Annotated in this window: 57 protein-coding genes; 20 read left to right on the plus strand and 37 right to left on the minus strand. The window is 52.7% G+C overall.

Translation table 11 applies throughout. The features are described 5' to 3' along the window. Positions 1-92, plus strand: a 92-nt coding sequence (locus tag DES37_RS24035; protein WP_146211534.1) for an IS3 family transposase, incomplete at its 5' end; no start/stop codon positions are given. 568 nt (positions 93-660) lie between these two features. Here the strand turns inward: DES37_RS24035 and DES37_RS24040 are convergent. The 10 genes from DES37_RS24040 to DES37_RS24085 all read right to left on the minus strand — a co-directional run bounded on the left by DES37_RS24040 (position 661) and on the right by DES37_RS24085 (position 8,767). Beyond that, the gene (locus DES37_RS24040) at positions 661-1,470 is read right to left on the minus strand and encodes a C40 family peptidase (RefSeq protein ID WP_245930175.1); all 810 of its coding nucleotides are present in this window, start codon (positions 1,468-1,470) and stop codon (positions 661-663) included. A 36-nt stretch (positions 1,471-1,506) separates the two neighbouring features. After that, positions 1,507-2,406: a putative lateral flagellar export/assembly protein LafU gene (lafU, locus tag DES37_RS24045; RefSeq protein ID WP_110028130.1), complete on the minus strand. Its 900-nt coding sequence runs from the start codon at positions 2,404-2,406 to the stop codon at positions 1,507-1,509. After that, a complete protein-coding gene (gene motA, locus DES37_RS24050; protein ID WP_110028131.1) occupies positions 2,403-3,269 on the minus strand; it encodes a flagellar motor stator protein MotA in 867 nt (288 codons plus the stop codon). The genes lafU and motA overlap by 4 nt, the downstream gene beginning before the upstream one ends. After that, positions 3,248-3,985, minus strand: a complete 738-nt coding sequence (locus DES37_RS24055; RefSeq protein ID WP_110028132.1) for a FliA/WhiG family RNA polymerase sigma factor — start codon at positions 3,983-3,985, stop codon at positions 3,248-3,250. Before DES37_RS24055 ends, motA begins: the two co-directional genes overlap by 22 nt. Positions 3,986-3,999: 14 nt before the next feature. After that, complete coding sequence (locus tag DES37_RS24060) at positions 4,000-4,470, minus strand: flagellar basal body-associated FliL family protein (RefSeq protein WP_110028133.1); 471 nt, start codon at positions 4,468-4,470, stop codon at positions 4,000-4,002. A 24-nt stretch (positions 4,471-4,494) separates the two neighbouring features. Then, positions 4,495-5,634 carry a flagellar hook-length control protein FliK gene (locus DES37_RS24065; protein WP_110028134.1) on the minus strand — a complete coding sequence of 380 codons (1,140 nt, stop codon included), beginning with the start codon at positions 5,632-5,634 and terminating at the stop codon, positions 4,495-4,497. Then, entirely contained in the window at positions 5,634-5,939 is a 306-nt protein-coding gene (locus tag DES37_RS24070) for a hypothetical protein (protein WP_110028135.1), read from the minus strand. The genes DES37_RS24065 and DES37_RS24070 overlap by 1 nt, the downstream gene beginning before the upstream one ends. Beyond that, the gene (gene fliS / locus DES37_RS24075; protein ID WP_110028136.1) at positions 5,932-6,327 is read right to left on the minus strand and encodes a flagellar export chaperone FliS; all 396 of its coding nucleotides are present in this window, start codon (positions 6,325-6,327) and stop codon (positions 5,932-5,934) included. Before fliS ends, DES37_RS24070 begins: the two co-directional genes overlap by 8 nt. A 13-nt stretch (positions 6,328-6,340) precedes the next feature. Beyond that, positions 6,341-7,636 (minus strand): flagellar filament capping protein FliD, encoded by a 1,296-nt coding sequence (gene fliD, locus DES37_RS24080; RefSeq protein ID WP_110028137.1) that lies wholly within the window; start codon positions 7,634-7,636, stop codon positions 6,341-6,343. A 270-nt stretch (positions 7,637-7,906) separates the two neighbouring features. After that, the gene (locus DES37_RS24085) at positions 7,907-8,767 is read right to left on the minus strand and encodes a flagellin N-terminal helical domain-containing protein (RefSeq protein ID WP_110028138.1); all 861 of its coding nucleotides are present in this window, start codon (positions 8,765-8,767) and stop codon (positions 7,907-7,909) included. Between the two features lie 588 nt (positions 8,768-9,355). Between DES37_RS24085 and DES37_RS24090 the strand changes: the two genes are divergently transcribed. Then, a complete protein-coding gene (locus tag DES37_RS24090) occupies positions 9,356-10,420 on the plus strand; it encodes a winged helix-turn-helix domain-containing protein (RefSeq protein WP_110028139.1) in 1,065 nt (354 codons plus the stop codon). Then, complete coding sequence (locus tag DES37_RS24095) at positions 10,392-10,856, plus strand: hypothetical protein (protein ID WP_110028140.1); 465 nt, start codon at positions 10,392-10,394, stop codon at positions 10,854-10,856. The genes DES37_RS24090 and DES37_RS24095 overlap by 29 nt, the downstream gene beginning before the upstream one ends. Positions 10,857-10,882: 26 nt before the next feature. Here DES37_RS24095 and DES37_RS24100 read toward each other — a convergent pair whose 3' ends face one another. The 12 genes from DES37_RS24100 to flgB form a co-directional block, all read right to left on the minus strand. Continuing rightward, on the minus strand, positions 10,883-11,884 hold the full coding sequence (locus tag DES37_RS24100; RefSeq protein WP_110028141.1) for a hypothetical protein: 1,002 nt from the start codon (positions 11,882-11,884) through the stop codon (positions 10,883-10,885). Positions 11,885-11,890: 6 nt separating this feature from the next. After that, positions 11,891-12,811, minus strand: a complete 921-nt coding sequence (gene flgL, locus DES37_RS24105) for a flagellar hook-associated protein FlgL (protein WP_110028142.1) — start codon at positions 12,809-12,811, stop codon at positions 11,891-11,893. A gap of 18 nt (positions 12,812-12,829) precedes the next feature. After that, on the minus strand, positions 12,830-14,194 hold the full coding sequence (gene flgK / locus DES37_RS24110; protein ID WP_110028143.1) for a flagellar hook-associated protein FlgK: 1,365 nt from the start codon (positions 14,192-14,194) through the stop codon (positions 12,830-12,832). A gap of 89 nt (positions 14,195-14,283) precedes the next feature. Further along, on the minus strand, positions 14,284-14,589 hold the full coding sequence (locus DES37_RS24115; protein ID WP_245930177.1) for a rod-binding protein: 306 nt from the start codon (positions 14,587-14,589) through the stop codon (positions 14,284-14,286). Positions 14,590-14,604: 15 nt separating this feature from the next. Beyond that, positions 14,605-15,699, minus strand: coding sequence for a flagellar basal body P-ring protein FlgI (locus DES37_RS24120; protein WP_110028144.1), 1,095 nt, complete (start codon positions 15,697-15,699; stop codon positions 14,605-14,607). A gap of 10 nt (positions 15,700-15,709) precedes the next feature. Then, the gene (flgH, locus tag DES37_RS24125) at positions 15,710-16,378 is read right to left on the minus strand and encodes a flagellar basal body L-ring protein FlgH (protein WP_425451739.1); all 669 of its coding nucleotides are present in this window, start codon (positions 16,376-16,378) and stop codon (positions 15,710-15,712) included. Between the two features lie 16 nt (positions 16,379-16,394). Further along, positions 16,395-17,180, minus strand: coding sequence for a flagellar basal-body rod protein FlgG (flgG, locus tag DES37_RS24130; RefSeq protein WP_110028145.1), 786 nt, complete (start codon positions 17,178-17,180; stop codon positions 16,395-16,397). 30 nt (positions 17,181-17,210) lie between these two features. Continuing rightward, on the minus strand, positions 17,211-17,942 hold the full coding sequence (locus DES37_RS24135; RefSeq protein WP_110028146.1) for a flagellar basal body rod protein FlgF: 732 nt from the start codon (positions 17,940-17,942) through the stop codon (positions 17,211-17,213). Then, positions 17,942-19,138, minus strand: coding sequence for a flagellar hook protein FlgE (flgE, locus tag DES37_RS24140; RefSeq protein ID WP_110028147.1), 1,197 nt, complete (start codon positions 19,136-19,138; stop codon positions 17,942-17,944). The genes DES37_RS24135 and flgE overlap by 1 nt, the downstream gene beginning before the upstream one ends. A 30-nt stretch (positions 19,139-19,168) precedes the next feature. After that, positions 19,169-19,840, minus strand: coding sequence for a flagellar hook assembly protein FlgD (flgD, locus tag DES37_RS24145; protein WP_110028148.1), 672 nt, complete (start codon positions 19,838-19,840; stop codon positions 19,169-19,171). Then, positions 19,840-20,268, minus strand: a complete 429-nt coding sequence (gene flgC, locus DES37_RS24150; protein WP_110028149.1) for a flagellar basal body rod protein FlgC — start codon at positions 20,266-20,268, stop codon at positions 19,840-19,842. The genes flgD and flgC overlap by 1 nt, the downstream gene beginning before the upstream one ends. A 20-nt stretch (positions 20,269-20,288) precedes the next feature. Next, on the minus strand, positions 20,289-20,639 hold the full coding sequence (flgB, locus tag DES37_RS24155; RefSeq protein WP_064597380.1) for a flagellar basal body rod protein FlgB: 351 nt from the start codon (positions 20,637-20,639) through the stop codon (positions 20,289-20,291). 79 nt (positions 20,640-20,718) lie between these two features. Here flgB and flgA point away from each other — a divergent pair, with 79 nt between their 5' ends. The 3 genes from flgA (at position 20,719) to flgN (ending at position 22,335) form a co-directional block, all read left to right on the plus strand. Further along, positions 20,719-21,501 carry a flagellar basal body P-ring formation chaperone FlgA gene (flgA, locus tag DES37_RS24160; RefSeq protein ID WP_110028150.1) on the plus strand — a complete coding sequence of 261 codons (783 nt, stop codon included), beginning with the start codon at positions 20,719-20,721 and terminating at the stop codon, positions 21,499-21,501. Between the two features lie 115 nt (positions 21,502-21,616). Next, positions 21,617-21,898, plus strand: a complete 282-nt coding sequence (gene flgM / locus DES37_RS24165) for a flagellar biosynthesis anti-sigma factor FlgM (RefSeq protein ID WP_170123814.1) — start codon at positions 21,617-21,619, stop codon at positions 21,896-21,898. Continuing rightward, a complete protein-coding gene (gene flgN, locus DES37_RS24170) occupies positions 21,895-22,335 on the plus strand; it encodes a flagellar protein FlgN (RefSeq protein WP_110028152.1) in 441 nt (146 codons plus the stop codon). Before flgM ends, flgN begins: the two co-directional genes overlap by 4 nt. A 96-nt stretch (positions 22,336-22,431) precedes the next feature. Here flgN and fliJ read toward each other — a convergent pair whose 3' ends face one another. The 7 genes from fliJ to DES37_RS24205 form a co-directional block, all read right to left on the minus strand. Then, complete coding sequence (gene fliJ, locus DES37_RS24175) at positions 22,432-22,863, minus strand: flagellar export protein FliJ (RefSeq protein WP_110028153.1); 432 nt, start codon at positions 22,861-22,863, stop codon at positions 22,432-22,434. Positions 22,864-22,868: 5 nt separating this feature from the next. After that, on the minus strand, positions 22,869-24,188 hold the full coding sequence (gene fliI / locus DES37_RS24180; protein ID WP_110028154.1) for a flagellar protein export ATPase FliI: 1,320 nt from the start codon (positions 24,186-24,188) through the stop codon (positions 22,869-22,871). Beyond that, the gene (gene fliH / locus DES37_RS24185) at positions 24,175-24,888 is read right to left on the minus strand and encodes a flagellar assembly protein FliH (protein ID WP_110028155.1); all 714 of its coding nucleotides are present in this window, start codon (positions 24,886-24,888) and stop codon (positions 24,175-24,177) included. The genes fliI and fliH overlap by 14 nt, the downstream gene beginning before the upstream one ends. Positions 24,889-24,900: 12 nt before the next feature. After that, the gene (locus DES37_RS24190) at positions 24,901-25,929 is read right to left on the minus strand and encodes a FliG C-terminal domain-containing protein (protein WP_110028156.1); all 1,029 of its coding nucleotides are present in this window, start codon (positions 25,927-25,929) and stop codon (positions 24,901-24,903) included. Continuing rightward, entirely contained in the window at positions 25,901-27,508 is a 1,608-nt protein-coding gene (fliF, locus tag DES37_RS24195; protein WP_425451740.1) for a flagellar basal-body MS-ring/collar protein FliF, read from the minus strand. Before fliF ends, DES37_RS24190 begins: the two co-directional genes overlap by 29 nt. A gap of 61 nt (positions 27,509-27,569) precedes the next feature. Further along, positions 27,570-27,920, minus strand: a complete 351-nt coding sequence (gene fliE, locus DES37_RS24200) for a flagellar hook-basal body complex protein FliE (RefSeq protein ID WP_110028158.1) — start codon at positions 27,918-27,920, stop codon at positions 27,570-27,572. 25 nt (positions 27,921-27,945) lie between these two features. Continuing rightward, positions 27,946-28,971: a sigma-54 interaction domain-containing protein gene (locus DES37_RS24205; RefSeq protein ID WP_110028159.1), complete on the minus strand. Its 1,026-nt coding sequence runs from the start codon at positions 28,969-28,971 to the stop codon at positions 27,946-27,948. Between the two features lie 473 nt (positions 28,972-29,444). On the opposite strand from DES37_RS24205, the gene DES37_RS24210 reads away from it, so the two are divergent. Genes DES37_RS24210 through DES37_RS24240 form a run of 7 tightly spaced genes read left to right on the plus strand, consistent with a single transcriptional unit; the run spans position 29,445 to position 35,750 of the window. Beyond that, positions 29,445-30,347 carry a FliM/FliN family flagellar motor switch protein gene (locus DES37_RS24210; protein ID WP_170123815.1) on the plus strand — a complete coding sequence of 301 codons (903 nt, stop codon included), beginning with the start codon at positions 29,445-29,447 and terminating at the stop codon, positions 30,345-30,347. Further along, entirely contained in the window at positions 30,340-30,741 is a 402-nt protein-coding gene (fliN, locus tag DES37_RS24215) for a flagellar motor switch protein FliN (RefSeq protein WP_110028161.1), read from the plus strand. The genes DES37_RS24210 and fliN overlap by 8 nt, the downstream gene beginning before the upstream one ends. Next, entirely contained in the window at positions 30,738-31,481 is a 744-nt protein-coding gene (gene fliP, locus DES37_RS24220; protein WP_110028162.1) for a flagellar type III secretion system pore protein FliP, read from the plus strand. Before fliN ends, fliP begins: the two co-directional genes overlap by 4 nt. A gap of 4 nt (positions 31,482-31,485) precedes the next feature. Then, positions 31,486-31,755 (plus strand): flagellar biosynthesis protein FliQ, encoded by a 270-nt coding sequence (fliQ, locus tag DES37_RS24225; RefSeq protein WP_110028163.1) that lies wholly within the window; start codon positions 31,486-31,488, stop codon positions 31,753-31,755. Positions 31,756-31,757: 2 nt separating this feature from the next. Further along, the gene (locus DES37_RS24230) at positions 31,758-32,534 is read left to right on the plus strand and encodes a flagellar biosynthetic protein FliR (protein ID WP_110028164.1); all 777 of its coding nucleotides are present in this window, start codon (positions 31,758-31,760) and stop codon (positions 32,532-32,534) included. Beyond that, positions 32,534-33,667: a flagellar biosynthesis protein FlhB gene (gene flhB / locus DES37_RS24235; RefSeq protein WP_110028165.1), complete on the plus strand. Its 1,134-nt coding sequence runs from the start codon at positions 32,534-32,536 to the stop codon at positions 33,665-33,667. Before DES37_RS24230 ends, flhB begins: the two co-directional genes overlap by 1 nt. After that, on the plus strand, positions 33,654-35,750 hold the full coding sequence (locus DES37_RS24240) for a flagellar biosynthesis protein FlhA (protein WP_110028166.1): 2,097 nt from the start codon (positions 33,654-33,656) through the stop codon (positions 35,748-35,750). The genes flhB and DES37_RS24240 overlap by 14 nt, the downstream gene beginning before the upstream one ends. 242 nt (positions 35,751-35,992) lie before the next feature. Here the strand turns inward: DES37_RS24240 and DES37_RS24245 are convergent, their stop codons facing one another. Next, positions 35,993-36,205 carry a YdgH/BhsA/McbA family protein gene (locus DES37_RS24245; protein ID WP_036108852.1) on the minus strand — a complete coding sequence of 71 codons (213 nt, stop codon included), beginning with the start codon at positions 36,203-36,205 and terminating at the stop codon, positions 35,993-35,995. A gap of 1,045 nt (positions 36,206-37,250) precedes the next feature. On the opposite strand from DES37_RS24245, the gene DES37_RS24250 reads away from it, so the two are divergent. Together DES37_RS24250 and DES37_RS24255 are read left to right on the plus strand one after the other, a co-directional pair. Further along, on the plus strand, positions 37,251-37,454 hold the full coding sequence (locus DES37_RS24250; protein ID WP_110028167.1) for a type II toxin-antitoxin system HicA family toxin: 204 nt from the start codon (positions 37,251-37,253) through the stop codon (positions 37,452-37,454). Between the two features lie 2 nt (positions 37,455-37,456). After that, positions 37,457-37,927, plus strand: coding sequence for a type II toxin-antitoxin system HicB family antitoxin (locus DES37_RS24255; protein ID WP_051691358.1), 471 nt, complete (start codon positions 37,457-37,459; stop codon positions 37,925-37,927). 429 nt (positions 37,928-38,356) lie between these two features. On the opposite strand, the gene DES37_RS24260 is transcribed toward DES37_RS24255, so the two are convergent. Then, a complete protein-coding gene (locus tag DES37_RS24260; RefSeq protein ID WP_036113762.1) occupies positions 38,357-39,739 on the minus strand; it encodes an amino acid permease in 1,383 nt (460 codons plus the stop codon). Positions 39,740-40,069: 330 nt separating this feature from the next. On the opposite strand from DES37_RS24260, the gene DES37_RS24265 reads away from it, so the two are divergent. The 4 genes from DES37_RS24265 to DES37_RS24280 all read left to right on the plus strand — a co-directional run bounded on the left by DES37_RS24265 (position 40,070) and on the right by DES37_RS24280 (position 44,173). Continuing rightward, the gene (locus DES37_RS24265) at positions 40,070-40,549 is read left to right on the plus strand and encodes an Lrp/AsnC family transcriptional regulator (RefSeq protein ID WP_036113765.1); all 480 of its coding nucleotides are present in this window, start codon (positions 40,070-40,072) and stop codon (positions 40,547-40,549) included. Between the two features lie 250 nt (positions 40,550-40,799). Next, positions 40,800-41,414 carry a YitT family protein gene (locus tag DES37_RS24270; protein ID WP_036113768.1) on the plus strand — a complete coding sequence of 205 codons (615 nt, stop codon included), beginning with the start codon at positions 40,800-40,802 and terminating at the stop codon, positions 41,412-41,414. Between the two features lie 26 nt (positions 41,415-41,440). After that, positions 41,441-42,634, plus strand: a complete 1,194-nt coding sequence (locus DES37_RS24275; protein WP_110028177.1) for an amino acid aminotransferase — start codon at positions 41,441-41,443, stop codon at positions 42,632-42,634. Between the two features lie 240 nt (positions 42,635-42,874). Then, positions 42,875-44,173 (plus strand): histidine-type phosphatase, encoded by a 1,299-nt coding sequence (locus DES37_RS24280; RefSeq protein ID WP_110028168.1) that lies wholly within the window; start codon positions 42,875-42,877, stop codon positions 44,171-44,173. 65 nt (positions 44,174-44,238) lie between these two features. Here DES37_RS24280 and DES37_RS24285 read toward each other — a convergent pair whose 3' ends face one another. Both DES37_RS24285 and DES37_RS24290 read right to left on the minus strand, forming a co-directional pair. Then, positions 44,239-45,579, minus strand: a complete 1,341-nt coding sequence (locus tag DES37_RS24285; RefSeq protein ID WP_245930179.1) for an MFS transporter — start codon at positions 45,577-45,579, stop codon at positions 44,239-44,241. Between the two features lie 233 nt (positions 45,580-45,812). After that, positions 45,813-46,721: a GntR family transcriptional regulator gene (locus tag DES37_RS24290; RefSeq protein ID WP_036113774.1), complete on the minus strand. Its 909-nt coding sequence runs from the start codon at positions 46,719-46,721 to the stop codon at positions 45,813-45,815. Positions 46,722-46,860: 139 nt separating this feature from the next. Between DES37_RS24290 and DES37_RS24295 the strand changes: the two genes are divergently transcribed. Further along, on the plus strand, positions 46,861-47,883 hold the full coding sequence (locus DES37_RS24295; protein WP_110028169.1) for a zinc-binding alcohol dehydrogenase family protein: 1,023 nt from the start codon (positions 46,861-46,863) through the stop codon (positions 47,881-47,883). A gap of 113 nt (positions 47,884-47,996) precedes the next feature. On the opposite strand, the gene DES37_RS24300 is transcribed toward DES37_RS24295, so the two are convergent. The 4 genes from DES37_RS24300 to DES37_RS24315 all read right to left on the minus strand — a co-directional run. Next, positions 47,997-48,236: an RpnC/YadD family protein gene (locus DES37_RS24300; RefSeq protein WP_110028170.1), complete on the minus strand. Its 240-nt coding sequence runs from the start codon at positions 48,234-48,236 to the stop codon at positions 47,997-47,999. Positions 48,237-48,260: 24 nt separating this feature from the next. Continuing rightward, positions 48,261-49,241, minus strand: a complete 981-nt coding sequence (locus tag DES37_RS24305) for an Rpn family recombination-promoting nuclease/putative transposase (protein WP_110028171.1) — start codon at positions 49,239-49,241, stop codon at positions 48,261-48,263. Between the two features lie 191 nt (positions 49,242-49,432). Next, positions 49,433-49,690, minus strand: a complete 258-nt coding sequence (locus tag DES37_RS24310; RefSeq protein ID WP_425451738.1) for a helix-turn-helix domain-containing protein — start codon at positions 49,688-49,690, stop codon at positions 49,433-49,435. A gap of 106 nt (positions 49,691-49,796) precedes the next feature. Next, a partial coding sequence (locus tag DES37_RS24315) for a DUF805 domain-containing protein (RefSeq protein ID WP_110028173.1) occupies positions 49,797-49,997 on the minus strand: 201 nt, incomplete at its 5' end.

Raw genomic sequence — 49,997 nt, forward strand, 5'->3', positions numbered from 1 at the left:
ATTATATCGAGTGCGATTACAATCGGTGGCGTCGTCACAGTGCCTGTGGCGGTCTCAGCCCGGAACAATTTGAAAACGAAAACCTCGCTTAGGGCTGTGTCCACATTTCATGGGTAGGATCACAAGGGTGCATAATCGGCCTCGTTGAGGATTAACGTTCCTTGTAATGCCATATACAACCAGCTCCTTCGTGCCAGCCAGGCTGCTCGTAATGCAGCCTGAAATTGATGAGTAAAGAGCTATATTAGTAGCGAAATTTAGCTTAAGAACCGTGCGTTTAATCAATGTAATTAGCAGGTTAGGCGTTTTCACGGTGATTTGTTTATCAATTGTTGAGGAAGGCGCTGTGTACGGGATGATTGAAATCATTCATCTAATGTTTTTCTAACATATTTTCTTATTGTTTTTTTAAGGGTTGTTAGCCTTTCAGGAAAGAACACCATCAGTCCGGATAACTCATGGGCGTGAGCGGGTTGCTCACGCTTCAGATTGATGAAAAAGAAGGAAAAAACGTGGTTTTTCCTTCTTTTTAGTTAGCAGCCGAAAATCAATAAATTGATTTTCCTTGTTTTTTATTGGGTGACATCCTCTCGTTCTGTGCGGACATAAGGTTTGTCATCAGACTCGGGCGTGAGCAGGTTGCTCACGCTTTTTTTCTGTTTATAACAGGACTGATTCTTTGATAACCCGGCGTGCACCCAGGTATTTCGCTTTCCAGAAGTCATTATTTAATTCGCTGATACGAATATTTTTCCCGGTACGCGGCGCTTCAATAAACTGCCCATCTCCCAGATAAACACCAACATGGTCTGCCGCATTGGGCGTTTTGATACTGAAAAACACCAGGTCACCTTTGCGCAGTTGCTGGCGGTGGATATTGCTGAGCTGCCGGTCCTGATACATGGCATTTGCAGTACGGGGTAATTTACGACTCAGGAGCGGATTAAAGGCGTACCACACCAGGCCACTGCAATCAAAACCGCTTTCGGGTGAGTGCCCGCCCCAAACATAGGGCTTCCCCAGTTGCGCTTTCAGGCGGTTCACCACATGGTGGATGGTGTGCTGTTCACGCAGTGAATGAGCCTGCCGCCCGGCAGACCAGCGTGGGTCTTCAACAGGCTGAGCCGCATGCTGTTGCCCCGGCAGCCAGGTGGCATACATCGCCAGTAATTCCCGGTTTTTTGCCCGCTCAACAGGTTGATTCGCGGCATGTTGCTGCCGCTGGCCAGGGGTTGGCGGTACCTTTGTGGGGTTAGCCTGGCGCTTTGCCAGCAAAATTTCCCGGTTACGCTGGCGCGCCAGTACTGCATCGTCAGCAAGCCCGGGAGTGCTGCTCGTGGCACTGCGGGCGCTGTGTTGTTTGCGCCGCTCTTCATTACCAGTCGCCATTGCATCCAGTGGCAGGAACAGCAGGCTGGTCAGTAATAATGAAGCCGGTACTGGCAGGTGTTTTGTGACGCTCCGTGTCATAAACAGGATTTTCTCCTTTTCACTGTGGCGGCCAGGTTATTCCGTGACCAGGCTGAGGTTCTCGATAATTGGGCGCACAACGTTTTGCCCGTGGTGGCCGAAAAACTGGTACAGCGCTTCGCTCGCTGAATGCGTCAGTACCATAATTTCAATGCGCCGGTTCGCGGCATGGTGCGGGTCTTCAGGGTGAAACAGCATTTGGTCGGCCATGCCACTGACTTGCACAATGCGCTGCTCATTCAGCCCGGCATCAGTCAGTACCTGGCGCGCCTGTAGCGCCCGGTCACCAGAGAGGTTCCAGTTGTTATAACGCTGCTGGTCACGATAGCGGGTGGCATCGGTATGGCCGGTTATCATGATCTTGTGCTCAATGGTGTTCAGTGCCGGGGCAAACTCGCCTAACAACCGCTGAAAAAACGGTGCCAGAATTGCGCTACTGCGCTGGAACATTTCCCGCTGCTGGTCATCGGTTATCAGAATGCGCAACCCCTGGGGTACGATTTCAATATGCAGGTTAGACTGGGCGTTATACACCGAGGTGATTTGTGCAATTAAACGCGCCAGCTCTTCAATTTCCCGTTGTGAACGCGCTTCCCGCGCCTGGGGCGTTTCTGGCTCCGGGGCAGGAGCCGTGGTGGCCCGGGCTACAGGCAAAGGGCTCCCGGCTGGGTCGAACAACGGCAGTGTATTGCTGCCCGCGGGCGTGTCGCGGGAAGAAAAAATATCGAACAGCGTATCGGTATAAAACATAGCAACAATCTCATGCCGTTCTTCCTCGGTAGACGCCCCCATAATCCACAACACCATGAAAAGTGCCATCATAGCCAGTGTGAAATCGGCAAAGGCCACTTTCCACGCACCACCATGGTGGCCCGAATGGCTGCGCCGGGCACTGCGTTTAATGATTGTGGTGCTGTGACCGTTGTGCTTTTTCATCCGGCGTCATCCTGCATTGCGTTGACCCAGCCATCCAGCGTTGCGAAGGTGGGTTTGGCGTCCATGGGCAGCATTTTTCGCCCGGCGTCCACCGCCAGTAATGTCGGCTTTCCGGCCACATGGTTGACCAGCACGGTGCGAACGCATTCCAGAATAGACAACTGTTTTTTTGTGCGTTGTTCCATGGCATTCGCCAGTGGGTCCATCAGGCAGTAACAGAAAAAGACGCCAAGAAAAGTCCCCACCAGCGCAGCGGCCACTTTCACGCCAATCACCGCAATGGAACCGTCAATGGACTGCATGGTGATAATAATCCCCAGAACCGCGGCACAAATCCCAAAGCCCGGCATAGCTTCAGCCGTGCGGTGCAACGAACGTGACGGCAACAGCAGGTTTTCTTCCATTGCGCCCAGCTCCTGTTCGAGCAGGCCTTCCAGTTCATGTTCGTTGATTTTTCCCATCGCCATCAGGCGGAAGTTGTCGGAAATAAATGTGACCAGTGCCTTGTCACTCATAATGCGTGGGTATTTCTGAAATAACGCGCTGTTTTCTGGCACCTCGATATGCTCATCCAGCGTCTTCAGGCCACCTTCCTGCACCAGTTCCAGCAGTTCGAAGAGCAGCATTAATAACTGGCGCTGGTATTCATCGGTGTACTCATTCTTACGCAATACACCACGGAACTGGCGGTACATTTCCTGCAGAACTGAGCGCGGGTTTGCCAGCATAGTCGCCCCAAAACCTGCGCCTAAAATAATAATGATTTCACCGGGCTGCCAGAATGCAGCCATCCGGCCGCCAGACATCAGGAACCCCCCAACAACACAAACCATAATGACGATTAAACCGATAAATTTTTGCATGTCTGTTTCTCAAAAAAACGGTGGATCTTCCAGACAAGTTTTTTGTTTATCTGGCAAATTCGCGCTTCCGTCAGGTTGAGCGTCAGCGCGATTTCTTTCAGGCTCATCTCTTGCTGGTAATAGAGGGAGAGAATAAGTTGTTCACGTGAATCCAGGCTGGCAAGCGCATGGTGCAACATGTCGGCAATCACGATTTCATCGTCCAGTTCCCGTGAGGAAAAGGTATTTCCCAGTAGTGGGTTGTGGGTTGATGAAGACAACAACTCATCCAGGCTTTGCAGGGTTTTGGCACGTTCCAGTTGCTGGTATTCCATATAGTCGTCAGCAGAAATATTGAGATGCTCACAAATTTCCTCTGCCCGTGGTTCATAACCCAGTTTGTTGACCAGGCGGCTGATTGCATCACTGAGCTGGTGGTTTTTTTTGCGCAGCCGACGAGAACGCCAGTCCTGTTGGCGCAACTCGTCAAGAATCGCGCCGCGAATACGCTGGGAGGCATAACCGGGAAATTGCTCATCGGGTACGCCATAGCGGCGCAGTGAAGCGAGCAGCCCCATCAGCGCAATTTGTTCCATATCGTCTTTATCGATAATCCCACTGGCCTGCCAGCTGAACTGCTTCACAATTTTATGCACCAGCGGCAGCCAGTCATTGAGGTATTGCGCCTCCTGAGCAGGCGTGAGGGCCGCTGCAGTAAATCCATTTGTTGTGTTCATACGGTAGTCCTTATTTACTGGAACACCATTTTGCTGATGATGACATCCTCAAAAGGCTTGCTGGTGTTGAGTTGCTGGAGTTGCTCGTCGTAACGCGCAGTAAGTTGCTGCGTGAGGGTTTCTACTGGCATGGCCCGTACCTCCAGGTAAGGCAGGCCATTAAGCAGGCCAACAGCAGCGCCACGTAGCGCAGGCAGTAACGCCTGGGTGCGCCGGGCATCTTCCGGGTTCGAGGTGATCAGAGCCTGTTCCAGTAACAAGTAACGCGGTTCACCGTTAATCCCTTTCAGGGTGACAATCAGGTTGGTTATCTCCACAAATTCAACGCTATCGGCGGTGCGGCTGCTTAATGTGTCGCCAGTAACATGCACGTTTCTGTCGTGCCGGTTTTCCATATGCTGTAACCCGAACAGGGTGAGTGCTGCGCTGCCTGCGGCAACGCTCAGGGCTAATGCCACTGCACTTAAAATGACTTTGAGTTTCATAACGCTCCTTGTTATTGCGCTGAGTTATATCGTCAGAAGGATGGTGGCATCCTGCCGCGTTTCTGAGCCTGCTCTGGTGTGCATACCCGCAGTTGGGGTGTGCTCTTCGGGGGCCAGGCCGCTCCCCTCACCCTGTGGCTGGCGTGGTGATTGCCCCTGGCCTGTTGATACCTGTACGCTGACACGTTGTGTGGTATCCGCCGCCAGTTGTTCCTGTAACCCGTGGCTGACCAGCCTGAGCGCCCGGGCAACGTCTTCGTGCTGAGTGTGCAGTGCGACCTGGAGCTGGCCCTGTTCCAGGTGTAAGTGAATGTCGATTTTGCCAAGCGCTGGCGGGTCCAGGCGGATATGTGCGGTTTGGGTGCGGTTGGCAATATGCATCTGTAACCGGGCACCCAGAGCGGCCTGTAACCGCTCAGTTTGCGGGTGCGAACTATGCGCGGCAGTTGGCTGGTGGGCTGGCGTAGCTGCGGCAAGCCGCTGGCTGGCATCTGTGGTGGGCGGTTCCGGCGGGCTGGCGACAGCAATGAGCGGCGGTACTGGTGTGCCAGACGCCGGGTGTTGCCCGGCCACGCTGGCGTTGTCGCGCCCGGCGTCCGCCATTGTTGCCGCCATAGTGGCTACAGTTGCCATAACCTGGGGCTGATGAGCAGCCTGCCGGGTATCAACGGGTGTCACGGGTTGCTGCCCTGGTTCTGCCCGGGCAATTTCTTGCGGTGTGGCTGGCAGGGTTGCCGCCGCGGCCAGTGGTGCAACGCGTTCTGTTAAGCCAGCAGGAACATCGCCAGTCGCCGCAGAGAGCACACCTGGGGTTGATGGCACAGGTGTTGATGGCATAAATGCGGCCAGTGGCACTGGCTGCACAGCCGTGCTGGCAGGCGGCAACGCGCCCGGTAGCCGGGTTGCTTCCTGGAGCACGGTTATATCATCACTCAGGCTAATGCCTGTGAGTGGTTGCGGCAGGCATACCGGGGCACCAGGCACAGACTCTGTTACTGCCGGGGAAAACGCCCGCTCCATACTGAACAGCAGATGGGAGAATGTTTCCGGTACCTGAGCAGTGCCACAGGCAAGTGTGCCGGGGTGCGCCAGCAGGCTGTTTTCCGGCAGTGACGGGTTATCCTGCCAGTGCTGCCCTTGTTCCGGTACCGATATCCACGCCATTAGCCTAAGTCCTTTTCATCCATAAATGTGGCATACGCTGCTGCTCTTTCACGGTTGTTGCGGGTTTGCTCCATTTTTCCGCGCAGCACTTCACTTTGCTGGTGGCACCAGGTATTCACCCGCCGGTGCGTGGTTTGCAGGACATCAATCGCTTTACTTTGCGCGGGCGACAGCGTCGCCCCCTGAAGGTCACTCAGTAATGCGGCAATATGCTGGTCAACCTGTATCACCTGCGCCCAGTTGTGGGCGCTGGCAGCCTGGCGCAGTGCAGTCGCCAGGCGATAAATAGCCTGTGGATTAGTCATGGGGCAGGCCCATTTGTTGCCACCCTTGCTGGAGCTGGCGCAGGATCAGGGTGACTTCATCAACCTGTTCAACCGATAACGCATGGCTGCTGTGGTACAGGCGATAAACGCAGTAGTCATACAACCGGGATAAATTGGCCGCGACGTCGCCGCCTTTGTCGAAATCCAGTGCGCTGGTCAGGGCATTCAGGATGTCGATACATTTATTCACACTGGCCGCTTTGTGCTCAAAACGGCGCGCCACAATATGGCTCTTAGTGCGTTCAAGCTCATCCAGAAGGCCGTCAAACAGCATCAATACCAGTTGATGCGGGTTGGCAGAGGCTACCTGAACTGCGAGGTCAGATGCCTGATAGTGGTCTGAATAGTCTTCTGTTTTGTGGTACATCGGGTGTTCCTCCTTAAACTAAGCCGAACATGCTCATGGTGCTGTTCATTTGCAGCGTGACTTGCTGCAACTGAGTGAACTGGCGCAGATAGCGGTTGTATGCGCTGTCGTAGCGGGTATTCATTTTTTCACTTTTGCGATCAATTTCTTGCTGGCGGCGATCCAGTGTTTCCTGGCGGCTTTTCAGCAGGCCGTCAGTACTATTGAGATAACGGTCGAGGGCGTTATCCATCTTGCTGAGAATGCCGTCCGGGCCATTGAAAAATGTGGTGACAGATTGTGGGTTGGACTGCAGTTGTTTGGTCAGGGTGTCATTGTCGATTTTGAGTTTGCCGTTACGGTCTGCGCTGATACCGAAATCCGCGATGGTGAAGCCATCGATGTCGCTGCGCAGCAACGTGTTCAGGTCGCGTTGCAGGGCACTGATTGTCGGGTCGCCCGCCAGGGCTCCGCGCTCACCGTCTGCGCCGCTTGAGGTCAGCGTATTGAGCGAAGTCATCAGTGTGTTCCAGGAATCAACGAAGGTATTTACCTGGTCTTTGGTGGCATCAGTATCGGTATCCACATGAATGGTGAGTGGTTTCCCTTCAGTAACACCAATTAATTCAACAGTGACGCCATCAATCAGGTTGTCGATGGTGTTGCTGCTGTGAGTGAACGACACTTCCCCCATGCGGAACTGGGCATCCTGAGCCGGGGAAATTTCCGCCGGGTTGGCAAACAGAGCCTGAGTGGCGGCATCACCATTAATTTGTACATCCAGGGTATTGGTTGCCCCGGTTTCGTCGCTGCTGAGCATCAGCATGACCTTGCCATCGGTGCGAACCAGCGAAGCCGTCACTCCCGGGTTCTCTTCTGCGTTATTGATAGCGGCGGCGAGGTCGGCCAGGGAATCAATGTCAGTCAGGTCGATATCCAGCTCTTCACCTGCCAGCGCTATCGTCATAGTGCCGCTGGCATTGCTGATATCTTCGTCTGTCAGCCCGGCATAACCGGTTTGATGGGCGCTGGCTAACTGGTCCACTTCAATGTTGTAGGTTCCTTTCTGTGCCGCGGCGGTGGTGGTAACGTTGGCAATACCTGTCATATTGGTGGTCGCCTGGGTTTGCAACATGCTCTGGCCCGCCTGGTTCATGCCCTGAATCGCGGTGCGAAAATCGGTCAGTGCAGTGCGCAAGGCCCGCAATGCAGTTTGCTGGGCATTCAGAGTGGCGGTTTGCGTTTTAATCGCGTTCTGCATGGGCTGGATATCGTAAAACGCCAGTTGGGTTGCCAGCGTTTGCGGATCCAGGCTGAGTAAATCTGACATGATTAACTTTTTCCCTTAAAACAATAAAAACAGGTGTGCTTCCGTTTCACCGGGCGCTGGCATGTGCAACTGCGGTGCTTTACCGCAATACCCTGCGTCTCATGGTTTTATAGATTGCAAAGCGCATGCCAACTTATTTTTTATTTAAAATCAAACAGTTGAATTTTTAGCGGGGAAAGTGAATTTCCCCCTGTTTTGTGAAAGCGGAAGTAAACGCGGTAAAAAAAACACCGCCGGAGCGGTGTTTGGAAACGATGAATCAGGCAAGGATTAACCCAACAGGGACATCACCATGCCAGACATGCTGTTGGACTGGCGCAGCATCGACATACTGGTTTGAGCCAGCATCTGGTTGCGGGTCATGTTGGTGGCTTCCGTCGCAAAATCCGCATCACGGATATTGCCCAGGCCAAGCTCGGTGTTGTCTTTCATATTCGCCAGGTTCGCTGCAGAGTGGCCCAGGCGGTTGATATTGGCACCAAAGGTTGAACGCATGGCGCTCACATCATCAATAGCGGACTCCAGGCTGTCCATCAGTGCCTGCGCAGAGGCGGCACTGCTGACATCCACCGCCGGGGTATCGGCATCTTCAGGGATCAGGTTTTCCAGCGCACCGCGCAGCCCGTCGAGTTGGTCTGAGATATCCAGTTTCATCACTTCGCCAGAGCTGGCACCAATCTGGAAATTCAGTTCGCTGTCGAATTTGCCACCTTCAGCAAACAGCTTGTCGCCAGCATAAGAAGTGTTGGACATAATATTGCCCATCTCCATGCCCAACTGGTTCAGCTCTGCCTGAATTGCTGTGCGGTCTGCTGAAGAGTTAGTATCGTTCGATGCCTGGGTTGCCAGGTCCTTCATGCGGTACATAATATTGGTCATTTCATCAAATGCGCCTTCGCCCGTTTGCAGTAATGCGGTGGCGTCGCTGATATTACGTTGTGCAACCGCCATACCACTGACCTGCCCCTGTAAGCGGGTGGCAATTTGCAGCCCTGCCGCATCGTCTGCTGCAGAGTTAATACGTTTCCCCGTCCCCAAACGCTCCATGGATGTAGAGAGCATGCTATTGGATTTGTTCATTGCGTTAACAGCAGCCATGGAAGAAGCGTTGGTAAAAATGGACATTGACATAAGTTTTATCTCCTTGTGACCTGGTTATCAGGTAAATTCCTGTCACTGGGATAAAACGGACTATTCGCAGCAGAAATTAAATTCTTTTTTTATCAAAAATGTCTTTTTTAGAAATCATCATAAGTGAATGATTTTTATGAAATTTAATGAAGGTTAATTTTTATTCATTAGAAGATAAAGGAAATGTAAATTCTGCGTTATTTATTTAATTTCTGCCACTGAAATGCTTTTTACCGGAGAGATAATTCTTATCACTCCCATCCAGGAATAAGAATAATACCTCGCGCACAACCATTCTGGTGTATCTGCCTGGCCCAGTGAAATTTAATTTGGTGTGATGTAGCTGGCAGTATAAAATGTCAAAATTATTAATGGCAAAACCAGGCGCATGTAACAGATTGAATATAAAAGGGCGGCCAGCCTGCAACCTTATTCATCCTACAGGCCTTGTGATGCGTTTATATTGCTGTGTTATAATCTGCGCAATTACTGTTTTATTCCTGGCCTTCATTCTGAATGGGCAGGTTCGTTGAAAACGCATAAAAGCAATGCTTACCAGATAAATGAAGGCATTTAAGGGAATAGTCTGTGACCACTGATTTTAAGATGGATAAACACGATTATTTTATCAATGACTGGTTAATTGATGAATCAGCCAACGCGCTTGTTCATGCCCACACGGGTGAAATACGCAAGCTTGGCGAGTACCAGTTTCGCCTGCTCATTGTGCTGTTGGAGCATGCCGGAAAAGTTCTGAGCCGCGAAGATATCACCAATATGGTCTGGGTGGACCGGGTGATAGGCAGCAACAGCCTGCCAAACGCGGTGCATGCCCTGCGGGCCGCTCTGGAAGATGACGGCAAAAAACAACGTATTATCCGCACTGTCCCTAAGCGGGGGTATTTACTGTCTGCAGAATATTGCCGCGCACTGCCACGAAATGACCAGTCCGAAGATGAAAAGGGCCTTGCTTTGCAACCCACAGACCTGGTTGGGTTACAGGCTGACATTATCACAGCAGATACTGCTACAAACGCCCGGCAAACAACCAGTGAACCCATATCTGAAGTGCCGGTGGACGAAATTCCGGCGGCAACGCCGGGTGAGTCTCTGGCAGATGCTTCCGCACTACCGCCAGGTACAACGGCTTCGGCTTCAGTTGCATCTGGCCCTCAGAACTCCCGGCAAACTCTGGTTAAAAAAAGCAGGTTGCGCAGCCCGTTTAACCTGGCATTGCTGCTTGCTGCAGTAGTGCTGCTGTTCCTGGCAGGGCAAACCTGGTGGCAAGAACGCCATGATGTGCACTTGCATGTTAACCGCAGTAATGAAAAAGCGTTCAGCCATATTCGCCTGTATGGCATTGAAGAGCCGAATATGGGTAGCAGCAGGCAAGACAACCTGTTCGCCCGCTTACAGAAAACGTTTTATACACTGAATACTGAGCTGATCGAAAAGTCTGCCAGTATGTCGGTGTATTACCAAACCCTGGGGCAATCCCTGAATTACAGCTTTATTGTTAAAGGCCCGTGTAGCCAGCAACAGTACGTGATGGTCATTCACCACTGGCGGGTGAATACAGAACGCCTTAATGACCTGATTTTGAACGAAACCCGGAGAGAAATGCATGACCTGGCGACCTGCACTAAAAATTAGTGTGCTTACCGGGCTGGTTTGCGCAATCGTGGCCTTGCTGTGGTATCAGAACCGTTGGGCCGTGTATACCTGGGTGGGTGTGCGCGGTAACGTGGAAGGTACTATCCCGTTTGGTTACTATGACCTCAGCTCAGGTAAAAGTGAACGTTATGATTTCACTACAAAAATCGTTAACAATGAGTTAATCACCACCTTTGCCAGTACCGACGGCAACAACTTCCGAATGCAGGGTAAATTCATTATGCGGCGCAATGACGGCGAACGCAGGTTCTACGAATTTCACCCGGTGGCGTTCTCCACAGAGAAAAGTAATCTGATGCTGGAGAACATGATGGACCTGTTTTTAAGCCGTGAAATTGAAACCTGGCGGCTGGTGATTGACGGGCAAAGTGTCTTTGTCTGGCAAAGCGGCGGTATTTACCTGCCACCGCGCTAAGCCGCAGTACTTCGGGTAACCAGGCGTTACCCGAGTAAATTTCTGACAGTGGTCTGGTGAATATTGGCCTGTGCCGCCAGCGACTGAGCCAGTTGTTCAAAATGATTACGGCTGCTGGCAAGTTGCTGCCCCACACCCCGAGCTGTTTGCTGAACATGTTGCGTAGTCAGTGCCGGTGACATTTCACGGATCCGCTCAGTAACGCTGGCTTTATGCTGGCGCAGAGTGGTTTGCTGGTGGGTGATATGGTGCAACACTTGTTCAACTTCCCGGCGCGCATGTTTATCCCACTGGCCCGTTAACTGTTGCAGGCTGTCAACCGGGCTGTTCTGAGGCACTGGCGCTAACAACGTAAAGCTGTCTGCCGGGAAATGCACCCCTTCGCCCCGTACCCGCAATGACCCTTTCAGCGTGTCCCAGCGCGATTCATCCGCGGTAAACAGGCACTCGCCGCGCGGGCTGAACTCACCATGAATACCAAACTTGCCCAGGCTGGCATTAAGTTGTGCCAAAATTTGCCGGGGCGACGCCGCTTCTGGCAACGTTACCGCCGCCAGGTGTTTACACCCTTTCCCGGCGGCAAATATCAGTGTTTCGCCTTGCGGCTGGCTGAACACTTCACGAGGAAATCCCAGGCTGAAGTGTACTTGTGAATCCCGGGTCAGCGAGATATTCAACTGCCGGTCGACAGTACCGGCAGACCGTTGCAGGCGCTGTGCCAGTTGTTGTTGCAGTGCGGCTGTATCACGCGGCGGGCTACCGGGCTGGCTTTTCGTGTGGCGGTAATTCAGCAATACACCTTCCAGCCCTTGCAGGTAATCTTCGGCCTGCTGAATGGCTGTCAGTTGCGCATTGAGCTGAATGTTGTAGCGCGCAGGTTTGCGCGACAGCAGCGCCGGTTCAGGAAAGTCTGGCGTGGGCGCGGCCTGAGCCGGCGAACTGACACGGGCGGCCTGCTGCATTTTGTGGGTTTGCGCCACTGCCGTTTGCATCAACCGGGTTTTGGCTGGGGATAAACTGACCTGCATACTGTGTTACCCCATCGTGTTAAATAAAGACAACTGGTTGACCATGTTCCAGGCCTTGAACGTGATTTGGGTCGCGTTGACATAGAGCTGCAGCTCAATGGTCGACGTCGCCACATCTGCATCAGCCAGTTCGCTTAACACCATACCATTCGCCATACTGACGTCAGTATGCGCATTCTGTAGCAAAGTCAGCTGGTTCTGGCGGCCGCCCAACTCGGTAAAAATCGCGCCGATTCCGTCCTGAGCATCACTGAGCCCATCCAGCAGGTTCTGGATATCCTGCTGGTAACTGGCGGGTGACACCGCCGGGTCCTGCATTTTTTCACTCAGCGTATACAGCTCATTGAGTAACCCCAGTTCATCACCACCCCGGCTGAAACAACGGGTCAACTGGACATTCTCGGTAACATTGACCCCATTGGCGACCGTGGTTTCCCGGGTATTGTGGTTACCCATAAATACCCAACTTTCTGCGGCGTCATCCCACTGAATTGGGGCTGTCTGGTTTTTCGTGCCACCAAACACATAACTCCCGGATGCACTTTTGGTATTCACGGTATCAACCAGGGAATCGAGCAACATGCTGATTTCCAGGCCAAGCCCCTGCATATTTTTATCTGCATTGGCGCCGTTAGCTGCCTGCAACAGTGTGTCGTTCAGCGCCCATAACAGGTCGCTGGCATTTTGTACCTGTGCTTCCTGGGTCGACAATGAACCAGAAAGCCGGGTGATGTTGTCCTGGTACTGCGCAATGGTGGATTGTTCCCGCTGTAACTGGTTAATACGCGTTGCGGCGATGGGGTCATCGGAGGGAACATTGACCCGTTTTTGTGTCGACAGTTGCTGCATAATCTGGCTCATTTTCATACTGTTACTGTGCATTTGCGACAACATAATATGTTTGGTGTTCAGGCTGCTTACCCGCATGAATCATTCCTTCCCTGGTTAAAAAAGGCCGAGAAGATCACTGAACAGTTGGTTCCCTGCTGAAATGACCTTCATATTGGACTGGTAGGCCTGCATGTAAATTTGCAGGTTGATGGCTTCCTCATCCTGGTTGACGGCGCTGAGGTTATCGCGCTGTTGTAGTGCCTGTTCCAGAATGGTGAGAGAGGCTGTCAGTTCCGTCTGGTTGTTGCGGCTGGCGATGCCCAGCGTGGAAACCATCGCTGCGCTGCCTTCGGCCAGGCTCATGTTGCCAAGCCCGGGGAGGTCCATTTTCTGCTCCTGAATTGCCAGCAGAAATTGCAGGTTATCACCGTTGCCAGGTTCACCAGGTGCGCCGGAAAGCGCCAGTTCGTCAGGGCTGAGGGTATTAACCTGCAACATGCCTGCCGGGTTGCCCGGGTCAAACGAAAACAGCGGCTTGCCTGGGTTGCCATTCAGGTCGTAGCCCTGCGCCAGTTGCTCGTTTACCTGTTGCGCCAGTGCCTCCGCCATGCCCTGCAGGGCGGTTTCCATGGTATTCAGTGTGCCGGTTTCGTAATCATACAGTGCGCCCAGTTGCCCACCGGGGGAAGGTGGCAAAGGGAAGTTGTGGTCGGCAAATTGCAGGCTTAATACCGGCAGGCCGTTTTCGTCGCGGCTACTGCTCATCTGCCCGGCAGTAGTGCCACTAACCAGTGGCTGGCCGCTTTTCATACTGACGTTGTAGTACCCGTGGCTGTCTTCCACCACGTTCACTTCGGTTAACAGGCTTAACTCCCTCACCAGTTCGTCACGCTGGTCGCGCAGCACACTGCTGTTACCACCTGCGCTTTCCATGGCGGCTATTTTCTGGTTGTACTCAGCAATGCCCGATGTCAGCGTATTCACCTGAGAAACCGTGGCATCCCGCTGGCTGTTTATTGACATGCGCTGGGAGTTAATCATGTCCTGGGTGTTGTTAAAACGGGTTGCCAGCGCACGGGACTGGTTAAGAAACTGCTGGCGTAACGCCGGGGATTCTGGCTGGGTGGTTAACTCGCTCAGGGCACTAAAAAAATCATCCAGACCATTGCCGATACTGGTGCTGTCATTGCCAATTACCTGCTCCAGCGCACTGAAATATTGCTGGTTGATTTGGTAATAGCTGGCCTGGCTGCTGGTATGCCAGACCTGGCTTACCAGATACTGGCTCGATATGCGGCGAATGCTGTCTACCTGCACACCATTACCGGTCTGGGCGGTGCCATAAGGGCCGACAGCACTTTGCACGATACCTTGCCGGCTGTACCCCGGGGTCAGCATATTGGCGACATTCATCGCTGTCACGTTCATGCCCATCTGGGCGGTTTGTAACCCGCTGTATGCGGTATTGATCATGTTCATCCGTGGTTTTCCTGGGTGGAAAAATCGTCACATTCCATTGCGGGAAAGCCCGCTGTTATCTGGCTAAAACGGCCAGCCTGGCCCGGTTCTTAAGTTGCAGGCGTATTCTGCCCGCCCAGTTGCGCAAGGATCAGGCGGCTGATACCCGCGCTACCCTGCGCCGCCAGGTGGTTTGCCAGTTGGTCATCATAGAGTTCGCGCAGCATGGTTTGCTGTTTGCTGTTAAACAGCGAATCCTGATTCAGTGCGGTGCTGGCGCTGCGCATCTGGCTGAGTAACGTGCGCAGAAACATCGCTTCAAACTGGTTGGCGGCTTCCGCCAGGTTTTGTGGGCGGGCATTCCCCTCAACAGGGCTGAATGGTGAACCGGCGGTCGTGGTTAATGGGGTTATCACAGAACGTCTCCTTACTTAAATCACAACCAGCTCGGCATCCAGTGCCCCGGCCTCGTGCAGTGCCTGTAAAATGGCCATGGTGTCGTCGGGAGCTGCGCCCAGGCTGTTAATCGTGTTCACAATACTGCGCAAGCTGGTGCCTGCCGGGATAGTGACCATCTGGCCACGTTCGCGGCGTACTTCAATCTCACTTTGAGGTGCCGCGACTGTTGCGCCGTTACTCAGTGCGCCCGGCTGGCTGACCTGGGTGGATTCGTTAATGGTCACCGTGAGGTTGCCGTGAGAGACAGCCGCAGCCCGTACCACCACGCCGTCGCCAATTACCACAGTGCCAGTACGGGAGTTAAAGACCACGCGTGGCGCCACTTTTCCGGCATTCACCCGGACCTCTTCCAGCACAGACATAAACGCCACCCGGCTGGCGCTGTCTGCCGGAGCATTCACGCTGATATTGGTTGCGCTCTGTGCCGTGGCTGTACCCGCACCAAACGCCGTATTGAGCGCCATCGCCACATTGTTGGCAGTGCTGAAGCTCGGGCGTTTCAGGTTGAGGGTAACCTGCCCACTGGTGTGAAAATCAGATTCAACCGGGCGCTCAACCGTTGCGCCATTGGGAATGCGCCCGGCGGTGGGTGTATTCATGGTGACGCTGGACCCGCTGTTGCCTTCGGCTTTCATGCCACCCACTACCACATTGCCTTGTGCCAGCGCATACACTTCACCATCTGCCCCGCGCAGTTGGGTTAACAGTAAGGTGCCGCCACGCAGGCTTTTGGCATCGCCAATAGAAGACACCGTGACATCAATGGTCTGCCCGGGTGAATACCCCGGTGGCAACGTGGCGCTAAGAGCAACGGCCGCAACGTTTTTTACTTTTGGGGAGATATTGGCGGGCATTTGCACACCAAACTGGCGCAGCATATTGGTGACCGACTGGCTGGTGAACTTCACCTGGTTTTTATCGCCGGTGCCATCCAGGCCAACCACCAGGCTGTAGCCCACCAGTTGGTTGCCACGCACTCCCTGGATATCGACCAGGTTGCCCAGCCGCTCGGCATAAGCGCTGACGGTAACCAATAGCAGGCATAACAGTGAACAGAATCCTTTCATGGTATTTTCCTTACATGGGGAACAGTGGGTGGTTAAAGAAACGGGTCAGCCACCCGGCGGAGTTGGCGTCACTCAGTGCGCCTCTGCCCGCATAAGCGATGCGCGCGTTGGCGATACGCTGGGAAGACACCGAGTTATCCGGCTCAATATCTTCCGCCCTGACAAGGCCCGTTACCCGCATATATTCATCACCCTGGTTCAGGGTGAGCCATTTTTCGCCGCGAATAGCGAGCACCCCGTTGGGTTGCACACTGTAAACCGCCACAGTAATCGCCCCGCGCAGGCTGTTTTGCTGCTGGCTGGTTGCGTTGCCATTAAAATTACGGCTGCCATCCACGGAGCCCGCCAGTTTTTCGGCAGACTGGCCAAAGGCTTCCGGAATGCCAATGGAAACGTCGTTCTTTTTGCCGAAGTTGGTGCGCGCCTGCTTGCTGGCCTGGGTGGATTCATCCAGCCGGATAGTCAGGATATCGCCCACCCGGTAAGCCCGGCGGTCCTGCACCAGCGACCAGTTATATCCGCCGCTGTATAACCCGCCATTGGCGGGTTTGGCGGGAGGTTCAACAGGCATAACAGGTGGTGCGTACTGGGCATCGTCTTTATGGACCAGCAGAGTCTGGCTTTCGCACCCTGCCAGCAAGAACGCCGCACCGGCTATCATCATGGTTGTTCTGTTCATCACATTAAGCCCCTTGTTACAGCGCCTGGGTGACAAACTTCAGCATGTCATCAGCAGCAGAAACCATTTTGGCGTTCATTTCATAAGCCCGCTGCACCATGATCATATCCACCATTTCTTCCACCACCTGTACGTTAGAGCCTTCCAGTGAACCCTGTTCCAGGTGCCCAAAGGCGTCTTCGCCCGGCACACCTTCTACTGCATCGCCACTGGCGGCGGTTTCCCGGTACAGATTGCCACCCAGCGCTTCCAGCCCGGCGGGGTTAACGAAGTTCACCAGGGTGATTTGCCCTAACTCCACCGGGTCGGTTTCCCCGGCGACAGTAGCACTGACCGTGCCATCCCGCGCCACCTGAAGTGACTGCACGTTGTCTGGCAGGTCGATTTGCGGAACCAGGGGCAGCCCCTGCGCATTGGTTATCATGCCATCGGGGTTAATTTGCAGGTTCCCGGCCCGGGTATAGGCAATATCGCCATCACTGGTTTCTACCTGGAAAAAGCCCTGGCCGGAAATAGCGATATCCAGATCCTTGCCCGTGTTCTGAATGCTGCCCACCGTAAATTCTTTCTGGGTGCCCGTCACTTTCACGCCGCTACCGTACTGGATCCCGGTTGGCGCAGTATTGTTCTGGTCCAGTAACGCGCCGGGGGCGCGCTGGTTCTGGTAAAACAAGTCAGAGAACATCACCCGATCGCGTTTAAAGCCCGTGGTGTTGACGTTCGCCAGGTTGTTGGAGATGGCGGCCATGCGCGCATCCTGCGCGGCCAGGCCGGTTTTACTTATCCATAATGCGGGGTTCATTGTTTATCCTTGTCTGTTCTTGCCGGCGCATCATGCGCCGCGTAATAACCGGTTTCCGGCATTCGCCAATTCTTCTGCGGCTTTCATCATCTTGATTTGCGCTTCGAACTGGCGGTTAAGCGCAATGCTGGACAGCATTTCATCCATCACCGAGACATTGGCGCTTTCCAGGTGGCGGCTGGCGACGACGATATCTTCATCACGCGGGTTTTCCCGTGCTGTGGTCACCAGGAAACCCGCGTCATTTTTGCTGAGAGCGGCACCGGGAACGCTCACCAGTTTGATACGGTCAACATCCAGCGGCGTGGTCATATTGCCGTCTTCGGCCACCAGCGAGATCACGCCGTCATCGCTGATATGCAGCGCCGCAAAGGGCGGCAGAATAATCGGGCCGTTATCGCCAATAACCGGGTAGCCATTAATACTCAGGTCGCCCTCCGGCCCCAGAGTAATTTGCCCGTTACGGGTGTAGATTTCCCGGTCACCGGCGGCCAGCGCAATCAGCCCTTCGCCTTTAATGGCAATATCCAGCTCACGCCCGGTTTCACGTAACGCGCCAGGCGCCATTTCCACTGAACTGGCTGCGGTGTTGACCAGGTGGCGTGAAGCGTAGCCTGCGCCGGTGAGCAACTGGCTGTTGGCCGTTTCCAGATCGCGGCGAAACCCGGCGGTGTTGACGTTCGCCAGGTTATTGGCGTGGATCTGCTGGCGGGATAAATTGCGCGATGCCCCGCTGACTGCGGTAAAAATCAGCTTATCCATTACACCGCCTGGAACAGGGAGCTCAGCATATTGTCATTGGTGCTGATCACTTTGGTGTTAGCCTGGTAGTTGCGTTGTGCAGTCATCAGGCCAACCAGTTCATTGGTTAAATCCACATTGGAAGACTCCAGTGCGCCAGCAACAATACTGCCCAGTAACCCCGTTCCGGGCTGGCCGATAATGGGCTCACCCGAGCTGGAGGTGTGTACCCAGGTGGTGCCATCCTGGCTGGATAAACCGTTCGCGTTGGCGAAGGTTGCCAGCACCAGTTGCCCCTGAAGCATGCGCTCACCATTGGAGTAGGTGGCGTACACGTAACCCTCGTCGTCAATCATTTGCCCGGTACACTGCCCAGAAGCGTAGCCATTACCCTGGTTTTTGCTGACCGAGAAATCAGAACCAAACTGTGTGGAGCCACTGTAGTTCACCGCCAGCGACAAAGGCGCGGCACCGGGGATATCCACCTGAATATCGACTGGGGAAGTGGGGGAAGACAGCACACCCTGATCGGTAAATGACAGCGTTTGCGGGCCTGACGGGGAATCGACCGGTTCGCCATTCAGGGTGTACCAGACTTCCCAGGTGTTATCGTCGGTTTTCACATAATACTGGTTCAGTGTGTGTTCCCGGCCCAGCGAATCGTACACCTGCGTGGTATAGACGTTATTCCAGCTTTCGCTGTTGTCGGCGTCGAAAGGCGTCACTTCCGGTACCTCGGCGCGGGCATCCAGGTTAGCGGTAAAATCGAGGTTACTGGTGCTTTTGGCCGCAATGGCATTGTTATTGATTTGCAGCCCGGAAACCGTACCGGTTTGCAGGTTGCCGTTGGCGTCCACCGGGTTACCCTGCAACTGCATGCCAAGGTTGTTCACCAGGTTGCCGCTGGCATCGGTGCCAAAGTACCCCGCACGGGTAAACGCCGTGTTCCCGCCAGCATCACGCACCATAAAAAAGCCATTACCGGAAATCGCCAGGTCCAGGCTGTTGCCGGTGGAAGCAATACTTCCGCCTTTGGTAATACTTTGCGTCATGCCGGTAACGCCCACGCCCAGTGGCTGGCTGGAAGCGTACAGCGAGGCAAACTCCGCGCGGCCGGATTTAAAACCGACGGTGCCGGAGTTGGCGATGTTATTGGAAATGGCGCCCAACTGGTCGTTGATGGCATTCAGGCCAGAAATTGCAACGTTGAAACTCATAAAAAATACGTCCTGTATTAACGGGCAGCGTCATGCCGCGCGTGGTGGGGTGGATGCGCCAAACTGGGTAATGTTGTGGTAAGCCACTTCGCCCAGCCCGGCAATGTTCAGCAGCGTCGCGCTACCATCGAGTGGTATGCGCACGTTAGTGACGACACCGCCTATTTCAATGGGTGCGGTGGTTTCGCCGGTGTCTGTCACCACACTCAGCGTGACATCACCGGCTTCAATGCCCAGCTCTTCCGGGTCGATGGTGAAATCCACCTGGCCTGCGCCCTGGCTGCCGAGTTCAATCTTGTGCTCAGTGCCATTGCTCTCTTTGACGATTACTGTCACCACGCTTGCCGGGTGCTCCAGTGTCAGGCGGCCATTGACGCTGGTTTCGCCATCGCAGTGAAAGCGGTCGGTGTTAACCATCACCGGTTGCCCTACCAGATTGCCGGTGCTCAGGGTCTGGAGGTTATCCATTAACACGGTGTTGTTGGCCATTAACTGCGACATCACTTCCATGGACTGCACCTGGGTAAGTTGTGCCAGCTGGCTGACATATTCGGTGCCGTCCGTGGGGTTGAGCGGGTCCTGGTTTTGGATTTGCGCCACCAGTAATTGCATAAACATGGTATTCATGGATGACGCGGTGCTGTTGCTCACCACATTGTTACTGGTGGTGTGTGCGGTGGCGCTGGTCTGGTTGATGTTCATCAGCTTGCCTCACCCAGGCGCAGCAGGCTTTGTTGCATGCTTTTGACGTTGTTCAGCACTTCGACATGGGTTTCAAAGTTCCGCGAAGCGGACAGCATGTCGGCCATTTCTTCCACCACATTGATTTCGGGGTACCAGACATAACCGCTGTTATCTGCCAGCGGGTGCCCGGGCTGGTAACGCTGGAGCGCACCACTGGTTTCCACGACATCCAGCACCTGTACCCGGGCGCTTTGCAGTGCGCTGTGGTGCGGGTTTTGCGCCGTGTGGTAGACAGAGGCAAACACCGGGCGTCGCGCTTTATAGGTGCTATCTTCAGCTGCCGCCGGGGTTTCTGCATTGGCCAGGTTACTGGCAATCGTGTTCAGCCGCACGGTTTGGGCCGTCATAGCTGAACTGGATATTTGGTAAATTGCTTCAAATGCCATTTTCAGGGTTACCTTGCGGGTTAACGTTCTTCAATAGCCTTTTTCAGGCCAGCGAATTTCATGTTCAGGAAGGTCAGGCTCATATGAAACGCCTGGGCGTTTTTGGCAAATTCAGCCTGTTCGACATCCAGAGCCACGGTATTGCCATCTGCCGCAGGCTGGTAAGGCACGCGGTACAGGGTTTCTGGCGTGGTGTGGCGTAATCCTGGTGAATTTGCGCGTTGCATCTGCGCGGCAAAATCAATATCTTTAGCCTGGTAACCCGGCGTATCGACATTCGCCAGGTTGGCAGAAAGCACTTCTGCCCGGGTTACACGCAAAGCCAGGGCTTCGGGGTGAATGCCTAACGCTTTGTCAAAATGAATACTCACTGAGTACGTCCTTGTTTATTTCTGGTTGGTTGCTTCCTCAAACTCTTAATAGCAATCATCGTGCCAGGAATTTAATATTATGTATTTCAGTAAGTTGCATTTACCTTCTGCCTTTAATGGGAAGTTTCTTTTCCCCGTCAGCGCCGCCGTTCTATGGGCCTTTTCCGCATGCCAGGTGGTTGCGGCAAATAACCCCTCTTCCGCTCGCCTCCAGGTTGAAACCGTTGCCCGCCAGGCGGTAAACCAGGCTGTACACCAGCAAGCAAAACGCCAGCAATGGCAAGACTGGCAGTTACGCATTGCGCTCTTTGTTGCGCAGGATGTAGCGAATTACCCACGCTGCGCCACCACGCCAGAGGCACAATTAAGCGGCCTGTCTGCTCAGGATTTCAGCCGGATGAAAGTGAATGTGCGCTGCACTGGCGCGCTAAGCTGGCAAACCACTGTCACCGTCAAACCCGAGATCCTCCTGCCTGTGGTCACTGCCCGCCACGGCTTGCCCCGGGAGCATTTGCTGACCGCGCAGGATCTGGTAATGAAAAAGCAGAATATTGTGGCGATTCGTGGGGGATATGAGACGAACATCGAGAAAATTACCGGTTTTTCAGTAAAGCGCCGGTTGCGGGAAGGCCAGGTTGTTTCGCTGCAACATGTCGATAAACCGCAGGTTATTTCCCGTGGGCAACAGGTGACACTGGTCGCCAGTCAACAGGGAATTGAAGCCCGCACCCAGGGGGAAGCACTCCAGAACGGGCGTGCCGGTGGCATGATTCGTGTCAAAAATCTGTCCAGCGACCGTATTGTGCTGGCGCAGGTAGTGAGCGCCGGGCTGGTAAAAGTGGTTGAAGCAACGGAGGAATAATCCGTAGCGAATATTTAAGTTTCTGTACGAACTGGCCGTTTTCCTCGTTTACCACAGTGGAAACTGTTTTTCCGCCCGAGCCTGATTTGTGATGGCTTGTTATGACAGGACAAAAATGATGAAAATTACCGGCTCACAACCGCTTGTCACCCGCCAGATGACAGAAAGCCTGCCTGCAAAAGTGGCAGGTAATGAAGAGAGTATTGCGGCTATCGTGCCGCTATCTGCCGCAAATGAACCAGTTCCGGAAGGGGCGCTGGCGGCACTGAAAGCCATGCCCGATGTCGATTTGGCGCGGGTTGAAGAAATGAAGGCGGCGATTGCGCAGGGTGAGTTCAGTATCGACCTGGATGCACTCAGCCAGGCAATGCGCCAGTTTCACCAGGGGGGCAAATGAACAGCCCGGCCCGGCAGTACCTGCAGCAGTTCATGCACGACCTCGGCCAGGATTATAAAGCCTGGCGTGGCCTGAATGCCCTGTTACTTCGCCAGCGGCAGGCAATCCTGGCACGTAACAGTGAAGAACTGGAGACCATCAACCAGCAAATTTTTGGCCTGTACCACAAGTTGAGCAGTACCGGGAGCACACGCCATCAGTTATTAAGCGCTCTGGGCGTGAGCACCAATAACCAGGGGGTGCAGCGCCTGATTCGCCATTTGCCTGCCGCCTGGCAGGAGAGCGTTGGTGCCCTGTGGCAGCAAGTAGAAGCACAGGCCAGAGAAGCGCAAACGGCGAACCAGTACAATGGCACCTTGCTGAATATGCAATACGACATTGTGCAAAGCATTCTCAATGCCAGCGAGCCGGAAAACTGGCTCTACCAGCACCGCTGAAGGCGGGTTACAGGGTGTTGGGCACAATGCAGGCAGAGTTATTGCCTGAATGTAGTTAGCGATGGAGCAGGCAGGTACCACCAGCCGGGGTGGTGATTACTCCATTATTCGGTAGCGCAGACATTGTGCGGCCAGTGCATCTGTCACCTGTTGTTCTTTACGGCGCAGTGTTTCCTGTTGTTGCTCCCGGTGTTGGCCCAGCAAGCTTTCCAGCCCCTGGTGCTTTTTGCGCGCCAGTAATAGTTCCCCTTGCAGGCGGCGGGTTTCTGCCTGCGCCAGAGCATGGGCCTGGGTTTGCCCGTCGATAACCCGTTGCAATGTGCGCTGGTAATTGACCTGGTTGCAGAGCTGGCCGGGGCCTGGGGATGTGGTTACAGGCAACTCCGTTGCCAGGCGGGTCAGCGTATCCAGCGTGGTTTTAAGGCGTTGTTGCTGTTGTTGGTGGTGGGAAAAATCGCGGCTCATTTCGTCTAACTGGCGGCGGCGCAACTGGTGTAACTGTTCAAGGGTATGCAGTGTGTTGGTCATGGTAATTAACCTTCCTGTACCAGGGTGCTGAGTTCATGAATAGCCTGAAGGGTCGCCACCGCATCATTGACATCCTGCTGCAGAAAACGCCCGATAGCGGGAGCCAGATTCACGGCTTTGTCTGCCAGTGGGTCTGCTCCGGCAACATAGCCGCCAAGGGGAATCAGGGGTTTTACCTGTTGCCAGGCAGCCCAGGTCTGTTTAAATGCCCGGGCAGCTTCCTGATGGGAGCGCACGGTTATCTGGCTCATGCAACGGCTAATAGACTGCCCGATATCAATGGCCGGGTAGTGGCCGCTTTCAGCAAGCTGGCGGGATAATACAATATGCCCGTCGAGCACCGCGCGGGCGCAGTCAACAATCGGGTCCTGCTGGTCATCGCCTTCGGCAAGCACGGTATAGATGGCGGTCATAGTGCCTGCACTGGTGCTGTTCCCCGCGCTTTCAACCAGGCGTGGGATCATGGCGAAGGCTGAAGGCGGGTAGCCTTTGGTTGCCGGTGGTTCGCCCAAAGACAGCGCGATTTCCCGCTGAGCCATGGCGTAGCGCGTCAGGGAATCGACAATTAACAGCACATCTTTTCCCTGGTCGCGAAACCAGGTGGCAATGCGGTGGCATAATTCCGTGGCCTGAATGCGCATCAGGGGCGATTCACCGGCCGGGGCGGCAACCACAACGGATTTCGCCAGCCCTTCTTCCTGCAACGCTTCATCAATAAACTCTTTGACTTCACGCCCCCGCTCGCCAATCAGCCCAACCACCACCACATCGGCCTGAGTAAAACGGGTTATCATGCCAATCAGTACACTTTTTCCCACACCGCTCCCGGCCATCAGCCCAACGCGCTGGCCTTTACCAATGGTCAACAGGCTGTTGATGGCACGTACCCCGACATCCAGCGTGGTATTTACCGCCCGGCGTTTCAGCGGGTGAACCTGGCTAATTTGTGCATCAAGCGGGGTTTCGCCGTGGAGCTTGCCTTTGTCGTCCAGCGGTTCCCCCATACCATTGATAACCCGCCCAAGCCATTGGTCGCCAATCATCAGGCTGTACTGTTTGTCGGTTGGGAAAACCCGGGCGCCAGCACTCAGCCCTTCAGGTTGGGAAAGCGGCATTAACCAGGTGATGTCCTTGTCGAACCCCACCACCTGGGCCGCAATATGCCCGCTGCGTGCATCTTCTACCTGGCAGTGCTGGCCAATTGCCAACTGGCAACCCGTGCAGGCCAGTAATGGACCATGCACCCGCACCAGTTTCCCGGCAACTTTGGCCAGCGGAGTGGTGTTAATGGCGCGCAGTGCCTGTTCAAAATCATTCGGTTTCATGGGGTTGCTCTGGCAATAATGTGGATTTCAGTGTGTCCATGCAGTGATCAAGGCGGTGCGCGCAACCAATATCAATTTCTGCCTGCTCGGTGATTACCCGGCATTCGCCAGCAGCAAGTGTGGCCTCTGCACACAGCCCCCATTCCAGGACTTTCTCAGGCAGGGTGTCCTGTATACGGGTGAACTCTTCCGGGTTCATTTGTACCCGAATTTGGCCCGGTGGCCCGGCCAGCCCACTCAGGGCTTCTTCTACCAGTGCCAGCAATTGCGTGGGTTGCAGTGCCAGTTCGCAGCGAATCACCTGGCGGGTGACTTTTTCCACCAGTTGCAGCAGTTCAGTACGGCGTTGTTGCTCAAAGCCTGCCAGGAAACGGTTAACAGCCTGGTGGGCGTTATCCAGTGGCGAGAGGGTATCGTCAAATTGTTGCCGGGCGAGGCGTTTTCCTTCAGCCAGCCCTTTGCGCATCCCTTCTTCAAAGCCCAGGCGCACACCCTCCTGGTAACCTTCCTGCTGTCCTTCTTCCAGCCCGCGGGCAAAACCCTGGTTCATGCCATCGTTATAGCCCCGGGAAAGCTGCTGCTGGGTAGTGATACCCTGCTGGCCGGCATCTGTTGGTGCGTGTTCTGGTTGTGCCGGGCGCAACGGGGGAAACTGGTAACGGCGCGGCCTGATTACCGCCTGACGGGGTTGTTTTTCCATCTTTGTCTCCGGTTATTCCAGGGTGCGCTCAGCAAACAACTGGATGTCGATTTCACCCTGCTCTGCCAGTTCGCGAACCGTTGCCATAATGGCTTTGCGCTCTTGCTCAATACGGCTCACCGGCAACGGGCCTAGGCGGGCGGTGCTGCTTTGCAACTGTGTGACCTGGCGTTTAGGCAGCACACTGTAAATGGCCTGGCGCAGTACCGGTTCGGTACCTTTAAGGGCTATCGCCCAGGCATCGAGTGCCACCTCGTCCACAATGCGTTGCAGGGTTTGCGGGCTCTGGCGGCTGAGAATAAAGAACTCATACATTTCATCTTTTAATGCATCGACGATTTGCTCATCACGTTCACGTAACTGGGCAAGCAGGTTTTGCTGGTTATCCGGAATGCGGTTCATGATATTGGCGGCATGGCGCACACCCGCAACCCGGGAGCCATGTTCAGAAATCACTGCCACTCCCCGGTCAATCAGCCGGTCGAGTTCATTGATAACGTCGCGGTTAACGTCATCCAGCCGGGCAATGCGCCACAAAATTTCGTCCTGCCGGGATTTGGGCAGCGCATCCAGCACATTGGCGGCAACATCTGGCGGCAGAAAAGCCAGGAATACCGCCTGTAATTGCAGGTGCTCATGCTCAATCAGCGCGACTAACTGCGGCACATCCACCCATTGCAGGCGCGTCATACGGTAGCGAATCGCTTCGCCATAAATCCCGTTAATCACACTACTGGCGATTTCGCTGCCCAGTGCTTTTTGCAAAATTCCCTGCAAATAGCTGCGTGATGCGCCATTAATCCCGCTTTGTTCACTGTAATCCTGAAAAAATCGGTTAATGGCATGGCGCACATGATTCACTTTTACACCGTGCAGGCGCGCCATGGTTTCACTCAGCACCAGGACCTCCTCCCGGGAGAATTTCTGCATCAGTTGCGCCGCGGCTTCTTCGCCAACACTCAGTAACAGAATTGCTGCCTGTTCCAGCGGCGTGCGGCTGCCCGGTTGTGGATTACTGCTCTTTTTCACTGTTTCGTTCATGACTACTAATCCATTGTTTCATCACTTCCGCCATGCGGTCCGTTTCATTGCTGGCGAGGGTTTGCAGAAACTCAACTTTGGTTTCTAACCCGGAACTCATCGGTGGCAGGTTTTCTTCCTGCTGGAAAGGGCCATTTGCCAGCGTTTTGGGTGGGGTATCTTCCCCGCCTTCTGCCAACGTTAATGGTGGTTGAGCCTCCAGCAAGGGCTCGGTGGGTAGTGGCTGCGCCAGGGTTTTCACCGTGGTAAAGCGCCGCACCAGGGGGCGCAGGCCGAACAGTAATACCAGCAGCGCCAGCAGGAGCAGCCCGGCGTTTTGGCCCCAGAACTGAATAGCTCTGTCCTGCCACCACTTTTCTGCGGGTAAATCTGGCAGAGAAGGTGCGTCGCTGAAAGCCAGCACACTCAGGCTGAGCACATCACCCCGGGTGGCGTTGAGGCCTGCGGCCTGTTCCACCATCTTTGTGATATCGGCCAGTTGTTCAGGTGACAGAGCCTGGGTTGCCACCGCCCCCTGGTTAAGAACAACAGCAACCTGCAGTTTCTCCAGCCGCCAGCCCGGGTGGCGAATATGGCGAATATCGCGGTCAAAAGCGTAACTGCGCTGGGCATTACTGCGGCTGGCGACAGGGCCCGACGGGTTAGCGGTATTCGGTGCAGCGTTCCCTTCGGCCGGCGGCGTAACCGGGCGGTTACTCAGTGAGCCAGGAATACCCAACGCCAGCTCCCGGCTGGTATTTTCTTCGCTCAGGTTTTCTTCCCGGATTTTGGGTTGTTCGCCCAGCCGTTCCTGTGTCTCTTCGATGTGGCTTAAGTCGACCTGCGGCGCGACACTGATACGGAAATTGCCATTACCCACCAGCGGGGTCAGCAACACAGCAATATTGTGGGTGGTTTCGCTGCGAATACGCTGTACGGCATCCAGGCTGGCACGGCTTTGCATCGCATTACCCTGGCTGGCGGCAAACGCTTCTGACAGCAGGTTACCGCTGCTGTCCACAACACTGACTTCCGAAGGCTTCATACCCGGAACGCTGCCAGTGACTAACTGAATGATGGCTGCGATTTGCGCGTCATCAAGTTGCCTGCCTGGTGCCAGTTGTACCAGCACGGAGGCACTGCTTTCGGGGCGGTTATTCAGGACAAATGAGCTGGCATCGCTCAGGCCAAGATGCACCCGCGCCCGTTCCACGGCATCCAGCGCCATCACGCTGCGTGCCAGCTCCCCTTCCAGGCTGCGCTTGTAACGAACATTTTGGATAAACTGGCTGGAGCCAAGCATCTCTTCTTTGTCCATCAGTTCGTAACCATCGGGCAGTGTGGCGGAAATCCCTTTGGCAGCCAGCGCCATTCTCGCCCGGGACAGCGTTTTCTCCGTGACCAGAATGTCGCCCGATACCGGGTTAACCCGGTAGGCAATATTTTCCGCGCCCAGCACTTCCACAACTTGTGCGACAGGAATGTGTTCCGCCTTGCCATAGAGCGCCACATACCCCTGGTCGTTACGCCAGAGAGATAGCACAATCGCGCCCGTGAGCACCAGACCACCAGCGCCCATCAGCCATTGTGTTTTGTTCATGTTGCCAGGTAGCGCAAGTGTGCGCAGGCGAGTGGTGAGTTTGTTTAACACGTTAGCCACCTTACAACGGTGTATTCATGATATCGTCCAGCGCCCGGGTCAGCTTATTGCGCACCTGCGTCATCGCTGAAAAGGCAATGCTGGCTTTCTGGCTTTCCACCATGGCGCCGGCCAGGTCATCACTCTGGCCTGTCACCACGGCATGTTGTTGGGTTGCGGCACTGTGCTGGAGGTGATTTACGCTATTGACGGCGTTATTCATCAGTGCGGCAAAAGAGGGCTGGCCCGCCGGTGTGGCAGGCTGTGCCGCACGGGTAATCCCGGCACTTGCCGCAGCAGCGGTGTGCGCCAGTGCCTGAACCAGGGCGCGTTGCTCGTTAGCCAGGCTTACGCCTGAAATAGGTTGTGCCATTTCTGAGTCCTTTCATTGTGTGCAATTAATTCGCGGTGGCGGCAATATCCAGGCCGTCTTCACGCATGGCGGCCAGGCGGTAACGCAAGGCGCGTGGGGTAATGCCCAAAAACGCAGCGGTGCGGGATTTATTCCCGTCGTGGCGGCGCAATAACTCCAGCAGATAGTGGTATTCCGCCAGGCGGCCCTGTTGCTTCATACGGTGTATTGGTGGTTGCGGCGAATCCGTTTCCCCGGCAGGTGCCAGATGGGAACCGGCCGCCTCTTTGCTGGTGTGGCCCAGGCCAAAATCACGGGCATGAATTTCTTTACCATCACACAGAATAAGCCCGCGCTGGATAACATTTTCCAGTTCACGCACATTACCCGGCCAGGTGTGTTGCACCAGGGCCTGGCAGGCATCACCACTCAGGTGGATATCCGCACCATGAAACTGGTGATATTTACGAATAAAATGGCGCGCCAGCGGTAAAATATCCTGAGGGCGTTCCCGTAAGGGGGCTACATGAATAGGCATCACAGCAATGCGGTAATACAAATCCTCACGGAAACGTCCACAGGCCATTTCTTCTGATAAATCTTTATTGGTTGACGCAATAATACGAATATCGAGTGGGATTTTTTGATTTCCACCCAACCGCTCAACCATATTTTCCTGCAAGACTCGCAATAATTTCACTTGCAGAGCCATTGGCATATCACCAATTTCATCCAGTAATAACGTTCCACCATTGGCCTGTTCAAATTTTCCTGCAACACGGGTGATTGCTCCGGTAAATGCGCCTTTTTCATAGCCAAACAAGATGGCTTCCAGCATGTTTTCCGGAATAGCCGCGCAGTTGACCCCGACATAAGGTGCATTCTCATCAAAAGCATGTTCATGAATGTATTTGGCAATACACTCTTTGCCCGCACCTGTTTCACCAGTAATTAATACCGGAACCTGAAATTGTGCCACACGGTGCGCAAGAGAAAATGCATCCATACTATTTGGATCGCTGGCAATAAAACGATTTGGCTGCATGTTTTCAGTGTTTAGTAATGTACGCATAAGTGCTCTTCATTCATTTTCAGGTTAGTGCCTTTCGGGCAAAGAAATCGCTCATACAATATTAATCAGAAATACATCTTTTCCTGTATAAAAAACAGGAGACCTAATGAATACCTGTTTCTTTTTACATTTATATTTCCCATTCACGATCTCCTATTGAGAATCTTCAATTTGAATTTTCTTAAGTATGAGCATTGAACCGGCCAATGTCTCATTTTTAATGGATATTAAAATATTAATTATTAAAAATCATATAGTTAACCAGCATCACACATGTAACATTAAAACAAATTATTTATCGAATAATAATTTTATTAGTATTGTTTTTTAGATCTTATAAGGTTCTAATTAATGCCTGGATTTTGTTTGCATGTATAACAAAGATATAAACGGTACTTTACGGCAAGAAGTTAAAAAAACCAGGACATATTTTACATGGAATGCAAGGGTTACGGCCTGTAAGGACAGTATCAATGAACAAGGACATGTTTCGCAAAAGAATAAAGATTCACCAGGTGAGTGAGGTGGAGCCTCTCGTTTACCTCGATGCCAGCAAATTAGGCAAACCATGGCATAAATTACCTGCATTGTTAAATGACAACTTTGAGATTCTGGATGCAAAACTCAGTATCTATTTTCTGAAAAAGTTACGTGTAAATGTCTCTTTGGCTTCACTTAATTTTTCGTCGGGAAAAGGCCAGCGCCCGGCACAAGTTTATTCCACTGGTTACGGACATGTGGGTTTTGATATTGAGCGCCCGTTATTACTACGCATTTTGAATGATTACTACGGGCTGAATGACGGCACCCAAAATAGTTCATCACCGGGTCATGAACAGGCAGGCATTGCACTTCCGGTAACCAAAACAGAAGAGCGGCTGAAAAATAAAATCGCCCAGGACATTATTTCACTGGTGTTGGATAACACACTCATTGGGGTGGATATTCAACCTGAACAAGATCATGGTGCAATTATTCACCAGTGGGCAGGTTGCATTCAACTGGAAATGGATGGTTACCAGCAAGGGTGTTTTAGCCTGTTGCTGGATAACACACTGGTTGACCGCTTATTACAGCGCCTGCGCAACGGTTCTGTTTCTGAATCTCCGGATGCCGTTCCCCGGCCTCCTGCGGCACTTGAACACCTGGTTTCACATATGCCGGTGCGGCTGAACGGCAAACTAACGGGCATGACGCTAACAGTTGCCCAACTGGCCGAAATCCGCCCGGGAGACATTATTCCCATTGCGCTTAATGAACCCGTGCCGGTGTTTGTGAATAAGGCGCAAATTCTGACCGCCAGCATTGCGCAGGAGCGCGGGAAACTCTTTTTTTGCGATTTTAACGACAACCTGATTGAGAAACATCATGACTGATTTAGAAAACGGACTGGAAATGCCGCTGGATTTTAGTGATATCGACCTGGGTGAGTTGCCGATGGAAGACCGGGTTGAAGGCAACCTGCGCCTTGATTTACAGGGGCAGGAGCCGGTGGCGGATAACATGGCGCAACGCCGCAAAATGGCATTGTTCAGCCGTATCCCGGTGACGCTGACCCTGGAGGTGGCGTCAGTGGATGTCACCCTGGCAGACCTGATGGAGGTGGATGGCAACAGTGTAATTGAGCTGGATAAACTGGCGGGCGACCCTCTGGATATCAAAGTAAACGGCATTCCTTTCGGGAAAGCCGAAGTAGTGGTGATTAATGACAAGTACGGCCTGCGTATTGTGGAATTTAACAGCCACGATTTAGGCGAGCTGGCATCATGAAGCGTTGGTATTTAGCGTTGCCTGTGCTGGCCGCCACGTTATTTGCCCTGCCCGCACTGGCTGCGGGCGGCGATATTACTTTATTCAGCACCAGCGATAACGGCTCGGGCCAGGATTACCACGTTAATATCGAAATTATGATCATGATGACCTTGCTGGGCCTGCTGCCCATCATGGTTTTGATGATGACCAGCTTCACCCGTTTCATTATTGTGCTGGCCATTCTGCGCCAGGCGCTGGGGTTACAACAAAGCCCGCCGAATAAGATCCTGACAGGCATTGCGCTGGCGCTGACATTACTGGTTATGCGCCCGGTATGGACCACGGTACATCAGGAAGCGATTACGCCTTTCCAGAACGATGAAATCTCGTTGCAACAGGCATTAACCCGGGCCGCCACGCCATTACGCCAGTTTATGCTGGCGCAAACTGATAAAAAAGCGATGGGGCAGATAATGACCATTGCACAGGCACAGGGCGATGCCACAGAGCAGGATCTGACGGTGGTTACCCCGGCATTTTTGCTGAGCGAACTCAAAACCGCCTTCCAGATAGGCTTCATGATTTATATCCCCTTTTTGGTGATCGATCTGATTGTTGCCAGCATTTTGATGGCGATGGGGATGATGATGCTGTCACCGCTGATTGTCTCACTGCCGTTCAAGCTGATGCTGTTTGTTTTGTGTGACGGCTGGACATTAATGGTGGGGACACTGACCGCCAGCGTACAAGGATTGTAGCGCAATGAATATGGATATTGCCGGGGATGTAATGGCCTCGGGCATTCAACTGGTGTTGCTGATTGCCGCGGTGGCAATTGTTCCTGGTCTGCTGGTCGGGCTGTGTGTGAGCATCTTCCAGGCCACGACGCAGATTAACGAACAGACGCTGAGCTTTCTGCCACGCCTGCTGGTTACGCTGACCATTCTGATTGTTGCCGGGAAATGGATGCTGACCCGGCTGGCCGATTTTACGGTGGAAATCTTCCACCAGGCTGCTGCGCTGGTGGGCTGACGATGTCTGGTGCTGAGGTTCAACAGTTGGTGAACGGCCTGTTGCTGCTGGTGCTGCCGTTTGTACGCATCCTGGCACTCCTGCAGTTCTGCCCGGTGCTGGATAACCAGGCGTTTTCCCGGCGCAGCAAAATAGCGCTGGCACTGGCGTTAACTGCGGTGATGGGGCCTATGTTGCCACCTTACCCGCTACCAGGGATTTTTTTCAGCCTGCACACGCTGTTACTGGTGGGGGAACAAATTCTGTGGGGCGTGTTATTTGGCATGGCGCTGCAACTGGTCTTTGTGGCACTGCAAACTGCCGGGCACATCCTTTCAATGAATATGGGACTGGGGATGGCAATGATGAGCGACCCGGTAAATGGCAGCTCAACCACCGTTATCTCCCAGGTCATTTTCATCTTTTGTGCATTGCTGTTTTTTTCCCTGGACGGGCACCTGCTGGTGGTCACCATTTTATTCAAAGGCTTTATTTACTGGCCTCCAGGCCAGGCGATTAACACGCCCACACTAATGATGCTGGTAGAGAGCCTGGGCTGGATCATGGCCTCTGCCACACTGATTGCCCTGCCCACCACGTTTGTGATGCTGATTGTGCAGGGGGGTTTTGGCCTGCTGAACCGGGTTTCACCCACGCTGAACCTGTTTTCGCTGGGTTTCCCGGTGAGCATGCTATTCGGGCTGCTGTGCGTTGCCATGATGATGAGCAATATCCCGGAGCATTACCTCAACCTCACCAATGAAATTCTGGCAAAGCTTGAAGCGATAAGGACGTACTGATGAGCAGTTCCTCAGGCGATAAAAGCGAAAAACCGACCCCGGGCAAGCTGCGCAAGGCGCGTGAAAAAGGGGACCTTCCCCGCTCAAAGGATATGACTACCGCCGCCGGGCTGGTGGCGTCATTTGTTGTTATCAGTGCCTGCCTGCCCTGGTACCGTGACCTGGTACGGGAATCTTTCGCCGCTATTGAAAGCCTGGCCGGGCAAACCCACGACCCGGCAGCATTAAAACAGTTTGCTCAGGTCAATATCTGGGTATTGCTGCGGGTGATTTTTTCTCTGTTACCCATCCCGCTGGTGTGTATGGCGGCAAGCCTGGTACCGGGCGGGTGGAATGTGGCATTAAGTAAACTCAAGCCAGATTTTAAAAAACTCAGCCCAATGAGTGGGATAAAACGTATTTTCGCCGCCAGCCACCTGTCTGACGTGGGCAAGATGATCCTGAAATGCGCCATTATTCTGGGCGTGATTTACGCCATGGTATTAAGCGAGATGGACAACCTGCTGCACCTGCAACGCCTCTATTTATTGCAGGGCATTCACCAGGGGTTCGACATTTTGTATAGCGTACTGGTGTGGTTTATCGCCGTGATGGTGGTGTTTGCCGTACTGGATATTCCGCTGAGCAAATTCCTGTTTACCAAAAAGATGAAAATGACCAAACAGGAAGTGAAAGAAGAGCACAAAAACAATGATGGCAACCCGCAAATCAAAGGCCGTATTCGCCAGTTGCAGCGGCAAATGGCGATGGGCCAAATGCGGCGTACCGTACCCACGGCCGATGTGGTGATAACCAACCCGACACACTTTGCTGTTGCCCTGAAATATGACCCGGAAAAAGCGCAGGCACCGTGGATTGTCGCCAAAGGTGCAGATGACATCGCACGGGTGATTCGCGAGCTGGCGCAAGAAAACCAGGTGGAAATCGTTGAGTTTCCGCCCCTGGCGCGTGCGGTGTATTACACCACCAAAGTAAACCAACAAATACCGGCAACGTTATACCGGGCTATTGCTCATGTGCTGACTTATGTCATGCAGGTAAAAGCCTGGCGTGCCGGGCAGGCAACACAGCCTTATCTCAACCGTCAAATTTCCCTTCCCAAAGAGGTATTACAATCTTATGGCGAGCAGTAAGTTAACACCTGTTGTGGCGGCGTTACGCCAGGCGCATATCGGGGTCCCCGTTCTCCTGCTCAGTATCCTGGCGATGGTCATTCTGCCCTTGTCGCCCATGGTGCTGGATATCCTGTTTACCTTCAATATTGTGCTGGCGGTGATGGTATTGCTGGTGTCGGTGAATATGCGGCGGCCGCTGGATTTCGCAATATTTCCAACACTGCTGCTGATTACCACCCTGATGCGCCTGACGCTGAACGTGGCTTCCACACGTGTGGTCTTGCTGAAAGGCCATGAAGGTGAAGGGGCTGCTGGTAAAGTGATTGAAGCCTTTGGCCAGGTGGTGATCGGCGGCGATTTTGTTGTCGGTTTTGTCGTATTTATGATCCTGATGATCATCAACTTTGTGGTGGTGACCAAAGGGGCCGAACGTATATCTGAAGTTTCTGCACGCTTCACCCTGGATGCCCTGCCCGGTAAACAGATGGCGATTGACGCCGACCTGAACGCCGGGCTGATTGACCAGCAACAGGCACGTACCCGCCGCCAGGAAGTGGGCAAAGAAGCAGATTTCTACGGCGCAATGGACGGTGCGTCCAAATTCGTGCGCGGAGATGCCATTGCCGGGATCATGGTTCTGGTCATCAACGTCATTGGTGGGGTGAGCATCGGGATTTTTCAGCACGACCTCAGTGCTTCCATGGCGTTTCGCCAGTATGTGCTGCTGACCATTGGTGACGGGCTGGTTGCACAGATTCCTTCGTTACTGCTGGCGACTTCTGCCGCCATTATTGTCACCCGGGTCAGTGAAGGGAATGATGTCAGCCACGAGGTGAAAAGCCAGTTGCTGGCCAACCCGAAGGTGCTCTACACCGCGGCGTTTGTCATGTTTATCCTGGCAGTGGTGCCGGGTATGCCGCACATCGCGTTTCTGAGTTTTACCGCCCTGTTGTTATTTGCCGCCTGGCGGCAGGGGCGGCGTATCACGCCAGCGGACAGCGAAGCAGATATGGCTGAAGTGCAATCTGCACTGGCACCCGATACCGCACCAGATGTGAGTTGGGAAACAATTCCGGTGGTTGAACCCATAGGCCTGAACCTGGGGTATAAGCTGGTTTCGTTGATTGATTCCAGTGGTACCAGCCCACTGAGCCAGCGTATTCGTGGTGTGCGCCAGGTGGTCTCTGAACAGAGCGGGGTGTTGCTGCCAGAGATTCGCATTCGGGAAAACTTTCGCCTGAAGCCAGCGCAATATGCGGTGTACATCAATGGGGTGCATGCCGGGACAGGTGAGGTACACGCGGATAAGTTGATGGCGATACCCGGCGCGGACCTGTATGGCGAGATTGATGGTGTGCTGGATACTGACCCGGCTTATGGCATGGCAGTGGTGTGGATTACCCAGGAGCAGAAAGCGCAGGCGCTGCAGTTGGGCTACCAGGTGGTGGATTGCGCAAGTGTTGTCGCTACCCATGTTAACAAACTGGCACGTGAGCATTTACCTGCCCTGTTCAATTACGATGACATCACTCACCTGAATTCACGCCTTGCGAATCTTGCGCCTAAACTGGCCGAGGACCTGGCTCAGGCGCTTAATTATTCGTTGCTGTTACGAGTGTACCGCCAGTTATTACTTGAGCAGGTTTCCCTGAAAGATATTGTCAGTATTGCCGCCACCTTGCTGGAAAGCACCGCTCTGACAAAAGACCCGCTGTTGCTTACATCCGATGTGCGTTATGCGTTGCGCCGCGCGCTGATAAGCCAGATTAACGGTGAGCGCCCGGGGTTATCCGCATGGACGCTGGATAATGCACTGGAAACCATGTTGCTGAATGCCCTGAACCAGGCACAGCTGGGGGGCAACGTCGCACTGGATAGTTTCCCGGTCGACCCCAATATTTTGTCTCAGTTGCAGCAAACCCTGCCCATGGTGCAGGAGCAGATGAAAGCAAAACGCCTGCCGCCTGTGTTACTGGTGGCACCACAATTACGCCCGGTGATAGCCCGTTACGCACGGTTATTTGCCTCTGGTCTGCATGTGCTTTCTTATAATGAAGTGCCCGATGAGTGTGAGCTGGCGATTGTGGGTAACCTGACCTGATGGCGAAAAGGCATTGTGCTGGTTGGGGTGGTGTTACGGGCAAAAAAAAGAGCGACATCGGTGTCGCTCTGAAGGTACATCAGGGATAAAACGGACAGGAATGAGAGAGTAGTTCATTTCCTTACATTATCTGCTGCCGGTTCGCAGTGGGCAGCGGGTAATGCGTCAAACAATAGGGTCAAACAATAAAGGCAATAATCTGGCAATCATCAGGTAGCGGACGAATCCGCTACCTCAATAGCTTACTTGTTCAGTTCAGCGGTCATGTGAACGTGGTCGCCGTTGAAGGCTTCAATGATTTTGTAAGAATCAGCGCCCTGCTGTTTAGCCTGAGCTGCGATTTTCGCTTCAGCGCCGTCAAGGGTGCTGGCAGTTGCGCTAACAGTCTGCGCAAAGCTTGCGAAAGAAATCATAGAAAGAGCGGCAACAGCAGCAAGAGTTTTAATACTTTTCATGGTCATATTCCTTAAATTTGGTCTTTATGGTGGAAGGCTGTATGCCTTCGATGGGGTGTATAATAAGGCTGCTAATTATTTTGTAAGTGACAAAAAGTGCGATCTAAATCACGTTTTTATTACTCATTGATTACACAAAAGAAAAAATGACAAAAAAATAGGTGCTCTCTGAGATATGGAAGATGATCGAGCACAATTCGCTAAATTGCAGTGTATTAAACTGCTTTTTTGGTATTAAACCGGGATAAACCACGAAACCGTTTGCGCGCTTCTTGTTGCGCTGGTGTTAACAAAAATAATCCCCTTTACCAGTTCACTGGTGGTGAAGCCACATGAGTCACATCACTTGAAGTGAACGGAACAATCGCACCAGCCAGGGTGAACTGACCCCGTTCTGCCAGTACTGAGCAAATTGCGCGCCGTGTCAGCCACACTGCCTTTACTCACCCGCCTGTAATATCTCAGCAAAAATCAAAAAAAACAGACAACGCACAAATCCCCCAGCCACACCATACAGCACAAACAACCCACCACTTGCAGCGAGGGTTGTATCGCGTAAGACCGGTGAACCGCAGAAAGGAAGACAAGGTTATTCCGCCCGGACGGCGGAATAAGGCGAACCGAGGCAGGGATGCCGAGTCGAGCCGGCCGCAGGCTGACTGCCCGGAGGTGAACGCAGTGCGCAGCACCGGTCGCCCGCGAAAACGGGGATTGCAAAGGGGGCGAGCCCCCTTTCGCCCGTTCACTGGCAGTGAAGCCACATTAACCTCATCACTTTAAGTGAACGGAACTTTCACCACACTGACACAGTGAAAAGTGAACGGAAACAACTACACATGACACTATGTAAAGTGAACGACCCCCCCCCCCCACCCAAGCTAACAAACCCAATCTGCGCACCTCCCCGCAGAACCCCCACACTCCCACTTGTTCCACAAACTTGTTGAAACACGATTAACCCTTCCCGGGTTTTACTCCACTATCACACCGCTTTCTGTTTGCCGTGTGTATATGTGTGTATAATCATCAAAGGCACGGAGAAAGGATGAAATCTGCTGACCTGATCAAGGCACTGATAGCCGCAGGCTGTATCCTCCGGCGGCATAATGGGGGTAGCCACCAAATATGGTGGTCTCCTGTAACAGGAAAAACATTCCCTGTACCACACCCCAAAAAGGACTTACCCCCTGGCACTGTCAGGGCAATTCTCAAAATGGCCGGGATACCCTCCCAAAATCACTGGAGATAAGTATGTTTTTCTCTGTTGGTGTCGAAACACCAGAAAACACGCATACCGCATTTGGTATTAGTGTTCCCGCCTTCGACAAAATGGGTTACTGCTGTGTCTCTGCAGCAGACGAACAAGCAGAAATTCCGGTAATGGCCCGGGAGGCTATTCTGGCAATTGTCGAAGACATCATCATCAACGCATCACACTCTGTTGAAGATATAACGGACGCAGGGTACAGGGCATACGCAGCGCAACCTGATTATGCACATTGTGACTCCTGGTTCATGATAGATATTGACCTGTCGGTATTTGAAGGCAAACAGCGGCGGGTAAACATCACCCTGCCGGATATACTTATTAAGCGTATCGATAGCTACATTGAGGGCAAGCGAACAATGTATAAAGACAGAAGCCACTTTCTGGCTGTCGCAGCCCGCAGCGAGTTAGCAGACAACAGTAAACCGCACGTACAAGTGGATAAAGAACAGTAACGCACCCCACACCCGCCTGTATGCTCACAGCAAAAAACACACAAAGACAGACCAGACACAGAACTTACAGCCACTCAGCACAACACAAACAACCCACCACTTGCAGCGAGTGTTGTGTCGCGTAAGACCGGTGAACCGGAGAAAGGAAGACAAGGTTATTCCGCCCGGACGGCGGAATAAGGCGAACCGAGGCATGGACGCCGAGTCGAGCCGGCCGCAGGCTGACTGCCCGGAGGTGAACGCAGTGCGCAGCACCGGTCGCCCGCGAAAACGGGGATTGCAAAGGGGGCGAGCCCCCTTAGCCCGTTCACAGGCTGTGAAGCCGCATTATCCACGCCACTGGAAGTGAACGGAAACAACCACACATGACACTATGTAAAGTGAACAGAAACAGCCACACCACTAACACACATCAAAAAAACAAAACACTCACAAACTCCCCGACACCAACTCCGCCGCCCCGGCACGCCTCTTCTTCAGGTAATACCCCACCCCAAGCACCACCAGCCACACCGGAATCAAACACACCGAAATCCGAATCCCCGGTGTCATAAACATAATCACCAAAATCGCGGCGAGGAAAACCAGGCACAGAATATTCGTCAGCGGGTACCCCAGGCTTTTAAAACGCGTAGTTTTCCCGGCACGCTGCATCGCCTGGCGGAACTTCAGGTGCGTAATACAAATCATCGCCCAGTTAATTACCAGGGCAGAAACCACCAGCGCCATCAGCAATTCAAACGCCTTACCCGGCATAATGTAGTTAATCAGCACACACAGCGCCGTTGCCAGCGCAGAAACCCCGAGCGCTGCCAGCGGAATGCCGCGACGGTTGATATTTAACAACCCGCGCGGTGCATTACCCTGTTGCGCCAGGCCAAACAACATACGGCTGTTGCAATAAACACAGCTGTTGTAAACCGAAAGAGCTGCAGAAAGCACCACCAGGTTAAGAATATTGGCAACAAGGTTGCTGTCCAGCGCATGAAAAATCAGCACGAACGGGCTGCCGCCCTGCACCACTTTCTGCCACGGATACAACGACAACAGCACCGCCAGAGAACCCACATAAAACAACAGAATGCGCCAGATAACCTGGTTAGTGGCGCGGGGAATAGTTTGTTCCGGGTTATCCGCTTCTGCGGCGGTGATCCCCACCAGCTCCAGGCCACCAAAAGAGAACATAATTACCGCCATCGCCATCACTAACCCGCTAATGCCGTTGGGGAAAAAGCCGCCCTGCTGCCACAAGTTAGTCACTGTGGCTTCAACACCACCATGGCCGCTTATCAGCAAATACGCGCCAAAACCAATCATGCTGACAATCGCCGCCACTTTGATAATGGAAAACCAGAACTCCAGCTCGCCATACACTTTTACGTGGGTCAGGTTAATCGCATTAATCACCAGGAAGAAAACCGCAGCAGAAACCCAGGTGGGCACTTCCGGCCACCAGTACTGAATATAAATTCCCACAGCACTTAGCTCAGCCATACTCACCAGCACATACAGTACCCAGTAATTCCAGCCAGACATAAACCCGGCAAATGGCCCCCAGTAGCGGTTAGCAAAGTGGCTGAAGGAACCAGCAACTGGCTCTTCCACCACCATCTCACCAAGCTGGCGCATAATAAAAAAGGCGATTAAACCGGCGACGGCATAACCCAGCAGCACCGAAGGCCCGGCCATATGAATGGTCTGCGCTATTCCCAAAAATAGCCCGGTACCAACCGCGCCTCCCAGTGCAATAAGTTGAATGTGGCGGTTTTTTAATCCACGTTTTAATTCGTTATCGTTTTGCTGAGTAGCCATTACCATCTCCGGGTCCAAAAGGTTACAGCCGAAGAGAGCAACTATCAGGCCAGGCTTAAGGTTCTTCTCAAGAAGAAAACACTAACTAATTGATACAAAGAATAATTTAAATTATCCCCACCACTCACAAAATGTGAATAATTCGTTAACAAAAGAATGATATGCGTATTTTTAGAACGTATTACGCATCATTCACGCACAAAATGGCCATTGAGCGCACAAAACAGTTCCATTTTGGTGCAGCACAAAAAATGCACATACAGCAAAGCTTCGCCGGAGGGAAAAAACTGCTAGTCTGTAAGCCACTTTTTCTGCGCTGATACCGGGCTTATGTACAATATCGACGACTTTGATGTGAAGATCCTCAACCTGCTGCAGTCCAACGGCCGCCTGACAAACCAGGAACTTAGCGAGCTGATTGGCCTGTCTGCCTCCCAGTGTTCACGGCGGCGCATCGCACTGGAGCAGGCGCAACTCATTCTTGGCTACCACGCCCGGCTGGCGCCAGATGCGGTGGGCCGCGAAGTGCTGGGGCTGATAGAAGTGCGCCTGCTGAACCACACCGCTGATTGCGTGGAAAGCTTCCATACCATGCTGCGTGATGTCGATGCCGTGATTGATGCCTTTAAAACCACCGGCGACGCCGATTACCTGCTGAAAGTCGCCGTCCAGGACCTGCAAGGACTGAGCGATTTAATCAGTAAGATCCTCTCGCGTAACAAGAGCGTTGCCCACCTGAAAACGTCCGTGGTACTTAACCGCCTGAAGGAAAACGGCCTGATGATGCCTGGCAGTGACATGTTGCCCTGAATCAGGGCATAACGCTTTATTATGGTGCAACACGCAAGCCTGATTCGTGTACTAAAAAGCAATTAAATGCACATATCAACCAACATAAAGTCTTTCCATGCACAAAATACGCAAAACCCAGGCCTGATGTATCAGTATGTTAGCGAATATGTCGGTGAATAATTCACCATTCAGCCTGTTTGCATGGTGATTCTGGCGTGTTTTTTGCTGGTTATGCTTATCCTGTGCCACTGAAAAATCATGATTTCTTATGGATAACGTTATAACACCCAATAAACTCGCCCACACCTGGCTGGAAGATGCGCTGGCCTTGCTGTTTGGCACACTGATGATCTCATTTGGTGTGGTTTTGCTACGCCAGTCTGGCGCACTCACTGGTGGTACCGCAGGCCTGGCTTTCCTGATTCACTATGTCACCCATATCTCCTTTGGCGCGGCATTTTTCGTGATTAACCTGCCTTTCTACTGGCTGTCTGTCCGCCGTATGGGCATGCAATTCACCCTGAAGACGTTCTGTGCCGTCGCACTGGTTTCACTCTTTTCTGATTTGCATGGCCGTTTTATTCACATCGACCAGCTCAACCCGTTTTATGCCACGCTGTTTGGCAACGTCATGATGGGGATTGGTTTTGTGGTGCTGTTCCGCCATAAAGCGAGCCTTGGCGGCGTGAATATCCTCGCACTTTACTTGCAGGACAAAAGCGGGATCCGCGCTGGGAAATTCCAGATGGCGGTAGATGCCTGCATAGTGACGGCTTCTTTGTTCGTTGTCAGCCTGCCGATGCTGGTTGCCTCAATTGTTGGCGCCACCCTGCTGAATCTGATTATTGCCATGAATCACCGCCCCGGACGCTACGCGGTGTAACCTCTGACTACCAGGAGTATTAAATGTTGTTCCAGCATGTTGACGCCTACGCGGGCGACCCGATTTTGTCGCTGATGGAAAAATTTCACCAGGACCCACGGCCAAACAAAGTCAACCTGAGCATTGGTCTTTATTACAACGAGAAAGCCATTATTCCTGAACTGGAAGCGGTAGCGCGCGCACGTCGCCTGTTAGAACAGCACCCTGCCGGGGCCAGCGTGTATTTGCCAATGGAAGGGTTGAATGCCTACCGCAGTGCGGTGCAACACCTGGTGTTTGGTGAACAACACGCCGCGCTGAAAGCCGGGCGCATCGCCACAATTCAAACCCTGGGCGGTTCTGGCGCACTGAAAGTTGGGGCCGACTTCCTGAAATGCTACTTCCCGGATTCAGACGTGTGGGTGAGCGACCCCACCTGGGAAAACCATATCGCCATTTTCTCCGGTGCAGGCTTCAATGTGCATACTTACCCGTATTTCGATAAAGAAACCCGCGGAGTAAACTTCACGGCAATGCTGGATACACTGCGCCAGTTGCCGGCACACAGCATTGTGCTGCTGCACCCGTGCTGCCATAACCCAACCGGTGCTGATTTAACCCATTCACAGTGGGATGAAGTAATTGAAGTGCTGCAGGCAAGGGAGCTGATTCCGTTCCTGGATATTGCCTACCAGGGGTTTGGGGCAGGTATTGAAGAAGACGCTTACGCCATTCGCGCTATTGCCAGCGCTGGCCTGCCTGCACTGGTCAGTAATTCATTTTCGAAAATCTTCTCACTGTATGGTGAGCGTGTGGGCGGGTTATCTGTGGTGTGTGAAGATGCCGCAGCCGCCAGCCGCGTGCTGGGCCAGTTAAAAGCAACCGTGCGCCGTAACTACTCCAGCCCGCCTAATTATGGCGCGAAACTGGTTTCCATGGTGCTGAATACCCCAGAGCTGAACGCACTGTGGCGTGCAGAAGTGGATGCCATGCGCACCCGTATCAGTGAAATGCGCCAGGTACTGGTTGATACACTGAAAACGGCATTGCCCGGGCATAGTTTTGACCACCTGCTGACACAGCGCGGCATGTTCAGTTATACCGGCTTCAGCCCGGAGCAAGTGGATAAACTGCGCAACGATTTGGGTGTGTATTTGATTGCCAGTGGGCGTGTCTGCATGGCCGGTCTTAACCATAATAATGTTGTGCCGGTTGCCGAGGCATTTGCTGCAGTGCAGTAATAACGATTTCTTAAATGTGATTATTGGTCTGGTTTGTTTTTACCCGCTGTTTTACCAGCGGGTTTTTTGTTTGTCAGCAAACAATATTCGCTATAGCGGCGATGAATATGCACTAACTTCTGGTAACTCACTGGCTAAAAAATATTGTTATGTTTCATGCAAAGATAACAGACTCAATACAATATCTGACAGTATCCGGAATGAGCATAGTCTGCATACTTTTATCGCCAGGAACGCATTATGAAAAAACTGACAGTCAATTTCCTATTACTGATGATGGTATCAACCAGCCAAATCCCTATTGCCAGTGCCGCACAAGCCCCCCAGTACGTACTCGAAAAAGTGGTTACCCTGAGCCGCCACGGCGTGCGCCCACAAACCGACAGCGCATCACTACAGAAAGCCACCGGCCAGGCGTGGCCTGAATGGACAGTACCGGATGGCTTTTTAACCGGGCACGGCTATATGGGCGTGGCACAACAGGGGGCTTACCAACTCCAGCAATGGCTGGCACAAGGTTTACCCTTAAAAGAACAGCAACACTGCCCGGCAGAGGGCAGCGTTTGGGTATGGGCCGCGCCAGACCAGCGCACCAAAGCCACCGGAATGGCACTGGTCGATGGCATGTTCCCGGGCTGTGGTATTGCTGTGCATTCCGCCTCCACCCCACAAGATCCATTGTTCGACACTCTGGATATGGGGCTGGCACACCCGGATATGGCGGTGGTGAAACAAGAAGTCATGGCGCGTATGGGGAGCCCGGAAGAAGCAGCGAAACGTTATCAGCCGGCCGTTGATTTATTGCGCCAGGCGGTGTGTACACCAGATAAAGACAGCTGTAAGTTTCTGGATAAACCCTGGAAAGTCAAAATCAGTGATAACGGGAAGGTAAAACTGGGCGGGCCGGTTTCTGAAGGGTCTTCAATGGGGGAAACCATTCGCCTGCAATACAGTGAAAACCTGCCACTGGAGCAGGTAGCATTTGGCCACGCAGCCAACGCGGAGCAAGTCAGTGCTTTGATGGCCCTGCATGCCGCGAAATATGACCTGGTGAGTGATACCCCAGAATATGCCCGCCACGGGGGTTCCATTCTGATGCGCCAGCTACTTAATGCGCTCACTGCCGGAACGCAAAACCCAACCAGCCAAACCATTAACCCGGCACTACAACGCCCACTGGTGATGCTGGTTGGCCATGACACCAATATTGCCCAAATTCAAACCATGCTCGGGTTTAACTGGCAGTTACCGGTTTACCCACGCAACGACATTCCCCCCGGCGGCAGCCTTAACCTGGCCCGCTACAAAAATACCCAAACCGGCGAGCAACTGGTGCGCATTACATTCAGTGCCCGTACTCTGGACCAGTGGCGCCAGCTTTCACCACTGAATGCACAACACCCGTTACCCGAAGCGGAATTCCAGGCCGCATGGTGCAAGAAAACGGATGTTGGCACCTTGTGCCCGCTTACTGAATTTGTCAGCCATGTGCGCCAGCAACTGGTCGACGATGGCAAAGATGTGGCGGTGTTTAAGTAATAACGGTTTGCTCTCCATGAACAGCCTGCTGGTGGGGCTGTTCATGGTTTCAGGGGTTTACCGCTTCACTTGCTCACATCACTGATTGGCTGACGAACCAGCAGCACATAAGCCGCAGCGCCAAGCACGGTAACACAGGAACAGATGGTCAGCGCCAAATGGAACGAGTGCGTGGTATCAACCACCCAGCCAGTCACTATCGGTGCAAAAGAGGCACAGATGAAACTGGCAAAGTTCTGGATACTTCCCACAGAAGCCGTCATTCGGGAAGCCACCGCAACATGAATCAGCCCCCAGCAAGAAGTCCCGGCAAAGTGAATGCAAAACAGTGCCATACCAATCAATAATACGGCGTTCATGGACGAGGTAGCTTGCGCCACCAAAAATGTAAAACTGGCTGACAACAACATGCCGGCAATAATGCAAATTTTACGGCTTTTTAACGGTGCAACCCCCCTTTTCACCAGCGCGTCAGTTACATAACCATTCACCAGCATGCCAGCAGCCCCAAATAAGAAAGGTATCGCCGCCATCAAACCGGTGCTTTTCAGGTCCATGTTATAGGTAGTTTGCAGATAACCAGGCAACCAGGCCAAATAGAGCCATGCGGTGTAGTTGATGCCACTGAAGCCCAGCATCATGCCCCACATCGTACGATTGCGGAACAACCCTCGCCATTCAGCAAAACTAAGCGGCTCCCGGCGTGCATTAACACTCCCGGCATTAAGATAAGCCTGCTCTACTGGCGTCAGAGAAAGTTGCTCACGGTTGCGATAGAGTAAATACCAGCCTATTGCAATAATGATGCCGAACAGGCCGATTGTAATAAACATACCCCGCCAGCCAATCAGCAGCATCATCGCAGCCAGAATCGGTGGGCTGATGGCAACCCCTATCGTAGAAGCGGCATTAAAAAAACCCATTGGGCGGCCGCGCTCTTTGATGTTAAACCAGTCATTGATAACTTTAACTCCGCACGGATTCATTGGCGCTTCACCTATTCCCATGCCAACCCGTACCAGTACAAACTGGGCAAAACTGTGCACCAGACCTGACATTGCCTGAAACAACGACCAGAAAAACATTCCCAGGCCCAGCATAATTCGCGGGCCTTTCCTGTCCAGCAAAGGTCCACAAGGAAGTTGCGCTATACCGTAAGCCAGTGAAAACACCGAGAGCAAAGCGCCAATCTCAGTGGCACTAAGCCCAAGGTCATGGCGTATTGTCATATTAGCGACAGATAGTGAACTACGATCGAGATAATTCACAACAGCAGCAAGAAATAATAAAGCCATCGCAGTAAACTGAATTTTCTTAATTCTACTACTGCGCTGTAATAAACCCTCCGGAGGTAAAACCGCTTCACCTTCCGGGCGAGTATTTATTGTCGGTGAATGCTCTGGAATAACATTTACTTTGTCCACATGCTGCTCCTGAATATTTTTTGGCAACAAGAACCTCTCGCCTCATGGAGAAGCGAAAATACAGTCAACTGTGAGCGTTAATAACGCATTGAGATAATTTTTATAAAATATCCCTTGACTGAATATGAGCTTAATCACCGACTTCCAGTGAATTGAATTAAGATAACAGTTTCGTGCTCTACTCTGAGGTTTTCTGTTTTTTATCTGTCTTTAATTTATTTTCCTGTGAATTGATGAATTGAACGAATCATCGATTGTTTTGCTGTGTTCAGGTGATCGCGTAACGCCCGAATTGCCTCGAGGTCATTACGGCAAATCAGGGCGCTCAGAATGGTCATATGCTCGTCAATGGCAATAATATTGCGCTGTTTAAGATCGGCCTCATCCCACTGGTAATGGAAATGGAAAATCACAGATATAATCTCAAGCGATTGATTAAAAAATATATTCTGTGCAGATGATAGTAACAGCGCATGAAAATCGCGGTCCAGACGGGAGAAAGTTCGGTAGCTGTCACCCACGGTATCACGCAGCATACGGTGGCGCTCCAGCAGATTTTTAGCCTGCAGCCATAAAGGGTGGTTATCCGGCAAATTCAGAAAGTGCTGCATCGCATGCATTTCCAGCATCTCACGGAGCTCGAACAGTTGTTCAGCATAGGCTTTATCGAACTGCTTCATGCGCCAAAGCCCGCGCTGTTCACTGGTTACCAGGTCATAACGGCAAAATTTTAGCAAATATTCACGCACAGTGGCGGGGCTGACATTGGCGGCTTTTGCCAGTTGTAACTCCGAAAACACTTCTCCGGCTCTGAGTTGCCGCTGGTTGATCATTGTGAAAAAAGCCATTTCAAACAGGCGGCTTTGCTCCTCTTGTGGCGGAGTGACAGCCTCATAGCCATCTGCAGTATCAGGGTTTCTCAGGCGGATGTAATCTGTGCCTATTTTTTCCAGCACACCACATTCGACAAACCAGGCCAGCGTATGCCGTACCGTGGTGCGGCTGATAGCATACATCTCTGCCAGTGCTGAAATAGATGGTAAGGGGGAAGGAATATGGTTTAACGACATGTCATGGATGAATTGATTAATCACATTTTGGCGTAAATTCTGTGAACGGCTCATAAACACTCTCCTTTTTTCCTCATTAAAACCATATTTAAGACACTTTTTTGAGTTTATTCTCACACTTTTACGCTCTGATTAATCGCAGCATTATTTTTTTAATCAATAACTCTCGCAACACAAAACAGGAGTATTGATCATGGCGATGATGAACACATTGGTATGTACTGAGCCAAAAAAAATGATATATCAACAACGCACCGTACCTATTCCTAAAAAAAATGAAGTGCTGGTTAAAATAAAAACTGTAGGTATTTGTGGGACAGATATTCATGCCTGGGGCGGTAATCAGCCATTCTTTAGTTACCCAAGAGTGTTAGGCCATGAAATATGTGGTGAGATAATTAGTGTAGGAGAAAATATTGGGAATATGCACGCTGGACAACAAGTCGCGGTAATTCCTTATGTTGCCTGCGAACATTGTCCAGCCTGCCTGAGCGGACGAACCAATTGTTGTGAAAACATCTCTGTGATTGGTGTTCATCAGGACGGTGGGTTCAGCGAATATTTAAGTGTTCCTGCACGCAATGTGCTTTTAGTGGAAGGTATCGATCCAGAAGCGGCGGCGCTGATTGAGCCTTTTTCGATCAGTGCCCATGCTGTGCGCCGGGCACAGGTAGAAACCGGTGATGATGTGTTAGTGGTGGGTGCTGGCCCCATTGGCTTAGGCGTTGCAGCTATAGCCAAAGCAGACGGTGCGCGTGTAGTTGTGGCAGATACCAGTGAGATGAGACGCCAGCATGTTAAGGAACACCTTGGGCTACCCACACTGAACCCAGCAGACAGTGAGTTTGATGAGGAATTGCGCCGTTATTTTGAGGGTTCTCTGGCGAAAAAGGTGATAGATGCTACCGGGAACCAGCGCGCAATGAACAATGCAGTGAACTTGATACGCCATGGAGGGATAGTGGTTTTCGTTGGGTTATTTAAAGGTGAGTTACAGTTCTCTGACCCTGATTTTCACAAGAAAGAAACCACGCTGCTGGGTAGCCGCAATGCAACCCATGAAGATTTTGCCAAAGTGGGGCGACTGATGGCTGAAGGCCAGTTAAATGCCAGCATGATGCTGACCCACCGATATGCATTTACCCATCTGGCAGACGTTTACGAGCAACAAGTCATTAATAACCAGACATTGATTAAAGGCGTTATCGCATTTTAAAACTATAACAGACCGGAATTACAGATTGCCTTGCTGCGCCCGGGGAGGTGTTGGGCGCTTTTTTTTGCTGTTTCTAGCAACACAGTGCAAATGGTGAACAGGTGGCAATGCAATCAATTACCACGGCTTAACACGCACAAATTGGACAGTTCCTCTTCCGAAAGGCCTGTTAATTCCATAATAAAATTCCGGTCCGAGCCACGTTGCAGAAGGGTTTTGGCGAAATTATGCGCAGCCAGCTTCTGGCCCTTTCTTATTCCGATTTGTTCGCCTTTCCTTATCCCAATTTGCTCCCCCTCACGTATACCCTGTTCACGCCCGAGTTGTTCCAGTTGTTGCGCAATGGTTGCCATCGTCTTGCTCCAGGGGTTGAATAATCAGAAGTGAATTTGCGCCAGTTCCTCTTCCGAAAGGCCGGTTAGTTCCATAATAAAATCCCGGTCTGAGCCACGTTGCAGAAGAGTTTTGGCGAAATTGTGCACAGCCAGCTTCTGGCCCTTTCTTATCCCGATTTGCTCGCCCTTCCTTATCCCAATTTCCTCACCTTTCCTTATCCCGATTTGCTCGCCTTCCCGTATACCCTGCTCACGTCCGAGTTGTTCCAGTTGTTGTGCAATGGTCATTAGTGCCTCTCCATGTTGTGGTACACGTTGTGCCAGTGTCTTAATAAACGCTCTGGCATCTGCTGCTTCGCCCGCCCGTAAAATATAGTTTACCAGGGTAACTACCTGTGATGACGAAAGATAGCCAGTAAGTAAAATTGGTGCAAGTTTATCCACCAGTTTTGCCAGATCACGCTGGTGAATATGTTTCTGTAACAACGTTAGCCCGGCCATACTGCGGTGGTGCGCAATTTCATCATCAGGAATTACCGTAACATCCACCAAAGGGAAAGGCTGGCTGTACAACCTGCCCGCCTGCTCCGGGTCTGCAAATGCATCCAGCCAGCGGCTGGAGTAGGGGTAAGGGCTGCGTTTCCCGGCATAAAAGAGCACCGGGATCACCAGCGGCAGTGTGGTATGCCCGGCATCCAGGTGGCGTTTCATGGCTGCTACGGAATAACGCAATAACCTGAACGCCATCTGTTTATCTGGTGTGGACTGGTGCTCAATCAACACATAGAGATAGCCTTCATCACCCGTCGTCGTCTTCAGGCTGTAAAGGATATCGCTGAAATACTGGCTCAGGTTATCTTCCACAAAAGAGCCGGATTCAAGTTTCAGCGTACTGAAATCACAGACTGCCCGTAACGGTGGCGGAAGGTGAAGCTCCATAAAATCCCGTGCGATTTCTGGCTGGGTGAGAAACTGGCGAAACGCGGCATCATGCGGCATCGCCCCGGTGGTTTCCTTGTTCATTTGCTCCGTCCCTGGTCTGTTTCCTGCGCAGGCTAGCACTGCCTGTTTGCCCGGATCATGGTCTTTCGTTACACAACCCGTACTTTTATGGATTTTTGCGTACCGGTACGCAGCCCTGGTGCATACCCTGTGAAATATGCACCAGCTTTGTTGATTGCCCGCACAGGCACGCAGGCAATATTTTTCCGGTGTTATTCACCCTGGCGGCGCATTAGCTGGCTTCTGTCGATTATCTTGCCATCTTTGTAATAACGCTCCGGCCAGATTTCAGACGGATGCACACCAATTGCCTGAGCTATCAGGTATTCGCCTTTCGGCCAGGGGCGGGTTAGCGCATTCGACAACGTTGAGGAGCTTAACCCTGCATGGCGCGATACCGCCGCCATTGAGGTGTTTTTCTTGCGCAGTGCTGCAATGATATCTGCCGGGTGCCAGTTCTCTTTTTGCATGGTGATGTCCTTATTAGCGTAAGCAATGAGAGGTACACGAAGATATTACGAAGGTTTTTTATGCGGGGATACTACGAGGAACGTAGTGGGGAGACAGATTAAAAATTCACTGATTACTCTTCACTGAGGCGGGCAACAACAGGAAGGGAAAAAGGATATAAGGGAAAAACACCAACAGAATAATCACAAACCGCGAGTAACCGGCGTCATTTATTCTGCGAACCGCGGAAGCCAGTAACGGCAGGATAAAACACAGTAACAGAATAATGCTGGTATCCTCCGCAGAGGATAATCTCAGCCAGCCGAA

It is taken from the genome of Mangrovibacter plantisponsor (genome assembly GCF_003182475.1).
GTDB lineage: Bacteria > Pseudomonadota > Gammaproteobacteria > Enterobacterales > Enterobacteriaceae > Mangrovibacter > Mangrovibacter plantisponsor.

Coding starts and splice junctions, on each gene's coding strand:
- DES37_RS24245 (WP_036108852.1), bottom strand. CDS start 36,205: ATGAAAAGTATTAAAACTCTTGCTGCTGTTGCCGCTCTTTCTATGATT.
- DES37_RS24260 (WP_036113762.1), bottom strand. CDS start 39,739: ATGGCTACTCAGCAAAACGATAACGAATTAAAACGTGGATTAAAAAAC.
- DES37_RS24190 (WP_110028156.1), bottom strand. CDS start 25,929: ATGAACGAAACAGTGAAAAAGAGCAGTAATCCACAACCGGGCAGCCGC.
- flgL (WP_110028142.1), bottom strand. CDS start 12,811: ATGCGGGTAAGCAGCCTGAACACCAAACATATTATGTTGTCGCAAATG.
- DES37_RS24085 (WP_110028138.1), bottom strand. CDS start 8,767: ATGTCAATGTCCATTTTTACCAACGCTTCTTCCATGGCTGCTGTTAAC.
- DES37_RS24295 (WP_110028169.1), top strand. CDS start 46,861: ATGGCGATGATGAACACATTGGTATGTACTGAGCCAAAAAAAATGATA.
- flgE (WP_110028147.1), bottom strand. CDS start 19,138: ATGAGTTTCAACGTTGCAATTTCTGGCCTGAATGCCATCAACGACCAG.
- DES37_RS24120 (WP_110028144.1), bottom strand. CDS start 15,699: ATGAAAGGATTCTGTTCACTGTTATGCCTGCTATTGGTTACCGTCAGC.
- flgA (WP_110028150.1), top strand. CDS start 20,719: ATGTATTTCAGTAAGTTGCATTTACCTTCTGCCTTTAATGGGAAGTTT.
- flhB (WP_110028165.1), top strand. CDS start 32,534: ATGAGCAGTTCCTCAGGCGATAAAAGCGAAAAACCGACCCCGGGCAAG.
- fliD (WP_110028137.1), bottom strand. CDS start 7,636: ATGTCAGATTTACTCAGCCTGGATCCGCAAACGCTGGCAACCCAACTG.
- fliH (WP_110028155.1), bottom strand. CDS start 24,888: ATGGAAAAACAACCCCGTCAGGCGGTAATCAGGCCGCGCCGTTACCAG.
- flgC (WP_110028149.1), bottom strand. CDS start 20,268: ATGGCATTTGAAGCAATTTACCAAATATCCAGTTCAGCTATGACGGCC.
- fliQ (WP_110028163.1), top strand. CDS start 31,486: ATGAATATGGATATTGCCGGGGATGTAATGGCCTCGGGCATTCAACTG.
- DES37_RS24310 (WP_425451738.1), bottom strand. CDS start 49,690: ATGCAAAAAGAGAACTGGCACCCGGCAGATATCATTGCAGCACTGCGC.
- motA (WP_110028131.1), bottom strand. CDS start 3,269: ATGCAAAAATTTATCGGTTTAATCGTCATTATGGTTTGTGTTGTTGGG.
- lafU (WP_110028130.1), bottom strand. CDS start 2,406: ATGAAAAAGCACAACGGTCACAGCACCACAATCATTAAACGCAGTGCC.
- flgG (WP_110028145.1), bottom strand. CDS start 17,180: ATGAACCCCGCATTATGGATAAGTAAAACCGGCCTGGCCGCGCAGGAT.
- DES37_RS24065 (WP_110028134.1), bottom strand. CDS start 5,634: ATGGCGTGGATATCGGTACCGGAACAAGGGCAGCACTGGCAGGATAAC.
- DES37_RS24280 (WP_110028168.1), top strand. CDS start 42,875: ATGAAAAAACTGACAGTCAATTTCCTATTACTGATGATGGTATCAACC.
- DES37_RS24135 (WP_110028146.1), bottom strand. CDS start 17,942: ATGGATAAGCTGATTTTTACCGCAGTCAGCGGGGCATCGCGCAATTTA.
- flgD (WP_110028148.1), bottom strand. CDS start 19,840: ATGAACATCAACCAGACCAGCGCCACCGCACACACCACCAGTAACAAT.
- DES37_RS24240 (WP_110028166.1), top strand. CDS start 33,654: ATGGCGAGCAGTAAGTTAACACCTGTTGTGGCGGCGTTACGCCAGGCG.
- DES37_RS24290 (WP_036113774.1), bottom strand. CDS start 46,721: ATGAGCCGTTCACAGAATTTACGCCAAAATGTGATTAATCAATTCATC.
- flgK (WP_110028143.1), bottom strand. CDS start 14,194: ATGAACATGATCAATACCGCATACAGCGGGTTACAAACCGCCCAGATG.
- fliS (WP_110028136.1), bottom strand. CDS start 6,327: ATGTACCACAAAACAGAAGACTATTCAGACCACTATCAGGCATCTGAC.
- fliN (WP_110028161.1), top strand. CDS start 30,340: ATGACTGATTTAGAAAACGGACTGGAAATGCCGCTGGATTTTAGTGAT.
- DES37_RS24230 (WP_110028164.1), top strand. CDS start 31,758: ATGTCTGGTGCTGAGGTTCAACAGTTGGTGAACGGCCTGTTGCTGCTG.
- DES37_RS24210 (WP_170123815.1), top strand. CDS start 29,445: ATGAACAAGGACATGTTTCGCAAAAGAATAAAGATTCACCAGGTGAGT.
- DES37_RS24070 (WP_110028135.1), bottom strand. CDS start 5,939: ATGACTAATCCACAGGCTATTTATCGCCTGGCGACTGCACTGCGCCAG.
- DES37_RS24300 (WP_110028170.1), bottom strand. CDS start 48,236: ATGGCAACCATTGCGCAACAACTGGAACAACTCGGGCGTGAACAGGGT.
- DES37_RS24060 (WP_110028133.1), bottom strand. CDS start 4,470: ATGAAACTCAAAGTCATTTTAAGTGCAGTGGCATTAGCCCTGAGCGTT.
- fliF (WP_425451740.1), bottom strand. CDS start 27,508: ATGAACAAAACACAATGGCTGATGGGCGCTGGTGGTCTGGTGCTCACG.
- fliE (WP_110028158.1), bottom strand. CDS start 27,920: ATGGCACAACCTATTTCAGGCGTAAGCCTGGCTAACGAGCAACGCGCC.
- flgN (WP_110028152.1), top strand. CDS start 21,895: ATGAACAGCCCGGCCCGGCAGTACCTGCAGCAGTTCATGCACGACCTC.
- DES37_RS24250 (WP_110028167.1), top strand. CDS start 37,251: ATGAAATCTGCTGACCTGATCAAGGCACTGATAGCCGCAGGCTGTATC.
- fliI (WP_110028154.1), bottom strand. CDS start 24,188: ATGAAACCGAATGATTTTGAACAGGCACTGCGCGCCATTAACACCACT.
- DES37_RS24100 (WP_110028141.1), bottom strand. CDS start 11,884: ATGCAGGTCAGTTTATCCCCAGCCAAAACCCGGTTGATGCAAACGGCA.
- flgH (WP_425451739.1), bottom strand. CDS start 16,378: ATGAACAGAACAACCATGATGATAGCCGGTGCGGCGTTCTTGCTGGCA.
- DES37_RS24265 (WP_036113765.1), top strand. CDS start 40,070: ATGTACAATATCGACGACTTTGATGTGAAGATCCTCAACCTGCTGCAG.
- DES37_RS24255 (WP_051691358.1), top strand. CDS start 37,457: ATGTTTTTCTCTGTTGGTGTCGAAACACCAGAAAACACGCATACCGCA.
- DES37_RS24205 (WP_110028159.1), bottom strand. CDS start 28,971: ATGCGTACATTACTAAACACTGAAAACATGCAGCCAAATCGTTTTATT.
- flgM (WP_170123814.1), top strand. CDS start 21,617: ATGATGAAAATTACCGGCTCACAACCGCTTGTCACCCGCCAGATGACA.
- DES37_RS24040 (WP_245930175.1), bottom strand. CDS start 1,470: ATGACACGGAGCGTCACAAAACACCTGCCAGTACCGGCTTCATTATTA.
- fliJ (WP_110028153.1), bottom strand. CDS start 22,863: ATGACCAACACACTGCATACCCTTGAACAGTTACACCAGTTGCGCCGC.
- DES37_RS24055 (WP_110028132.1), bottom strand. CDS start 3,985: ATGAACACAACAAATGGATTTACTGCAGCGGCCCTCACGCCTGCTCAG.
- DES37_RS24095 (WP_110028140.1), top strand. CDS start 10,392: ATGACCTGGCGACCTGCACTAAAAATTAGTGTGCTTACCGGGCTGGTT.
- DES37_RS24305 (WP_110028171.1), bottom strand. CDS start 49,241: ATGAACAAGGAAACCACCGGGGCGATGCCGCATGATGCCGCGTTTCGC.
- fliP (WP_110028162.1), top strand. CDS start 30,738: ATGAAGCGTTGGTATTTAGCGTTGCCTGTGCTGGCCGCCACGTTATTT.
- DES37_RS24270 (WP_036113768.1), top strand. CDS start 40,800: ATGGATAACGTTATAACACCCAATAAACTCGCCCACACCTGGCTGGAA.